The sequence below is a fragment of the Cerasicoccus maritimus genome (assembly GCA_031296935.1).
Lineage (GTDB): Bacteria > Verrucomicrobiota > Verrucomicrobiia > Opitutales > Cerasicoccaceae > Cerasicoccus > Cerasicoccus maritimus.
On record JAVDPD010000036.1, the window covers coordinates 1 to 48,055 of the forward strand.

General features: G+C 54.5%; 40 protein-coding genes. 18 read left to right on the plus strand and 22 right to left on the minus strand.

What is annotated here, in order from left to right:
- Positions 1-337 precede the first annotated feature (337 nt).
- From ruvB to RBB62_RS18250, 4 genes are all read right to left on the minus strand, one after another.
- Complete coding sequence (gene ruvB, locus RBB62_RS18235) at positions 338-1,381, minus strand: Holliday junction branch migration DNA helicase RuvB (protein ID WP_309400674.1); 1,044 nt, start codon at positions 1,379-1,381, stop codon at positions 338-340.
- A gap of 68 nt (positions 1,382-1,449) precedes the next feature.
- On the minus strand, positions 1,450-2,742 hold the full coding sequence (locus tag RBB62_RS18240) for a hypothetical protein (protein ID WP_309400676.1): 1,293 nt from the start codon (positions 2,740-2,742) through the stop codon (positions 1,450-1,452).
- 21 nt (positions 2,743-2,763) lie between these two features.
- Positions 2,764-4,068: a UDP-N-acetylglucosamine 1-carboxyvinyltransferase gene (murA, locus tag RBB62_RS18245; protein ID WP_309400677.1), complete on the minus strand. Its 1,305-nt coding sequence runs from the start codon at positions 4,066-4,068 to the stop codon at positions 2,764-2,766.
- A 154-nt stretch (positions 4,069-4,222) separates the two neighbouring features.
- On the minus strand, positions 4,223-5,530 hold the full coding sequence (locus tag RBB62_RS18250) for a hypothetical protein (RefSeq protein ID WP_309400678.1): 1,308 nt from the start codon (positions 5,528-5,530) through the stop codon (positions 4,223-4,225).
- Between the two features lie 361 nt (positions 5,531-5,891).
- Between RBB62_RS18250 and RBB62_RS18255 the strand changes: the two genes are divergently transcribed.
- The 6 genes from RBB62_RS18255 (at position 5,892) to RBB62_RS18280 (ending at position 12,318) form a co-directional block, all read left to right on the plus strand.
- The gene (locus RBB62_RS18255; RefSeq protein ID WP_309400680.1) at positions 5,892-7,007 is read left to right on the plus strand and encodes an ATP-binding protein; all 1,116 of its coding nucleotides are present in this window, start codon (positions 5,892-5,894) and stop codon (positions 7,005-7,007) included.
- Positions 7,008-7,065: 58 nt separating this feature from the next.
- A complete protein-coding gene (locus RBB62_RS18260; protein ID WP_309400681.1) occupies positions 7,066-8,370 on the plus strand; it encodes an urea ABC transporter substrate-binding protein in 1,305 nt (434 codons plus the stop codon).
- Positions 8,367-10,472 carry a methyl-accepting chemotaxis protein gene (locus RBB62_RS18265; protein WP_309400682.1) on the plus strand — a complete coding sequence of 702 codons (2,106 nt, stop codon included), beginning with the start codon at positions 8,367-8,369 and terminating at the stop codon, positions 10,470-10,472. Before RBB62_RS18260 ends, RBB62_RS18265 begins: the two co-directional genes overlap by 4 nt.
- Before the next feature lie 48 nt (positions 10,473-10,520).
- Entirely contained in the window at positions 10,521-10,895 is a 375-nt protein-coding gene (locus RBB62_RS18270; protein WP_309400683.1) for a four helix bundle protein, read from the plus strand.
- A gap of 30 nt (positions 10,896-10,925) precedes the next feature.
- The gene (locus RBB62_RS18275) at positions 10,926-11,501 is read left to right on the plus strand and encodes a peptide deformylase (RefSeq protein ID WP_309400684.1); all 576 of its coding nucleotides are present in this window, start codon (positions 10,926-10,928) and stop codon (positions 11,499-11,501) included.
- A 76-nt stretch (positions 11,502-11,577) separates the two neighbouring features.
- Positions 11,578-12,318, plus strand: coding sequence for a class I SAM-dependent methyltransferase (locus RBB62_RS18280; RefSeq protein ID WP_309400685.1), 741 nt, complete (start codon positions 11,578-11,580; stop codon positions 12,316-12,318).
- Between the two features lie 6 nt (positions 12,319-12,324).
- Here the strand turns inward: RBB62_RS18280 and RBB62_RS18285 are convergent, their stop codons facing one another.
- The 18 genes from RBB62_RS18285 to RBB62_RS18370 all read right to left on the minus strand — a co-directional run bounded on the left by RBB62_RS18285 (position 12,325) and on the right by RBB62_RS18370 (position 33,539).
- The gene (locus RBB62_RS18285; protein ID WP_309400687.1) at positions 12,325-13,290 is read right to left on the minus strand and encodes an acetylxylan esterase; all 966 of its coding nucleotides are present in this window, start codon (positions 13,288-13,290) and stop codon (positions 12,325-12,327) included.
- A 734-nt stretch (positions 13,291-14,024) separates the two neighbouring features.
- The gene (locus RBB62_RS18290) at positions 14,025-15,116 is read right to left on the minus strand and encodes a polysaccharide biosynthesis/export family protein (protein ID WP_309400689.1); all 1,092 of its coding nucleotides are present in this window, start codon (positions 15,114-15,116) and stop codon (positions 14,025-14,027) included.
- Positions 15,117-15,148: 32 nt separating this feature from the next.
- On the minus strand, positions 15,149-16,123 hold the full coding sequence (locus RBB62_RS18295; protein WP_309400690.1) for a polysaccharide biosynthesis/export family protein: 975 nt from the start codon (positions 16,121-16,123) through the stop codon (positions 15,149-15,151).
- Positions 16,120-18,087, minus strand: a complete 1,968-nt coding sequence (locus RBB62_RS18300) for a GumC domain-containing protein (RefSeq protein ID WP_309400692.1) — start codon at positions 18,085-18,087, stop codon at positions 16,120-16,122. Before RBB62_RS18300 ends, RBB62_RS18295 begins: the two co-directional genes overlap by 4 nt.
- Before the next feature lie 39 nt (positions 18,088-18,126).
- Positions 18,127-19,266, minus strand: a complete 1,140-nt coding sequence (locus RBB62_RS18305; RefSeq protein ID WP_309400693.1) for a glycosyltransferase — start codon at positions 19,264-19,266, stop codon at positions 18,127-18,129.
- Positions 19,263-20,588, minus strand: coding sequence for a glycosyltransferase family 4 protein (locus RBB62_RS18310; protein WP_309400694.1), 1,326 nt, complete (start codon positions 20,586-20,588; stop codon positions 19,263-19,265). Before RBB62_RS18310 ends, RBB62_RS18305 begins: the two co-directional genes overlap by 4 nt.
- Positions 20,589-20,617: 29 nt before the next feature.
- Positions 20,618-22,126 (minus strand): hypothetical protein, encoded by a 1,509-nt coding sequence (locus tag RBB62_RS18315; RefSeq protein ID WP_309400696.1) that lies wholly within the window; start codon positions 22,124-22,126, stop codon positions 20,618-20,620.
- The gene (locus RBB62_RS18320; protein ID WP_309400698.1) at positions 22,117-22,656 is read right to left on the minus strand and encodes an exosortase-associated EpsI family protein; all 540 of its coding nucleotides are present in this window, start codon (positions 22,654-22,656) and stop codon (positions 22,117-22,119) included. The genes RBB62_RS18315 and RBB62_RS18320 overlap by 10 nt, the downstream gene beginning before the upstream one ends.
- 50 nt (positions 22,657-22,706) lie before the next feature.
- Positions 22,707-23,186 carry a hypothetical protein gene (locus tag RBB62_RS18325; RefSeq protein ID WP_309400699.1) on the minus strand — a complete coding sequence of 160 codons (480 nt, stop codon included), beginning with the start codon at positions 23,184-23,186 and terminating at the stop codon, positions 22,707-22,709.
- On the minus strand, positions 23,183-23,986 hold the full coding sequence (locus RBB62_RS18330; RefSeq protein WP_309400700.1) for an archaeosortase/exosortase family protein: 804 nt from the start codon (positions 23,984-23,986) through the stop codon (positions 23,183-23,185). The genes RBB62_RS18325 and RBB62_RS18330 overlap by 4 nt, the downstream gene beginning before the upstream one ends.
- Positions 23,983-25,875: a tetratricopeptide repeat protein gene (locus RBB62_RS18335; RefSeq protein ID WP_309400701.1), complete on the minus strand. Its 1,893-nt coding sequence runs from the start codon at positions 25,873-25,875 to the stop codon at positions 23,983-23,985. The genes RBB62_RS18330 and RBB62_RS18335 overlap by 4 nt, the downstream gene beginning before the upstream one ends.
- A gap of 83 nt (positions 25,876-25,958) precedes the next feature.
- Entirely contained in the window at positions 25,959-26,810 is an 852-nt protein-coding gene (locus RBB62_RS18340) for a DUF4114 domain-containing protein (RefSeq protein WP_309400702.1), read from the minus strand.
- 29 nt (positions 26,811-26,839) lie between these two features.
- Entirely contained in the window at positions 26,840-28,351 is a 1,512-nt protein-coding gene (locus RBB62_RS18345) for an oligosaccharide flippase family protein (protein ID WP_309400703.1), read from the minus strand.
- Positions 28,344-29,561, minus strand: coding sequence for a glycosyltransferase family 4 protein (locus RBB62_RS18350; RefSeq protein WP_309400704.1), 1,218 nt, complete (start codon positions 29,559-29,561; stop codon positions 28,344-28,346). The genes RBB62_RS18345 and RBB62_RS18350 overlap by 8 nt, the downstream gene beginning before the upstream one ends.
- Positions 29,470-30,921 carry a WecB/TagA/CpsF family glycosyltransferase gene (locus tag RBB62_RS18355; RefSeq protein ID WP_309400705.1) on the minus strand — a complete coding sequence of 484 codons (1,452 nt, stop codon included), beginning with the start codon at positions 30,919-30,921 and terminating at the stop codon, positions 29,470-29,472. Before RBB62_RS18355 ends, RBB62_RS18350 begins: the two co-directional genes overlap by 92 nt.
- A complete protein-coding gene (locus RBB62_RS18360) occupies positions 30,918-32,132 on the minus strand; it encodes a glycosyltransferase family 4 protein (RefSeq protein WP_309400707.1) in 1,215 nt (404 codons plus the stop codon). The genes RBB62_RS18355 and RBB62_RS18360 overlap by 4 nt, the downstream gene beginning before the upstream one ends.
- A 4-nt stretch (positions 32,133-32,136) precedes the next feature.
- Positions 32,137-33,228, minus strand: coding sequence for a hypothetical protein (locus tag RBB62_RS18365; RefSeq protein WP_309400708.1), 1,092 nt, complete (start codon positions 33,226-33,228; stop codon positions 32,137-32,139).
- A gap of 5 nt (positions 33,229-33,233) precedes the next feature.
- Positions 33,234-33,539 carry an STAS domain-containing protein gene (locus tag RBB62_RS18370; RefSeq protein WP_309400709.1) on the minus strand — a complete coding sequence of 102 codons (306 nt, stop codon included), beginning with the start codon at positions 33,537-33,539 and terminating at the stop codon, positions 33,234-33,236.
- Between the two features lie 101 nt (positions 33,540-33,640).
- Here RBB62_RS18370 and RBB62_RS18375 point away from each other — a divergent pair, with 101 nt between their 5' ends.
- Genes RBB62_RS18375 through RBB62_RS18430 form a run of 12 tightly spaced genes read left to right on the plus strand, consistent with a single transcriptional unit; the run spans position 33,641 to position 47,794 of the window.
- Positions 33,641-34,369 (plus strand): sugar transferase, encoded by a 729-nt coding sequence (locus RBB62_RS18375; protein WP_309400710.1) that lies wholly within the window; start codon positions 33,641-33,643, stop codon positions 34,367-34,369.
- 3 nt (positions 34,370-34,372) lie between these two features.
- Complete coding sequence (locus RBB62_RS18380) at positions 34,373-35,533, plus strand: nucleotidyltransferase family protein (RefSeq protein ID WP_309400711.1); 1,161 nt, start codon at positions 34,373-34,375, stop codon at positions 35,531-35,533.
- Complete coding sequence (locus RBB62_RS18385) at positions 35,530-36,063, plus strand: heme NO-binding domain-containing protein (RefSeq protein ID WP_309400712.1); 534 nt, start codon at positions 35,530-35,532, stop codon at positions 36,061-36,063. Before RBB62_RS18380 ends, RBB62_RS18385 begins: the two co-directional genes overlap by 4 nt.
- Positions 36,064-36,074: 11 nt before the next feature.
- Entirely contained in the window at positions 36,075-38,483 is a 2,409-nt protein-coding gene (locus RBB62_RS18390; protein ID WP_309400713.1) for an ATP-binding protein, read from the plus strand.
- Between the two features lies 1 nt (position 38,484).
- Entirely contained in the window at positions 38,485-39,585 is a 1,101-nt protein-coding gene (locus RBB62_RS18395; RefSeq protein WP_309400714.1) for a sensor histidine kinase, read from the plus strand.
- Positions 39,575-41,296 carry a SpoIIE family protein phosphatase gene (locus RBB62_RS18400; RefSeq protein WP_309400716.1) on the plus strand — a complete coding sequence of 574 codons (1,722 nt, stop codon included), beginning with the start codon at positions 39,575-39,577 and terminating at the stop codon, positions 41,294-41,296. The genes RBB62_RS18395 and RBB62_RS18400 overlap by 11 nt, the downstream gene beginning before the upstream one ends.
- A gap of 2 nt (positions 41,297-41,298) precedes the next feature.
- The gene (locus RBB62_RS18405) at positions 41,299-41,667 is read left to right on the plus strand and encodes a response regulator (protein WP_309400717.1); all 369 of its coding nucleotides are present in this window, start codon (positions 41,299-41,301) and stop codon (positions 41,665-41,667) included.
- Complete coding sequence (locus RBB62_RS18410; RefSeq protein ID WP_309400719.1) at positions 41,664-42,821, plus strand: alkaline phosphatase family protein; 1,158 nt, start codon at positions 41,664-41,666, stop codon at positions 42,819-42,821. The genes RBB62_RS18405 and RBB62_RS18410 overlap by 4 nt, the downstream gene beginning before the upstream one ends.
- An 8-nt stretch (positions 42,822-42,829) precedes the next feature.
- The gene (locus RBB62_RS18415; RefSeq protein ID WP_309400720.1) at positions 42,830-44,428 is read left to right on the plus strand and encodes a CBS domain-containing protein; all 1,599 of its coding nucleotides are present in this window, start codon (positions 42,830-42,832) and stop codon (positions 44,426-44,428) included.
- Entirely contained in the window at positions 44,425-45,672 is a 1,248-nt protein-coding gene (locus RBB62_RS18420; RefSeq protein WP_309400721.1) for a glycosyltransferase family 4 protein, read from the plus strand. The genes RBB62_RS18415 and RBB62_RS18420 overlap by 4 nt, the downstream gene beginning before the upstream one ends.
- Positions 45,669-46,559, plus strand: a complete 891-nt coding sequence (locus tag RBB62_RS18425; protein WP_309400722.1) for a glycosyltransferase family 2 protein — start codon at positions 45,669-45,671, stop codon at positions 46,557-46,559. The genes RBB62_RS18420 and RBB62_RS18425 overlap by 4 nt, the downstream gene beginning before the upstream one ends.
- On the plus strand, positions 46,556-47,794 hold the full coding sequence (locus RBB62_RS18430) for a glycosyltransferase family 4 protein (RefSeq protein WP_309400723.1): 1,239 nt from the start codon (positions 46,556-46,558) through the stop codon (positions 47,792-47,794). The genes RBB62_RS18425 and RBB62_RS18430 overlap by 4 nt, the downstream gene beginning before the upstream one ends.
- The last annotated feature ends 261 nt before the right edge of the window (positions 47,795-48,055 follow it).

Consider the following 48,055-nt stretch of genomic DNA (forward strand, 5'->3'; position numbering starts at 1 on the left):
ATCGATGCCGAGCTTAACGGCCAGGTATTGTTTTTGATCTATCATCAGTTGCCGGGTTGAGCAAGTGCTGGACCCGGCAACTTCATGTTATCTCTAGAGCCTGCTTTGCCAAATCCACACCTCCAGGTAGCGGCAAGCGCCCCCCTGCACCAACCTACCCATTCAGTCATTCATAACTCATTGACACGTAGCCGAATCACATCGGTGCCCATAAATCGTGTGCCCGTTCAAGAACACAAAATTATAGCATGCCAAATGCAAAATAATTGGGACAAGGCGCGAATGGTCCCCGCTCTGCCCTATGGACGCCTCGCGCCGGCATCCACAACTCGAAGAATCAACCTTCAAACAGAGAACTCTGCCCCCCTGGATTCTCTGGCTTCAGACCAATAGTGCTCCAAGCCTTCGGCGTGAGAACGCGACCTTGCGGAGTCCGCGCAATGTAACCCTCTTGGATCAAATAAGGTTCGTGCACTTCCTCCAGTGTATGCTGCTCTTCGCCAACAGCAACACCCACCGTCCCGAGACCTACCGGGCCACCGCGGTAGTTTTCCGCCATCAGACGTAAGATACGCTTGTCCATTTCGTCGAGGCCGTTGCGATCTATTTCCAGGAGCTCCAGCGCCTTCGAGGCAACGGGGCCCGTGATCTCGCCATCGGCGCGCTGCTGCGCATAGTCGCGGGCGAAGTTGATCAAATTGTTCGCGATGCGCGGGGTGCCGCGGGCGCGTCCGGCGACCTCGGCAGCGCCTTCATTGTTGATTGGCACGCCCAGCAGTTTGCAGCTTCGGCGGACGATTTTTTCGAGCGTATCGCGGTTGTAATAATCGAGGCGGGTTTGCAGCGTGAAGCGGCTGCGCAGCGGCGCGGTCAGCAGACCGGTGCGGGTGGTGGCGCCGACGAGCGTGAAGCGCGGAATCGACAGACGGACGCTGCGCGCGTTGGGCCCCTGATCGATCATGATGTCGATGCGGTAGTCCTCCATCGCCGAGTAAAGATACTCCTCGACGCTCTTGGGGATGCGGTGGATTTCGTCGATGAAGAGAATGTCCCCCTCCTGCAAACTGGTGAGCAAGCCGGCAAGGTCACCCGCCTTATCGATGACTGGGCCACTGGTCAGCTTGATGTCGGCCTCCATCTCGTTGGCGAGGATATGCGCGAGGGTGGTCTTGCCGAGCCCGGGCGGGCCGTGGAGCAAGATGTGGTTGAGCGGTTCGCCGCGTGACTTTGCCGCGCCGACCATCACCTCAAGCCGTTCCTTGGTTTTGCCCTGCCCGCTAAAGTCCGCAAAACTCAGTGGTCGCAGCGCTTTCTCCACGGCGGACTCCGGCGTTTCCAGCACCTGCGAGAGATAATCCGTTCCTTTAGCATCGTCGGGCATGGTGAGCAGTTAAAGACATCGCGGCGGAAACGGAAGTTTTTTCCCAAGCATCTGCGTCCAATGCGTCATTACTCCGGCTGGTACGGCTGCGCGCTGCCCAGAATTTCGCGGGCGGCAGCGGCCATTTCTTTCGGGCCGTTGTATTGGCCCATGTAGATATCCACGCCATCGGTCAGGTAAAAATAACCAACGCAAAACACGCTGCCGTCCTTCTTCGCGCGGATCGTTGCGAGCATCATTCGGCCATGAAAGGCGTCACCCTCGAAGTCGTAAGGCAAGATTTCGAGCACTTCCATTGGCGTATCCAAGTTGCGTTCAATGCCACGGGGAAAAGCTTCCGCAAACATATCTAGCTGCAATTGGGCGCTGCCTTCGCTTTTGGTCAGGCCAGCAATTTGCGGGTGCACCGTCATCGTTGCCTTCGAATCGCTCAAGGTGCCAAAGAGGTAGCGGCCGTCCTCTTCATCCACGTATTCCCATTGCCAGGGCGGCTCGGCCTGAAAAGTCATGGCCTGCGGAGTCGTCTTCTCCTCTGCTTCGAGAACCTTCGTCATCGGCCGGTTCGCAAATTTCACGATGGCGTCGGCTTGCATGGGGAATCCATTCCGATAAAACACTTGCGCACCGTCCGGCGTTTTCACTTGGAGTTGTCGCGCCTTGCCCCATTCGAAATCCATGATGGGCGCATCGAGGATCAACACATTTCCATTCGTCCAGGTTGGGTCGCTGTCTTCTTTAACGACGGACAAGTGATACGTCACGCGGCCATCGTCAGCGATGCGGGAAAACATCACCGCCACACGGCCATCACCGTCGTTCTTCTCGGCCAATACTGTCGCCGGACCCAGTTGATTCCAGGCATTGCGGCGAATGGACAATAGCATCGTTTCGGCCTCGGACCACTCCCCGCCTTTGCCGTGAAAGTTGCAGTCCAGCGATTGGCGGCCATCGGTTAAAATGATCCGTGCAGAATAAAACCCCAGATCAAGGTTCACCGGAACCATCACCGCCTGCCCCTGATAAAACTTGCCAATGATAGGAATAAACTCCGGGTCTCCCGGGGTGGGCGCACCGGAGTCTTTAGCATTCTGCACCGTAAGCCGCACAAATTGATCCAAGGCCAGCGAGATATCTGCTTCCGCCATCGGATGATTTCGCTCCACTTTGATCATCAGCCCCGCCGAGCCGGGATCCTTCCGCAAATCAAAGTAATTCGCCAGCCCGGCAAACGATTCCGCTGACCAGCCTTCTACGAGGTCCATGACCAGCGGCAAATCGAGGGAAGTGGTCTTTGCCACAGACAAACCCGAGGCACCCAGCGTGAACCAGGCAAACAACAGGCATTGCAGGAATCGGGGCATGGCTCAGGCGGCGCGGATGGGTTAACCTTCGCCCGACAAATCCTTCGGCATCACGTCCTGCTTGAGGCGCTCAATGTCCGCGCCCAAGGCCTGGAGCTTCTTCTCAAAGCCGTCGTAGCCGCGGTCGAGGTGGTAAATTCGCTGCACCCAGGTTTCGCCTTCGGCGGCCATCGCGGCCAGGATGAGCGCCGCGCTCGCCCGGAGGTCACTCGCCATAACGGGCGCACCGGAGAGCGGGTTGCGGCGGCCTTTAACGATCGCGCTCGCGCCCTCGATCGCGATGTCTGCGCCCATGCGTTGCAGCTCAGGCACGTGCATGAAGCGGTTCGGGTAAACGCGCTCAGTGATAATCGAGAGTCCGGGTGTAACGCTCATCAGTGTGCACATCTGGGCTTGCAAATCCGTCGGGTATCCGGGGTGCGGCAAGGTTATTACATCGACCGGGGTCAATGTGCCGGGCTTGCCTTGAATGCGAATGCGGCCACCCAGCTCAATGGAAAAGTTGGCCCCAGCTTCTTCGAGCTTGTCGAGCAGAGCAGAGAGGTCTTCGGCATGCGCGCCATTGACCGTAATGTCCGCATCGAGCATGGCACCCGCAATCAGGTAGGTGCCCGCTTCGATACGGTCGTCGATCACGCGGTAAGTCGTGCCCTTGAGGCGGTCCACACCTTCAATGGTGAGGCAATGGCTGCCGACGCCCTGAATATCGGCACCCATAGAAATAAGCATTTTGCAGAGGTCGACGACTTCCGGTTCGCAAGCGGCAGACTCAATGCGCGTCACGCCAGGCGTGAGCACTGCGGCCATCAAAATATTCGCAGTCCCGGTGACTGTGCTCCCATGACGACCACCAAGGAAGACGTGCCCGCCGCGGGCGTTTTTCGCGTCCACGTGGACATAGCCTGAGTTGACGTCGACTTCGCAATTGAGCTTCGATAAGCCCTTGAGGTGCAGGTCGATCGGGCGCGGGCCAATCACACAACCACCGGGCAGCGAGACCTCGGCCTTCTTCAGACGGGCAACGAGCGGACCGAGCAAACAAACGCTGGCGCGCATGCGGCGCACGAGTTCGTAAGGGGCGCGGTGGGTAATATTGGCGGCGGTGATGCGCCAGGTATTTTTGTCGGGGCGCTCCACTTTGGCGCCGAGGTTTTCAATGATTTCCGCCATGAAGCGGAGGTCAGACAAGTCCGGCACGTTCTCGATGACGCAGGTTTCCCCGGTCAGCAGCGTCGCAGCAAAAATTGGTAGGCAGGCATTCTTGGCGCCACTTACGGTCACCTCACCACGCAGGGGGCGGCCCCCGTTAATTCGAAATACATCCATGGGTAATCAACACAGCGACCGACGCGCTCATCGCGGCAGCCACGGCTTAAACCAAAAGTAAAGCGCGCCGTGGGTTCAATGCATTATATGAGTTGGCGCAAAAAAAGCGCCGTCCCCACGAAGGGACGACGCTGATAAATGATTGGCTGGTGCCTTAAGAGTTCTCTTGAGCGGAAGGCTTATTTTCGCGACCTTCGCCCTGGCGATTGCCCTGGCGACGGTTCTTACCGCCGCGCTTGCCGCGACGGCGCTTCGGGCGATCACCATCCTGGCCTTCCGGACGATTGCCGCCCTGGCCACGATTTTGACCCCCTTGGCGATTCTGGCCACCGCGGTTGCCTTGACCGCGCCCCTGGCCGCCCTTGCCACGACCTTGGCCACCCTTGCCGCGCGGACGATCGCCCTTGGGCTTGTCTTCGCGGCTTTGGCTTTCGCGCTTCTTGGGTTGCTCGGTCGGAGTCGGAGCGCCGAAAAGGCTGCCAAAGAACTTTTTCACCTTGTCCATGAAGCCCTTGGGCTCGGGGGCTGGTGCCGGCTTGGCCGCACGCGGTTTTTGCTGGGCCTTGTCCTTACCGCCGGACTGACGCTGCTCACGCGGCTTCCCGCCTTCGGAGCGTGGCTTGTTGCCACCCTGCCCTTGGCGTTGCTCACCGTCTGGCTGACGGCCTTCGCCATCACCAGACTTCTTCTTGCGGCGACGCTTGCGCTTGGGCTTGGTCGGCTCTTCGCCGGTCGCGCCTTCAGCGGCGGGCTTGGCCTTGGCGGCTTCGTCCGTCGCGCCTTCAGCGGCTTCCGTCTTTTCAACCTTGGCAGGCTTTTCCGACCGCTTGCGTGGCTTGCGCTCGGGCTTACCTTCGGCGAAACGACCGCTCAGCTTTTCTTCAAAAGCTTCTGGAGTTTCGACCAAACCGGGGTGACCCGCGGGCAGATTGGACTTGCCTGAACCGGTTTCCGGGCGGTTGCGCTTACGGCCAGCGCCTTGGCTGGCCATGCTCGGGCGATTTTGCAGCAGCGCAGGGCCGGGATTGGGCAGATCGCTGTCGTCGATGCGCTGAGGCTTGGGGGCCTCGGCGGCAGGCGCCTCGCTAACGGGTTCTTCCTTGACGGGTTCTTCGTCGGCAGTCGTGGCCTCGGCATGAGCTTCGGCGACGGTTTCGGTAGCGGCTTCCGCCGCGATGTCAAAGCCAGACATGTCAAAATCGTCCAGGGATTCTTCTCCCAGGTCGGATTCTACGGCTTCGATTGGTTGGCTTTCGGCTGGTTTTTCCTGAACGGGCTCGGGTTCGGGCTCCGGTTCCGGTTCTTTGGCGAGGTCTCCCCATGAGAGGGCTTCCTGCCCTAGACCAGCTTGCTTGGCTTGTTCTTCGGCGGATTCGTCTTGGTTGGACGCCTCTTCGCCAGGACGAAAATGATCGTCCTCTCGCGCCTTAGGCTGCGAATTACTGTGTTCGAATGAAGGCATTACTTCGTTTGGTGGGTGTTCGTTGGCCGGCCGCCGATGAGTGAGTTAGTGGCGCCGCGCCAAATTCGGTGGGAAGGCAAGAGCTCTTTGTCGGCAATGCAAATCCGACTTTCCCAAAAGACTCCTGAGATAGCGTAAACTCGTGATCATTCAAGCAAAAACCGGAGCATAGAGTGCGCCAACGGGCAGCAGTGATCAAGCGTGCGCTATCTGACGCCATTAAGACCCGTTCGAGCAACAGAAGTTCCTCATTATGCGGTAGTAGCGGCTTTTTGGGCTAGACCTGCCATGCGAACGCCCTAGAGTGTGGAATATGAATTTCCGACAAATCCCGTCCGTTACGTCGTAACTTTGCGCCCGCATGCAGCTAAACGATCATCCGTTTTTCAGAAATTCTGACCAAGAGAGCGTCATGCAACTGGTCGACCAGGCAGACGTCGATCATTATCAGGACGGGGACGTGATCTTCCTCGAAGGCAGTCCCTCGGATAGCCTCTGCCTCGTCCTGGACGGCATCGTGGCCTTCGCCGCCGAAACTCCAGACAAACAACGCCGCATTATTTCCACCACCAAACCGGGCAACTTTTTTGGCGAGATCGGCATCTTCACTGGCGCCCCGCGTTCCCTGAGCGCCATTGCCCAGGGCGAAGTCAGCATCGCCAAAGTCTACCGTGAAGACCTGCTGACGTTCATTAAGCGCACCCCCGGCCCGATCGAGCAAATCCTTGGCAGTATCGTCAACCACCTACACCAGACGACGCGTCACTACCTCGACGACATGCTCCAGCAGGAGAAAATGAGCCTCGTCGGCACCATGGTGAACAGTATCATCCACGACTTCAAAAACCCCTTCACGCTAATTGGCCTCGGTGCCCAAATGCTCCAGACCCGCCACAGTGAAGACCCCAAGACCATCAAAATCTGCAACAACATCGCTGCACAGGTCGACCGCATGGTCGAGATGGCCAACGAGCTGTCCGAGTTTTCCCGCGGCGAGCAAAAGCTGATCATTGATCGCGTCAATTTACGCAACTTAATTGATGTATTCAAGGACCTCAACGAACCTTCCTTTGCCAAAGAAAATCTAACGATCGAGCTCGATGTCTCCGATGCAGAATTCGAAGGCGAGAAGAATAAGCTCCTGCGCGTGTTGCAAAACATCGTGGGCAACGCAGTCGATGCCCTGGGCGAAACTCCAGACTCAAACATTACGATCAAGGCCGCCAACGAAGGCGACCACATTCGTATCGTAATTGCGGACAACGGCAACGGCATCCCCGAGCAAATTCGCAACAATTTCTGGACGCCCTTCATCACATACGGCAAAAGTCGCGGCACCGGTCTAGGCTCGGCAATTGCCAAGTCCATAGTGGAGGCACACCACGGTGAGATCGATTTCGTTACCGAAACTGGCGTGGGGACTACTTTCACCATCCGCCTACCGCTCGTCCAACCCCATGCCCAACAACCCAGCTAATCACAGGCTGCGTCTTTTGAGTTGATGGCTAGGCGACGATGCCAAATGATTGCTACCGATGACTCGCTCTACACTGCTTAGTTGGCTGATGCTCGCCCTACTGTTGCTGGTTGGCTGTGGCGAGCAGCGCAAGGAACAGACAGTGAAAGTCGGTATTTTGCATTCGGCAACCGGCACGATGGCCAACTCCGAGCGTCCAGTCATCGACGCCGTCCAACTGGCCATTGACGAGATCAACGCCAACAATTACCTGCCCGGCATCAAGTTGGAGCCCGTCATCCGCGATGGGCAATCCAAGGAACGCGTGTTTGCACAGCACGCCGGCGATCTGCTGGACGAAGAAGACGTAGCCGTAATTTTTGGAGGCTGGACTTCCGCAAGCCGCAAAGCAATGATTCCGGTGCTTCAAGCCGAGGAAGGTCTGCTCTTTTACCCAGTCCAATATGAAGGCGCAGAAAGCTCGCCCAACGTCGTCTATACCGGAGCCGCGCCGAATCAGCAAATCATTCCCGCCGTTTACTGGGCAATGAAAGACAAGGGTGCAAAGAGCTTCTACTTGATCGGCTCAGACTATGTCTTTCCCCGCACGGCAAATGAAGTCATCAAAGACCAGCTTAAGGCTCTCGGCGGTGAAGTAGTAGGCGAGCGCTACCTAATACTCGGAGCCGAAGAAGACGAGGCAGTGTTTGCCGAGCAGCTCAAGGAGATTGCGCAGGAGATTGTCGACACCAAGCCAGACTTTATCCTGAACACCATTAACGGTGACGCCAACGGCCCCTTTTTCCGCGCATTGCGGGAAGCTGGAGTCACGCCGCAAACCACACCTGCCATTTCGTTTAGCATCGACGAAAATCTACTGAAAAGCATGGGCATGGAAAAGCAGTTGCTCGTTGGCGATTACGCAGCGTGGAATTACTTTCAGTCCGTACCGACTCGCGAGAACCGCGAGTTTGTGCGAAAATTTCAGCAAGCCTACGGTAACGACAGTGTCACGTCTGATCCAATTGATGCGGCCTATAGCGGCGTTTACCTGTGGGCAGAGGCCGTTCGAAACGCCAGTGACAACAAAGATTGGATCGACATCGCCGCTACTCGGCCGGAAGTCGTTCGCGAGCACATTGGCAACCGTAGTTTCCATGCGCCCGGCGGCATGGTGTTTATCGATCCACAAAACCAGCACCTCTATAAAACTGCTCGCATCGGCGTAATCCAGAGTGATGGCCAATTCGGTCTCGAATGGGAAAGCGACGCCCCCGTGCGACCGGCCCCCTACCCGATGTTTCGACCAATGGAAGCCTGGGATGAATACCTAGCCATGCTCAAGCAAGGCTGGAATGGCGAGTGGAGCGCCCCCAAGCAATGAGCAGCGACCACCCCAGCCACACGCTGCTGACGCAGCGTCGAAATAAAGGAGTGACCAAGCCCCCGCAAGAGGTGGAGAAGAAGCCACTGACTGGACGCCGTCTCTTCCGGCAAATCATGATCTACTTTTTAACGATTGCCATGGCGCCCCTGGTGATCGTGAGTGTGGTGCAATACTTGGTGGCCCGTGATGCGTTACTCAGCACCGAAGGCTCCTACTTGGCGTCCATCGCCAAGCTGGAGCTAGAGGAAATTCGTGGCTACTTGGAAGAGGTGGAGAACATCGTGGGCCTCGTCGCCGACAGCCCTGCAATCCAATACAGCCTGCTGTATCTGAGCGAAATCACCAAAGACGACTTGCCCGACATCGAGTCCAACACCACCTATCGTGAGGTAGAGGAATTTGCCCGTCCGATCGTCCGTGATTTCCGCAGTAAGCTCGGCTTTGAGCAAATAATTCTGATCAACAATCAGGGAGTCGTTGTCTACAGCGACCCCGCGCTCCCAGCAGAAAGCCGCGACCTCCGAGACGCGAAAAATAGCGGCTATGAGCTGGCACAATCCTTCGAAAGCGCTATCCGACTAATGAGCCCGCAAGCCGGCGACTTCGACATATTTCCTCCCACCGGTAATGCTTCGCTCTTCATCACAACTCCCGTATTAGAAGATGGCATACTCCTGGGCGCCGTAGCCTTAGCCCCACGCAATGACAAGCTATTGTCCGTGATCGATGACACCGCAGGCCTTGGAGAAACCGGCGAAGTCATCTTCCTGGCCAAACGCGGCGAAGATATCGTGGCACTCAACAAATTGCGCAATGAAAATACTGCCGCCTTTAAAAAAATCACAGACTTTGAACCAGCAAAAGGAGAACCGCTCAACCCATCACAACGCGCAGTTCGCGGCATGAGCGGCGGCGCCTTGGATGTGGATTACCGCGGAAAAGAAGTGGTCGCGATCTGGGATTACTTGCCCAACCTCCGCCTTGGCCTCGTGCTCAAAGTAGACCGCGAAGAGGTCTTTGGCCCCGTAACTCAACTGCTACAAGCCTCGGTCTTCGTCGCTGGCTTTACACTGCTCGTTGTGCTGATTGCCTCATTGCTGATGTCGCGTGGGATCACCAATCCCATCGCCAATCTGACTGACGCAGCTCATAGACTCGCCGAGGGGGACTTGACCGCCGAAGTTAAATGCAAGACGAGCAACGAAATCGGCCAGCTCTCCGCCGCTGCGCAGACTATGGCCACGAATTTGAAGTCACTCGTCGGCAAGGTGAAGGTGACGGCGGAAGAGATCAGCAGCGTCTCCACGCACCTGAATTCTTCCGCGCAACAGCAGGTCTCTGCGGCCGAACAGACGGGCACCGCATCGGTCGAAGTCAACGCGACGGCCAAGCAAATTTCCACCACGACACGCGAGTTGGCCGAAACGATGAAGCAGGTCAACGAGGTCACGCAGAGCACCGCGCTCAAGGCAGAGTCCGGACTGGATGTGCTCGTGGCGCTGCAATCCTCGATGAAGGAACTCGGGGCCGCCAACGACGATGTAGCCCAGCAGCTCAACCTCATCAATGAGCGCGCCTACGCGATTACCAGTGTCATTGCCACAATGACCAAGGTAGCCGACCAAACGAATTTGCTCTCGCTCAATGCCGCCATCGAAGCCAAGAAAGCCGGCGTGCATGGCCGCGGTTTTTCTGTCGTCGCAACCGAAATTCGCCGCCTAGCGGATCAGGCAGCCTCGTCCACTTTGGAGATCGAGCAGAGCGTGCAAGACATGCTCGCCGCCGTGCAAACCGGCGTTAAAAACATGGGCGGCTTCGCCCGCAAGGTCGATGGCAGCGTCACCGAAATCATCGACATTAGCGGCCGCCTGACGGACGTCATTCAGCAGGTCCAGGGGCTGCCCCCACGCTTTGACCAGATCCTCGAAGGCATGGAAAGCCAAGCCGAAGGTGCCAGCCAGATCAACGAGGCAATGGGCCAGCTGAGCTCCTCGGCCCAGCAGACCGCCAACGCTGTCCGCGAAACCAACCGTATGATCATGAACCTCAAGCGCAGCGCCGATGTGCTCCGGTCTGAAATCACGAGATTTCAGACTTAGTGTTGAAGTACTGAAGTGGGGAGGTGTTGAAGTTGAGTAACTATGGCTATGATCGACAAGTTTGAGGACATTCAGGCTTGGCAAGCTGCGCGCGAGTTAACGAAGCAGATATATTTGCTTTGCCAAGACGAAGCACTCGCCAGCGACTTTGGACTTCGCGATCAAATTCGGCGCTCCGCAGTTTCAATTGGCTCAAACATCGCAGAGGGATATGGACGCAATAGTCGCGCTGAGTTGATCCGCTTTCTGCGCATATCCCAGGGCTCTGCCTATGAATTTCGCTCGCAGTTATATACTTTACTCGACGCCAACTACATTGATGCTGGAACGTTTCAACGCCTACACGACCTATCGGTAACCAGCGCCAACTTAATCGGCGGATTTCTCCGTTACCTCGAAAAGTCGAAAGCCAACCGTAGCTAAAGCACTTCCCCACCTCAACACTTCAACACTTTGATCTTAAGAGTAACACAGTTTGGCGAACCGATCCTCCGTGAAAAGGGAGCCCCCGTCACCGAGTTTAACGATGAGCTGAAAGAGTTCGCGAGCAACATGCTCGACACCATGTATGACGAGGAAGGCATCGGCCTGGCCGCGCAACAAGTCAACGTGGCCAAGCAAATCTTCGTCATGGATATGCAGCTCGGCGACCGACCAGTGGATTTCTTTTACGAGTTCGATGGCAAGACCCCGCCGCTCGATCTCATCATGCCGCTCGTCGTCGTGAACCCGGAGATCACCACCAAGGAGCCCAAGGCCCCCTACGAAGAAGGCTGCCTCTCCTTCCCCGGCATTCGCGGCGAAGTCGTCCGCGACACCTACGTCGAAATGAAATTCCAGGACGTCGAGGGCAACCCCCACTTCGTCAAGTGTGACGGCCTTTTTGCCCGCGTCATCCTCCACGAAAACGACCACCTGCAAGGCGTGCTTTTCGTCGATCACATGACGCCGCAAACGCTCCGCCCACTGCAAACGCGGATCAAAAAGCTCAAGCGCGCCACCCGCGATTGGCTCAAGAAATACGGCTAAGACGGCGGAGCAGCCTGTCTAATTTCCTCAGTCAGATGGCATTGACGAAACGCTCTTAAGTAGTATCATAATCTGCATGGCCACGCCACTGCATGAGAAGTCCTCACTGGACGATATACGCGCCCGCTTCGATGCGGACGTCGAGCGTTTCTCCAACCTCGAAACCGGGCAAGCGGCGACCATTGACGCGCCTCTGGCGATGGACCTCATCACCCAGGCCGCCATTGCCGCCACGCCCACCATCCGCCGCGTGCTCGATATCGGCTGCGGCGCCGCGAACAACACCATCAAGCTACGCCGAGAATACGGGCAGGATTTTGACTGCGATATTTGCGACCTGAGCCTGCCCATGCTCGAACGCGCAGAAGACCGCATACAGGCGGAAAACTCTGGTGTCGTGACCGCCTACCAAGGCGACTTCCGCGACATCGCGTTCCCCACGAACAGCTTCGATGTGGTTATCGCCGCCGCCGTGCTGCACCACCTGCGCGACGACGCCGATTGGGAAGCGGCCTTCGAGATGATTTTCCACCTACTGCGGCCCGGCGGCTCCTTTTGGATCACCGATCTCGTCGCCCACGAATCCGGCCAGGTGCACGAGCTCATGTGGCGCCGCTATGGCGAGTATTTAACCGGCCTCGGCGGCGCCCACTACGCGGAGCAAGTCTTTGCCTACATCGACAAAGAGGACTCCCCGCGCTCCGTCACCTACCAGATCGAGCTAATGCACCACGTGGGCTTCCGCCCGGTGGACATCCTGCATAAAAACTCCTGCTTCGCGGCCTTTGGCGGCATCAAGCCAATCATCGGCCGCTAGCTGGTCCTACATCCAGTCGCTCAAGAAGCGGTAAACGTGGTCCGTCCAATGCGGCAGACCTTCGTGGCCGTGATCGTGGTAGATCAGGTGCTTCTTGGGCGCATGGATATTGTTATACGCAGCAAACTGCGTGGACGGCGGGCAGATTTTGTCCATCAGCGTGATGGCCATGAGCACGTCGCCCTTGATGCGCGGGGCAAGGTTTTTCACGTCGATGTAGCCCAGCCAGGTGAAGATTTCCTCTTCGCGCTCATGCAGCGGATCGCTCCAGCGGAAGAAATCGCGCAGCTCGGCATAGGCGTTCTCGGCGAGGTCCATCTGCCACACACGGTAGTAGTCGGACAAAAACGGAAACTGCGAAATCACCTTGGCAATGCGCGGCTCGAGCGCGGCGCAAGCCAGCGAAAGCGCCCCACCCTGGCTGCCGCCCTGCGAGGCTACGCGTGTCGCGTCGACTTCCGGCATGTCCATCACGAGGCCCGCCATTTGCGCGGTGTCCAGGAACATCGCGCGGAAGGCTAAGTCCTTCGGGTCATCGCGCAGACCACGGATGATGTGTCCCTTAAAGGTGCTCAAGGTCGCCGAAACCACTTCCTGAGAATCCCCGGCCTGGCCGCGGCAATCCAGCGACGCCACCACGAAACCAGAGGCCGCCATAGTCAGCAAATTTGTCCACTCACCGCACCACGCGCTGTAGCCATGAAACATGCAAACCGCCGGGCAGCAGCCCTCGGGAACCTCCTTCGGGATGACGAGCTTGGCGTGCACACGGGCGCCGCCAACACCGTTCCAAAACAGATCGTAGCAGTCCGCAAAGGGAGTTTTGAAGTCGGCTTTCACGCGCTCGGGTTGGGCGTCGATAGCGTGCATCTCCTCCAGGGCCTCTTCCCAGTAAGCGTCGAAATCCGACGGGCACGGGTTTTGGCCCATGTAAGTTTTCAGTTTATCGAGTGGGTAATCAAATGCTGGCATAAGTCTATAGGTTCGAGAAAATTCAAGACCTAGCCCATCTCACACGTGTCGCAAACCAAAATTGCCCCTACGAAGGTCAATCATAAGAGCATTCTAAAGATAACATGTAGTTACCGGGTCCAGCACTTGCTCAAGCAGGCAACCAATGATATAGCAAAAACAATACCTCTCCGTCAATCCCGGCAACGATGTTCACGCTAATAGCTACGTAGCGCTTCTGCTCGCGGGAGCGTTTCTTCGCTATGTCAGCAAGCAGCAGAGTGAGGCCGAGCAGGTCTATACTTCCTAGAAGGCGGGCCCTTGGGGTTACCGGCTCGACCCGCAACTGGCGTCGAGGGGCGTGACCAATTATATGGTGGCTCTGCAGGACTGGGATGAGCAGACCCATTTGATCAGCGGTGGTCTGTGCGGTAAAGAGCCACCACAGGTCCACAACGCGTCTTCGTGCGACCTACGAAGATAGGTTTTTCCTGGCTGACGCAGATCTAATCCTGGGTGAGGTTCAGCGTTTATGTAATAAACGTTGCTGACACGACTCTGGAAGCCCGTGATTGAAATGCCAACGCCGCGACCTTCCAATCTGGCCCCAAGCCTTTAACCGAGCGCTTTTCCGTGTCAGCTTCGTTGGCTTTTCACTCACGCACTTCCAGTGCGCTACGCTCAAGCCGCCTTGCTGGACACGAAAAATCACTGCGGCCTGATCAGCCAACTTAGATGAAAAGTGCTCTCTAGGCCTACTCAACCCCAGCAGCCGGCTGAGCAACTGGTTGTGGTGCCGCCGTAGCAGAAGCTGCTCCAACTGGCACCGAGACAGATGCACCCGTATCGAGTCCGGCAACCCGTGAACCTTCATTAATCGCAATAGCCTGCGCCGCGCTGCGCACGACTTGCTTCAGGTAATCATAGGCGGTTGCCCACGGGTTTTGCGGAATCCAAACGATATCCGATGGCTCCAACCGAACGTCTGGCGCCTGCCCGGTCATAATTGCATGAAAATCGACCACTGCGACCTGTGGCTCACGCAGGGAGCCTCGTACAATGACCACCTGAGATAAATACGCCTTTTGTGCAGGTCCCAAGCCGTACGCGATGCATTCAGTCAAAGTCAGACCGTCTTTATAGGAAACAGCCTTTGGCTGGTTGACCCGGCCCAGCAGCAACACCGAACTTGCCTGAGCAGAAGGCAGGTATATGTAATCGTTATGCTGTAGGTAAATATTCTGAGTCATATCGCCATCACGGATGAGTTTGGTAAAATCAACCGGCAGCACCTCGCCATCGCGAATCACAATGCTGTGCCCCAAATCAGCCAACTCTTCAGTCGAACCAGAAAAGCGCGCACTGAATAACCCGCCCGCCATCGCAATCGACTCGATCAAGGTAGTTGGCTGGCGCAGCGGGTATAGCCCCGGATTATACACCCGGCCCAGCATCCAGTAGCGACGACTCTTCACTTCCACCAGGGTGATATTGACCACTGGTTCCGCATAATCGCGGGACAACTCTTGCGCCAAAGCATCACTCAACCCCTGCACAGTCAAGCCCTCGGCTTTGACGCCGCCTGCGAGGTTATAGTAAACCATTCCATCGGGCATGATAAATGTCCGCGCCAGCGTCCCGGGAATTTCGGCGACTTCAATTTCAAGTATATCTCCAGGCCCCAGCCGATAAGCCGCCGTTGATGGCTCCAGCATTTCCGGTGTGATCTTCATATCCGGTTCAATCGACTCAAATTCCGTAGTCTCCTCAACCTTCAGCGTTGGGGCATAGGCGTCGAAAGTAGGCTCTGGCGCCTGGAGGCAACCGGCCAAAAAAAGGAGCGCCACGAAGGAAAAAACTGTCAGGCAAAGTCGAAGCATCAGGGATTAATAATGTGCGGCGTATGGGTATTCACCAAGCTCACGGCGGCGCTGGTAATAAAGGCGCGGATCGCTAGATCCGTCAGCTCTTCCAACTCGGCAGTTGGGCGCTCGGCGACGTACACAATGTCCTTGGGCTCCAAGCGAAAATCTTTCGTCTTTCCTTGTAAGATGTCGGCAACATCGACTTCGAACACCTGTGGATCAGTCAAGCTACCGCGCACCACGATTACCCGGCCCATCCAGGCTTTGGGCGCATAGCCCAGTCGGCGCGTCAAGGCAGTGACTACGGTGGCGTTGGGCGTGAAGCTCTGCACGCCGGGCTGCCCTACCGCGCCGAACACATAGTATTCATTGGTCACATTGCTGGCGATGTAGATGTAATCGTTGGGCTCAATGCCGATATTCTGCTGCATATCGCCTTCGAGGAATAGTTTTTGAAAATTCACCTCCAAGCGCTGATTCCCACGAACTACAAACGAACGCTCCATGTCCGCCAGCTCAATGGTGTTATGCTCGAAAAGACCGACCTCAACACCTCCTGCGCGCGCCACTGCTTCCACCAAAGTAAGTGGACGATCAAGCGTGAACACTCCACGCTTCATGACTTTACCCATGATTGAATAGCGTTTGCTACCCACCTCTTCCGGTGTAATGATCACACGCGGATTACGAAAGTTGTTCGCGAGTTTTTTTTCAAATGCCAAACGGGCTTCATCAATCGTCAGGCCATTCACGTCGACATTAGTCGCTTGCAAGTAGCTAACCGTGCCATCCGGCGCAATGCGAATGCCGGGTCGATCCAGCTCAGGACGGCCATAAAAGGCAAAATTAATCACATCGCCTGGCCCCAGCTCATAACGCACGCGCCATGAAGTCTCGTCCACGTCATCACTGGCGCCATTGCCGCTAATTTGCGCCAACGCAAATAGCGGGAAAGCCAGGATGCCGACAATCGAGAGCAAACGCATCATGAGGGATTAGGAGCAGATTTCTTGCGCAAGAGGGAACCAAGCAGCAAGCCTACGGACTCGCATCCAGCTGCAATGGGATTCGGCGCCGGGTCGCGCACCAAAATTAATCCATCAGGCTGCTGAAGCGTATTGGCGTAGAGCTTCAGGCCCTTTTTCAAGCCGCCCAGCGGACAATCTTGATCCACGAGACAAAGCCAATGTCCGACCTGATCCAAGATCGGAAGGATAGCCGGATACGGATCACCGTGAAGTCGAAGCATCACTGGACCATTCATTAAATGCTCCTTCGCCCAGGCGCGCCAATCCTCCAGATTTCGCCAATGCTGTAATTGTCCTGGAGCGGTGCCGAGGTCTCCCTGCTGCTGGCTAAGATCGAGCACTTTTAACGGAGTTTCGTCAGCGTCGGCCATTTCAAACAGCGTTTTCCAAAATGGCAGTTCTGCGTTCGATCCCGCATGCGTGGTCACGATAACCAAGTAGCCATCCCTCTGGAGACGAATTAAATCTGTCAGCCAAAACGCATTGAGGTGTCCGCGCCAAGTATCTGGCTTCGTCGCCGGTAAATCCAGCACCGGCAAAGCCTTGGCGGCAATGGCATAAGCCAATGGAAATTTTGGGCTGGGGCGACGAAGCTCCAGCAACAAACTAAGGAAGACCCCGAGAAAAGCGCCGCCAGCAAAACCAGCGGCACCTAGGAGCATAGCCTTCTGTCGCTTAACCGCCATGTGTACATCACCAAGCGATGGCTTTTGAAAAATCTCCCAATAGCCCGGGGCATTTTCCGCAAAGATCCTTGCCTCCTGCAAACGACTGTTGAGCAGCTCATATGCTTTGCGAAGTTGATCTCGCTGCTGGAGCAGCTCACTGTATCTCAAAATCTGTCGCGGCAAATGCTGTAATTTCGCACGCTGCTCTTCCAGCAGTCGTTTGTATTCCGTAGTACGCTGCTCCAACTGAAGCCGCTGGTTGCGCGCTTGCACGATTTCCAAGTAGAGCTGATTGCCTAGCGGAGTGCCAGTGTAACGACGCAGATCATCTCCTGGCGTTTCCGCTTCTTCCTTCAGCTTCTCCTCCAGGTATTGAATCTCGTAGAGCTTTTCTTTCACCAGCGGATTAGAGTCAGTGTAACGCCCGCGCAACTTGGAAAGCTGCTCCTGTGAGGACTTCAGCTGGTCTGAAATTGGACTCAAGGCCTGCAACTCCTGCGTCAAAGATTTCAGTTGCTCGGTTTTGGCTGAGAGCAAAATTCGCGCGTCTTCCAACGACAGCTCCAGCCCTGCCAGTGCGCGCAAGGACGCCTCCAATTGCTTGTCTCCATCCAGGTAATCATTGTCTGTGGAAAAATTGAGCAGTCGCTGGTTCACGCTTTCGAGATCCTGCGCCAGTTCATTACTCTCCTCCTCCAGTAATTCGCGCATGGCCAAAGATTCTCTGCGCTGTAATCCAATCGTATAATGGAGAATTTCATCCGCCCACAGTTCGACAGTTTCAATTGCGGCTTCTCCACTCTCGGAACTATGCACCGTAATGTAGAAAAAATCCGTTCCTTCGAGCTGCTCAATCTCCACCATTCCCTTGAGTTCGTCTGGGTCGATACCCAGTGAAGTCGCAGTTTTGTAAATGGATTCGTTAGCCAATAAAGTGGAACGTAGGCTGCGGTCGTTCAGCTGGCGCGGGCGAAACGCATCACCCTGCTCTCCCGCTTTGATGACTGATGGCACCGGTTTTTTTATCAATTGGAGTGAAACTGAATATTCCTGCGCGTTCCAAATTGAGCCAATAAAAAAACCACCAACTGCGAGCACCAGCGCCAACCCAATTGGCCAATAGATGCGGGTGATCAGCGCGTAGACCCATCGCAGCGGATCAAAGCCCAGAGGGAACTGGAAACCAGCATCCACCGCGCCGGACTTCTCCGCACTAGGCCCAGCAACTGGCTTCTGATCCCTGGGGATTTCACTCATATCAGATCAATTAAGGTGTATTCCTATCGCTGTATTCGTTCAAGGCAATTCTTGCAGCAAGGCTTCCACAAATCGATCCTCAAATTGTTGAAGTGTATGGTTTTCCAAAACGGTTTGACGCTGTCGGGCCACCTGATCTTCAGGCTGGTTAATGGCCGCCTGCAACGCGCGAACAAGGCCGGATTCATCGCCTTGAGCAAAGCGCCAGGGAGTCGGCAAAAAATCATGCATACCGTCGTTGTCCGATCCCACAATTGGGATGCCACACGCGGCGGCTTCTAACATCACCAACGGGAAACCTTCAAAGCGAGAGGGAATGATCAAGCAATCCAAGGTCGGATACAGCATCTCGGGCCGTTGCTCCCAGGCACGCAAGCTAATGCGATCCCTTAATCCAACTTCTGCAATGATGTCCTTCAGCCGCTCGTAGTCCGGGCCATCACCCACCACCAATAAATGCGCCTGCGCCAACTCCTCTGACCAGCGACTCATGGCGCGAATCAAAAAATCCTGCTGCTTTTGGTTAAACTCCACCCGTCCACATACGCCAAACAGTAGCCCTTCCGGCAAGCCTTGCTCCCTTCTCAACGCGGTGCCATCGCGCGGAACAAAGCGCATGGTGTCGATGCCGTTTTCGACGATGTGAATGGGAGCTGTGGCGCCTCGCATGCGTAGCATATCTGCAATGCATTGGCTAATCGTCATCCAACAATCTGGTGTGCGAAACAAGTATCCGGTGGTCCGGTCGCGTAAGGCTCCCAGCTTCGCGCCCATCTGCTGCATCGTGTGTGCAACCGGTATGTAGCTCATCACGCGGCACCCAGCCTTGCGCGCCGCCAACAAAGCTAATGAGCTATCTTCAATCTCACCTTGAAGGCACACTACTAAGTCGGGCTTCAAGGCGTTGAACAAGCGAACCAAATCATCAAGCGATTTGCCGCTCACATGATTGCGAAGCGCCTGGAATTTCTTTGTGACTGTCGGAGAATGATGCACCGTCAGCTTTCCGCCTTCCTGCTGAATGACATCCGTGTGCGCCAGAAGGCGTTCGTTTTGGGGATTGAGCACAAACGTTGTTCGAAACTTCGAGCAGCGATTAGCCGCAGCGACTCCGCGCATGGCCATAAACTGATGGCCGCCAAAGTCTGGATTGTCGTCGTAAAACAAGACGTGTTTCATGCTTCACCCTCCGGTTTAAACGCGAAATTAAACTCAGGCCGCGGTCCACGCTTGAGCACCCAGTCATACACTTGGCGAATCTGCTGCGCTTTCGCAGGCCAAGTGAAATTCGCACGCGCAAATTTGAATGCGCGTTCGCCGGCCGCTTGGACACTCGCAGGATCATTGGCTAATTTTTCCAACTGCTGCGCGAAGCCCGCGCGTAGAGTATCCATGGAGTCAAAAGGCACACGCCAACCACAATCATCGGGCAGCAGTTCAGTTGGCCCAGCGTAATCTGCAATGACCGGCGCCAGCCCAAGCGCCATCGCTTCAAGCACCACGCCACCGCCAAACTCACGCACACTAGGAAAGGCAAAGACATCGGACTGCCGAAGCCGTGCATGCAATTGCTCATGTGCAATCCATCCAGGCAGTTGGACGACTTCCTCCACATGATGCTCAGCAACCATTGCCCGCAAGCGTCCCATCTCGGCGCCATCTCCGATGATGTCCAACTGCGCGCAGCCAGACTTCAACAACGGCAACGCCGCCTCAAGCAAAGTCACCGCCCCTTTGTAAGGCACCAGACGCCCAACAAATGCGAGCCGCAGTTTCTTGCTCGGATCACGCTGCACAGAGTCCAATGGGAAGCGATCCGGGTCGATCGCATTTTCCGGCAAATAGATTGCTTTTGCGTGTCGCTCGCTGGTGCTTACCACCTCTCGGTAGGTGTGCCCCGAAGCCAGAAGCAAAGCGGATGCTCGATCCCGCGTTCCTTGCAATCCAGGTGTATATTTATAGAGCCCACGCACATAGCTGAGCCATTCTTTTTCCTGCCGACGAATCGCATCAAACCCCGCCGGCCAAGGAACTCCACCATTCATTGGGCCAATCACCAATGGCACGCCGATGGCCTTCAGCCGCTTAGCTATGGGACTCGCAGTTGTCGGGCTCAGCGGAGTCACGCGATGCACAAGATCGAACTCACCGCCCTTGAGCCGAGGCTCTAACTGACGCCACAACTTTCGCTCAAACACCGGATAAGCGACATTATAAAAAGCGGAATAAATGGTCCAACCGAGCGACTCGCCGCCGCGCAGAAACTTTGCGACTTTAAACGCCATGCCCTGCATACGGCGGTTGTCTACCGGTAAGAGTCGCTCGGGTGGAAAACCTGCTTCTAAAATGGAATCCTTGTTGCGCAGCTCAGTCGCCAATTCCAAATCCACCACGTCCAGCAACGCGTGCGTCAGTGAATAGCCGATCAACGCAACACTGGTCAGCCGCGGATTGGCGGCTTCCGCAATGACAAGCACGCGGGGCTGTTTTAATTCAGGCATTCGTTTTTCCTATCCAAACAAAATAATTTTCATGGAGCGTTTTTTCGAGAAAAATCCGCGTCCTCGTGAGGCAAATTCAAGAAGCGCGGACGTCGCCTTTGGGGGGCATGTGGTTGCTGACCGCCGACGGATACACTCGGCTCAGCCCGGCGTTTTCCATCCCAGGTCGCTGGCTGATAGCCCTGTCGACGCCATAGCTCAATGCGCATAAGAATGCCGACCATCAGCATCCAGGTCGTCAGGTTCTTGGTCTGCGTTAGCACGCGTTCGAGATTACTGTGTAAATAGGTAATCGCAAATGCGGCGCCTATTCCCAGACATAGAAAGCCCAACATCGACTTGCGGTAGTGCCACACCCCGCGCACACACCAATAGATCGTCGTCAATTCAAATAATATAAATGCGCCAATAGCCAAGTATCCGGTCTCCGCTAAGATCAGCCAGTAGTGGCTTTCCGTCAATGGATTGGCGTAGTAATGCTCAGCCACAATGGTATGCCCGCGATTGGCGTTCCAAGCTTCCAGGAGTTTGCTGTATTTTTCGCCTTGGGGACGACTGTTGGCCACGCCAAAGCTATTCCAACCAATCCCCACAAACGAATCTTCGAGCATGGCTTTGGACTGTTGATTCAAAATCCAACGCAGGTCATTTTCCGGCCCCGTATCTTCCGACGATTCAAAGCGATTGACCAGGGTATCCATTGCCAGCAACAACACGATCCCCCCTGCCGATCCCATTAGCAAAAGCACGCCCATTCGCTTTGGCGTAATGCCCCGTAAGAAGCTCGCGCCAAGCAAGCAAATGGAGCCCATCCCGATCGCCGCCAAAGACGCACGCGACACTGAAAAAACAATGCTTAACCCAGCCGCGCCAAAGCCAATAAAAAGCCACAACGAACTGCGAAACTTGATATCTTTCGCCAGCGAAACCGCCAGCAACGGCAAGGACACGAAGTAACACCACATCGCCATTGGGTTCTGATGTTCGAACCATGCTGGAATCTGGTAGCGCCCCTCCAAATAGCGCATTTTGATACAAACAAGCACATTAATCACCAAAGCGCCCGCAAAAGCATACAGCATCCATAACACATCTTCCTCATCCTCCAGCGTGAGGCAAACTCCCATCGCAATGAGGATTACCATTGCAAACTTAAAGGCCGCCATCAGTCCGTAAAGCGGCTCGAAGGCCGTCAGTAAAGATAAACAACCCGCTGCAATGTAGAGCAGGTAAACCAATACGCCGGGTAACCGAAAAACCGGTTTTTTCCCTCTGGCAACCGCTGCAATGATCAAGCCCATTCCGACCATCCACAGCATATTAAACTCGAAGCCTTTCGTGTGCCCGCGATACCAGTCAATCGAGTAAAGCATGAGGGTAAAATTGCCCGGTGGGCGCACCATTAACAACGCCATGACCATCAAAATCAGTCGACGCCACCACTTCCCTTGATTCGCCAGATAGGCAACTACAAGTGGAATAAAACTCATCCCAGCGAGGATAACCGCCACTTTAATCAGCAGCTTGACTACCTCCATGGATCCAGCCCCTCGAAAACTTTGCGCGTCCGCTCATCACTAAGCGGTTGGTCAGCTAGTGATTGCACGACAATCAGTATTGGTTCATCTCCTCCCGCACCGAATGACAGACGACGCCAAGTGGCCTTCGTCCAATACTTCATGGGCGATACAAACCAACCATCGGGCGTGCTAAACCAATACAGTGCGTAGCGCTGTTCGCCATCCCGCTCCAAAGTCAGCGCCTGCATGTCGCCGTTTGTGCTGGGCAGGGTCTGCTCACTCACAATACGCCACCCCGCGCCTACGAAGCAGTAGCGAGGATCATGAACTGCATGCCGGTTACGCGTGCCGTCAATTGCTGAAAATAAAAATGGCGCTCCACCTCGGGGCAACACGATCTTTTTAATCGCAGAGGCCTCCCCGAGTAACTCACGTTCCTGGTCCGTCAAGGGCGTTTCCTGTGACTTAAAAAGCGGACCGTTGGAAGGGATACTGAGCAATTGCTGGACAGCATCCCGCTGCGGCGCAAACTCGACAATAAGCGTCATCAAGAGCGTCAGCCCACAGACAGCCCAAAGCAGCCTGGCTTGCCACGGCTTCAAGCGCGAACTCCTTTCCACCACGGCAAAGACAAGCCCATACAGGCAATTAACACGACACAGCGTAGCGGCCAGCCGTTGCCCGGAATATCCTTGGCCAGCCATCCCATGGCGGGCAACCAAGCCAGCATACCCGCAAGCCAAATCCATTTCACAAAATTCGCCGGAGCCTGTCCACCAATCGCCAGCCCCAAGGCAAAGTGCCGCGCGATATTTAACGAGCCAACCACCCCGACTAAACACGCGACTAACGCGAATGCCAGCAATAGAAAATCCGGACGCCACGCCCCCAGTCGCAAAAATTTTACCACTACGTAGAGCAAAGGTAGCAGCCACAACAGAAACAACACCCCTGCCCCGCGCGCATAGACATCGGCCACCCAAATTGCAGGAAGATTAGAAGCCATCCATAAACAAAGCGCCAATACTGCCAGACTCGGCCCCCATTGATTCACCATATTCGCTTCGGGCTTCTTCATGCCAAAGGCCTTTCATTGACCAGTGGCTGAATCAAACGCGCCAAGCCAACACAGGTAGCAAACATAATTCCCAGCACCAGGAGCGCTCCCCACGTGTGGAAAAAACCACTGGCAAACTGGCTGCCCCAAGTTAGTGCGACAGCAGTTATTACACAGATGCGAATCGTATTGGCCAGCCATGCCAGCGGAAATAGTAACACGATAAACAGCCAAAAGCGTACTTGCCCGCCCAGAAAGACCAAGCCAACCGCGGCGCCAGTCAATAAAAGAACCGGCAGTAAATTCATCCCGGCGCAAGCTGGCTCGATTGCCACGGGTAGCCCTTGCACATCCAGTAAGGTGCCTTCTCGCCTAATGGAAAACCCAAGCCCGGTAAAAAGAGACTCCGCAGCCCACGCCCCACTAAGGCGAAAGTGCCACCCCAGCGACGAGAGATCCGTTGCTATCCACGGAAATGAAAAAAAAGAAAGCATCGACCACGCTTTCAAATCCATAGGTCCTTCCCAACTCGTCTGCACCCATAGAAAAAGGAGCAACGTCCAACCAGACGCTGCTAGCAATAGTATCTCACTTAGCAGGCCTAAGGCAAAGAGCAGCACTCCACACACGACCAACACCGATGCAGGAGCTTTAGCATCCAAGCGAAGACGCCAAGGACGGCCCAACCAAAACGCCAGCAGTAGACCAATCAATAACGGCCAGCTGTTATCCACTGCTAAACGCTGCACCATGGGCCGACTCCAGATAACTAGCCAGAGACCAACTAATGCAGCGCCAGTAAAAATAACCTGAGCCTTCATGGCTGCGCCTCCGCCACCGCAATTGCATTGAGGTTTTGATAAAACGCAGGCTCATCTGGGTTTTCCAGAATCAATGCCTCAGTCAATGAGCGCGCACGCTCCCAATCCTGATCCTGATAAGCCAGACGAGACAAAAATAACTTCGCGTCCATCGACTCCGCCACAATTGATTCATAAATTTCGCGCGCACGATCCAGATTCCCCTTCGCTAGCGCAAGTCGCGCATTCATCTCCGCGCCGACAACAGTCTTCGCCCATTCAGGGTTTATCAGGACAATTTCTTGAACCGCAGCCCACTGGCTATCGGTCGCAAAATGCACCGCTAGTAATGTCGCAGCTCGCTGTCCAATTGCATCGGGCTCCTGAACAAGTTCCTCCCAGATTCCTACTGCCTCATCTGGTTTTCCGGACAGCCAAAGCAAATCCGCACGGAGCAGTTCATTGGTCGGCGTCTCGCTTCCCACATTCAATCGTTCCAACGCTGAGTCAACTGACTGGATCTGACGTCGAGCCTGCGCTTGCCCATAAACATACCAGTCGGGTTCCCCTGCCGCAACTCGATCAAAGGCGACTGCTGCCGCCAGCCAACCTTCCGCCAAAAAGCAAGCTGACCACACAGCATTCCCCGTAATGAATTCCATCGTGGGCGACTCTGCGTTACCACCCACCTCGGAAAGCTGCTGATAAAATTGGTGCGTCTCTGCACTACCAAGCATTGGTAAAACAGTAACCGGCTCACCACTACGCATTAAGAGCAGCGCACTCATGGCCTGCTTTAATTTAGGCGCCCACGTGCGCCGGGCAAATGGATCAGTCCGCAATAAAATCAGGGCCTGCGTCTCATTGCCGTCTAGCAAAGTCTGGAGCAAGCGCAGCCAGAATGTTTCTTGGCGCTGCTCAAGTATTCGGCTCGCATAAGGCAGCTCAGCAAAATCTTCTTTGTCCCACCATTGGTCATCTGGCAAGCTCGACAGGTAGTGAGTGTATTCTACGAATGGCCCCTCTAACGGTGGGGGGGGAACCGCCGGGCCAACTCCTGCCAAACGTCGCCAAAACCAAGCCTTGATCCAAAATTCCGGCACCGCTGTCTTGTCATAGCCCTGATTCCAGGTTTCGACTGCCAAGGCATATTGCTCACGCCGACGGTAAAACTCCGCCAGTTGATCCCAAAAGAGCGGAGAGTCTGGCGCCAACAACAATGCACGGGCATAATCCGCACGCGCCGCCTGCCACTGCCCAAGGCTTTCCAGAATCTGCCCCCGAAACGCCAGGGCATCAGGATGGTCAGGAGCGCTTCGTACGGCTGCGTCGACCTGCCTCAACACCTCACGAGGGTTATCTGTTGACAGCATTGACAAGCGCAACAGGCGATTCGATTCATCTTTCCCCCTGAGCTGGCGTTCAGATAATAGATCACGCGCTTCCGCAATTTTACCGGCGACGATCAATGCATCCGCTTCCAAAAACAACCATGCAGCATCCTGGTCGGCCTCCCCCTGCCAACGCTCAAGAATGGAGGCATAGGCTCGATCATCACGTTCATGCATTGCGGCGCGCGCAAGCAGGAGCGCCTCATTTTCCGATTCATTGGCACCTAATTGACCACTGCGCAGTTGACGCACGGTATAGGCATCACTGTTAGCAATCGCGTGCTCCAACTGAGCTGTGTCAATCTTTGCCAGCCAATCATCACGCTGCGCATCATCCGGCAAGTGCTCGGCAAGTAAACGAACTCGGGAGTAATCCTGCGCATTCCATGCTTTTGACAGGTTGGCCTCAGTTTGTTCCTGAAGCTGATTCAGCGTGTGTGAACGCCAAATCCATAAACCAACAATCAGGGCAGCGATGAAAGTAGTTAGCAGAGCAACGCGTATGACCAATTTGGGCATATCGTCACACTAGATAATCTACGACCCGAAATCAACTATGACTTTAATAAATTTAAACAATCAAAAGTCATCAATCCTTGACCCTACATTTTACACCCTACTTCTGCATAAGCCAAATCTGGGTCTCGGCGACGTGCCAGATACAGTACGCCTGCGGTAAATAACCCCATGATCAGCCATGTGGAAGGCTCTGGGTTCGCCAGATAAGCCACATTGGCGGCGCCGATATCCACTGCAAACAGGAGGTCGTTATAATCCTTGTCCCCACCACCATAAAGGTCTTCAAAACCAATCAACAGATAAGGGCTGCCATCCTGCGCCAAGCTGACTGTATGGACCAGCCCGTCGACGTTCACAGAAGTATCAGTAGACCAAACCAGCGAACCGCCATAGGCCCCATTTGCGATGAGGAAGAAATCTAATTGCGTGCCCGCTTCGAGCACACCCAAATCCACGAAGTCACCAGGCATCAACGGAGCCGATTTCGAACGCCAAGTGGTGGTGTCGCCATAAGTGTAATAGCTATTGACGCTGGATGCGTCCGGGAAAATCAGCATGGGTTCGCCGGAATCAACCGAACCACCCTCGGTATTGAAACCAAGCGTATTATGGTAGCCTGCCCCTTCACCCAGAAAATAAATGCGCACCGAAGCATCGTTATGTAAATAGAGCTTCGACGGGTCTAAACTGATCGTAGAAAGATTGGACACCGATTGGGACTCGCTGAGGTTCGCATCGATGAAGCTAAGCATATCGGGTAAGACATCAGCTTGAAACTGAGCGGAGTCTGCATCCGAGCCGGCCTGCATAACTGGCGATACAATATCCAGATTATAGGGGCGCACATTTGACTGCACCGAGAGCTCAGTTTGTGCTGAAAGTTGAGCTGTAATTCCGAAGAAGAGGAGTGAGGATGAGATATGGATAATTTTCATGATAAGAGTTAGTTAATATTACTTAACGACTATAAAGTCATTTCCTTAATTAATTTTCGGGAAAACCAGAGCCAAGGAACTCCTGCAACCGCCCCTCGCCACCCTAAAGACCACAAACTTCCGTCATCAGGAAATGGCGCAAACAGCTGTAGAAAGATCACCACAGCAGCAAAAGCACCTAAAGGCCAAACACTTCCGTTGCCATGAAAAGCCAGAAAATTCCCGAGCCTCAATTCTACGGAACGCAATGCAATCGGCAGGATGAAAAACCAACCAATCAACGCAGTTGGAATGAGCGTTCCCAGCGCAACGCCAAGAATTCCCAACGGAAAAACCAAGGCCAAGCTGACAGTGACATTCAAGACTGCATCAATTATTGATAGACGTAGCAGCGATTTTTCATGTCCACACATCATCAAGATTCGCTTCGTGCAGCTATTGGTTAATTGCGAACTATAGATGGCCAGCAACAATGCCTGCCCCACCCAATATGCCTCCACGGGGACCTTCTCCAAGCCCGTTAACAGGCGTATCAACCCATCTAGGTAAACCGCTGATAGCACATAAGCAGGCGTAACGCAGACAAAGGTTAGCCGCGAGCTCCGCAAGAGCAATTCGCGTAAACCAGCATCATCGCCACTAGCCTTGAGCTGGGCTGCGGCGGGTGACAATGCCGCCTGCAATTGAACGCTGAAAAGGTTAAGCATTTCGCCCATTTTAAAACCAGCCTGGTAGATTGCTACAGATGCTACGCCTACCGTTAAGCTGATCACAAGCTGGTCACTTTTGGCCATGATCAAGTTGCTAAACGTGATCAGGTAAGCGGCAATGGAGAAACTCATTTGCGCCTTCACGGAACGCCACTCAAACAACCGTGGCGCGAGCGAAAGCTTATTGATCAATTTGAAAGCAAAGAACGCCGCGAAGATATTGGGAATCAGGCTAGAAATAACGCTAATCGCCATGAGCGCCGGGAAAGGCCAATTCAGCGCCAATGCCGTGACGATCACCGAAAAGTGGAGAATCGTATTGCCGACGCCTACCCAGTTCGCGAGGTCAATACGCTGCAAGCCGCGCAAGACCTCCGGGAACAAGCCCAGCGGAAAAGTCAGCGCCATGCCAATGAAGAATATAATGTACGCGCGACTGAAGGCGCTCCAGTCATCCGGCGACACAGACACTGCTTCCATGAAGTAAGGCCTGAGAAGCAGAAAGGTCACCACCAGCCCAATGGCAAGCCCCACGAAGGTCCAAAATATTGTCGCAAGTAGACGGTTTAAACCTTCGTAGTCACCCTGCGCCATCTTTTCGGCCACTGCTTTTTGTGCCGTAAATCCAAAACCAAAATCAAGTAAAACACCGTAGCCAAACAGAGACCAAAGCAACGACCAAAAGCCGAATGCTTCTTCGCTTAACCCGCTGAACAATTGGCGAAAGAGGATCAGGCCTAGGATCAACCTCAGGACCACTTGCACATAGCTACTGCCGGTGTTGGCCCAGAAGCGTCGTTTCCACTCAGGCTTACCCTCTCCGTCAGCCATCAGCAACCTCCCGGTAAACCGCTTCACAGCGCTCGGCAACGTTGTCCCAGCGGTATTGCGCAGCCCACTCGATGCCCTGCTTGACACGTAGCGCCCGTTCTTCAGGCGACAAGCCCCCCAGCAGCGTTAGCGCCTCAAAAATCGAATCGACTGACATCGGGTCAAATCGTATTGCGGCCGGCCCGTTGATCTCTCGCAGACTTGTTGCATCTGAAGCAACGACCAGCGTTCCACAAGCCTGCGCCTCGATCACCGGGAAGCCGAACCCCTCCATCAGCGAAGGGAATGCCAGAGCCTCTGCGGCGCTATACCAAAGCGGCAACTCATCATCGTCTACAAAACCAACCATGCGAATTGACTCACGATGTGCGGACCGCTCGCAGGCCTCATCAATTACTTCCTTACCATGCCAAGGCGCCCCGCCCAAGACCAGCTCCCAATCACTGCCGCCCGCTTCAAGAAAACGTCCAAAAGCCTCTATGAGGCGTACATGATTTTTCGCAGGATGCTCAAAGCGCGCAATGTATATGAGGTATGGTTTCGCCAGTTGATGCTTTTTCCGAAACTGCTCCAGCTGCATTGCAGGCGGCGGTTGAAAACAGCTGTGGTCAATGCCGTTCGGAATCACGCGCAAGTTCTCTTCATTCACTCGCAGGTAGCGCTGAATATCCTCGCCCGCAGTGGCGCTAACTGCAATGACTCGGTCCATTCTACGTGCAATCCACGGAACAATTTTGCGCCCAAAGAAACCGCGTAGTGCATCGTATTTGTCCGCGAGAATAAACGGCGCGCAATCATGAATCGTCGCCACTTGCGCAGTTGGGCAGCTCATCATCATCCGGCGATAGCTCGGGATGTGCACTACATCATAGCCCCCCCGCTTCACCAAGCCCGGCAGCATCGCTTGGTGCCACAACAGATTTTTTGCGCCACCTCGCGCGCTTTCCGGAATGCTCACCCATTGCGCCGCAGTGATCTTGGGAAAATGCTCCCGATCGGAATCCAAGCCAGCGATGTGCAGGTCGATGCCCCGATCAAGCAAGGCATCCGCCAATGCGATCACATAGCGCCCCACACCTGAGCGCCCACCTTGAATCATTCCTGCTGAAAGCAATACTTTAATGGCCTGCCTTCCGTTCATGATGCTCCGGCAAAAAAGACTCCATGCAAAGCAGACTGACAACGCGCCGGACCGGCGGTGAGGGATCAACGAGCTCGACTGCGCCACCCCGCTCAAGCAGTTGACGACGCACAACCAGCAACGAAGTGATGCCACTGCTGTCAATAAAGGTAACCTGCGAGCAATCCAGCAACAGTCGTTTTACTTGAGGATTCGCCTTTATCAGCGTTTGCAATTTGCTGGTCAATAGATGCGCGTTGGATTTGTCATACCACTTGTCCAGCTGAAACCGTATCGTGTCCGCCCCAGTCTGAGACATTTCCGACTCGGTCAACCAAGCGCTGAACGCCTGTTCGTCATCCAGAAATTTGAACAAAGAATCGAGCCGTACAGCCTTCAGTGTGCGCATAACCGTATCCGAAGGCTTCAGCAGTCCCAGCGCTTGCTTGGCCTCCCGCGCATTACGCGCCATCCCCGCCAAGGCCCCCATTCCAGCGCTATCCATGAAGTCTATGCCGCTCAAATCCAACAACACAGGCTTCTCCCAATTCTCCGGCATGGCCAAAGTCTCCAGTGTCGCACGCTCCACGCTACCACTCCAAACAAGCTTCAAGAAATTCGCCGGTTCAGACTCGATTGACTGGCCTGTGGACACCTGCTCGACCGTGCGTCGACGTTGTGTTAGCAACTGCTTTAGCGTGACCCAACCAAGAAATAGAAAATCACGAGCGTAGCGCCCCAGCAAACGCTTCGGGTTGGTGCCCATTCGCCAAAGCCACTCCATGCCCGTACGTTGCATCCAGATTGGCGCGCGAACTTGCTTGCCCGATACAAAGTCCAGCGAAGCGCCAATGCCAATGCTTAGCGACGCCCCAGTTCGCTGGTGAAAGAGGTAAATCCAATCTTCCTGCTTGGGACAGCCCAAGGCAACGAGCAGTAAGTCCGTTTTTGCGTCACGAATGCGTTGAATGACGCCATCGTTGTCCCAATCCTGTATTTTGCCCATGGGCGGCGATTCATAGCCGGCAATCGTTAGCTCCGGCATTTTATCGCTAAGAATCTGCACCACTTCGCCCAGTGTCTTTTCATCGCTACCGAAGAAGTAAACACGCTTCTTCTTTTCCGAGCAGATCTGGAGTAATCTCGGCGTCAAGTCCGAGCCTGCTACGCGCTCACGCAGCGGATGCCCCAAGACCTTGGAAATCCAGATCAACGGCATGCCATCACAGACAACGCGTTTCGCGAAAAAAAGTATTTTGCGCAGATTTTCATTTTCATATGCCTGCGCCGCAAAATCCACATTTGCCGTCACGAAATATACCTGCTGCGTAGAATCCAAGGCAAATCGACACTCGTCTAAAGCCTCCTCCATCGTCAGATCATGGAAGGGCAACCCGAGGAGCACAGCAATCGGTGGCTCGGCCGGATCAAGTGATTTTGGGGGACTCATGAGACAGGCATCAATGTGTTGAGTTTCTGCGTTAACCGCTGCCCCAAAGCAGCCCATGTATATTCACTGAGCACCTTAGAGCGACCAGCCTTCGAGAGCGATTCACGCAAATTGAAATCGTTAGCCAAACGCTCGCAGGCCGTAGCAAATGCCTCAGCCGTATCGGCCAGCAATAAGTGTTTTTCGTGCTCCAAGTCCAAGCCCTGAGCACCAAGCGTCGTGGATACCACCGGATTGCGCATGGATAGCCCCTCCACTATTTTTAGCCTTGTACCACCGCCGATTCGCAAAGGCACGATCTGCATCCACGCCTGCTGGTAATAGGGCCGAACATCGGGCACCTCACCGATAAAATTGACCCCAAACCGCTCCGCAAAGCCCTTCACTTCGGGCGTTGGATTTTTACCGACAAGCATCAACTGGTATTCCGGCAGCTTCGCCAAAATCGCATCGTGGATCGCCTCAAAATACCAGCGCATGGCGTCGATATTTGGTGTGTAATCCAGCGCGCCGCAAAACAACGCGCTCGGCTGCTCCGTCGGCTTGGGCAACCAATCATCAGCATTAAAAAAGTCAGTATTCGCCCCGTTCGGTAAAACGAATACTTTGCCTGGTCGCTTCAAGCGCTCATCGAGAAAATCTTTATCCTCCAAACCACACACGACCTCTAACTTCAGTTGCTCAATCACTTGACGCTCAGCACGCGCAATTTTGTACAAATTCTCACGCCGCATAAAGCGCCCCCATGCCGAGTCATTCAATGTCACCAGCTCCTCTTTTTGGAAAAGCCAATCCACCCGGCTTCGATCCATCACGAGACATTCATGGCCAACGAAATGCTTTTCAACGTACGGCCACAAAACGATATCGACCCAGAAAACGCAGTCGTAGGCGCGCCCCAAAATAAACTCCTCCAATTCTTCATCGACCGAGTCAGACCACCAATGCCGAATGGTTGTTGGCGTCTGATTCCAAACTCGGTCCGTCCAAAAAGATGGCCAGGGAGGATGCTTAAATTGACTGAACTTTACTCGATCGCAAAATCCCTCAAAACGACTTTGATGCTGGAAGTCTTCAGCTTCGGACGACAGACAAAACAGATCAACGTCATACGCCCGCGCCAGTTGCTCAGTCAGGTGGTAAACTCGCTGGAAGGTGCCCCGTCGAATAGGAAATGGCACATAAGGCAATATAACCAGCATTCGTTGCATGACACTAACTGTAATAGCTCCACCAAGTTTCGTAAATAGCTGATATCGCTTTTAAATCAGTTTTTTCAATCGGGATAAATTTGCGGACCAATTTCATGTCTGGAGACGACGAATTCAACAGTGTCAACGCGCGCATCAAAGCTCCCCGAGGGTAGTCTGCTACAGGACGCAACGCTGAACCCCGCTTCAAGCGATCACGCAAAGCCAACAGTAAACAGCGCAACCTTCCCTCATGACTAAACAACCTACCACTCCATACGGCGTAAGCTGTAACATCTCGAAATTCACAACCCACACGCTGACTTTCTACACTTAAAAACGCCTTGATCCACAATCGGCGAAGGCGCTCATTTTCCACGTTTAAATCCATATCTTGCGGCGGATTACATGGACGTTGCTTAAACGCCACGCCCGCCGCGTGTAGCTCCCGCATTTCCTCCGATGCCAGAGGGGGATCCAATTGCGCAAAACGCGCTCCACGGACTTCACAGAAGGCGTCATGCTGTCCAGCCATGCAAAGCAATGCGTCACCCAAGGCAAGCGATAGCTTCATGTGTTGCCTGTAAATAAACCCACGCGCATCGACATCATCCAGCTGACACCGCGCAAAAAACAAACCGGAACCGCGATTCCAAAGCAGGCGTGTTGCTTCGATGGGTTCAATTAATTCCGGGGACATCTTCGATGCCCATTCGGCGAGGTAATCCTCAGGCCCCATGACCACAAAATGCCCCATCACCAAATCGAAAAACATCATCGATTGTTCGGCACCTTGTAGCTTCTCTGGCCTCAGGCAAGTCACCTCGACATCGATCCCCAGCGCAAGGCTCTCGACCCGTTCCAATTCTCTCACACTACTGAGCAGCTCGGGATCTTCCGGCTGAGTCGTAAAGAGGAAATAGTCCAAGTCATTATAGAGCGCAGGTTCACTTCCGCCTAAGTAGACACCGCCTTCCCCACGGCCATAGCCACCTCCGAGGATAAGCGATTCGATCTTCCCTTCAGGCAATGCCGCAAAGTGCTCGCGCGTACGCACGAGATGATCGTCCATCCTTTTCAACAGGTCAGGATAGCTCCCGTTGAAGAAACGGTTCATGGAGTTCAAGGTTCGAGGGCGAAAACAGAATTTAAGCGAAGCAGCTCAAGAACACTCAATACTTCTGGCTGAAGATTCCTCAAAGCCAATGGGCGAACCTCCGGCTTCAGCGAGTTATTCAAATGCAACAATGCGCCAAGACCAGAGCTATCAATGAACTCTAGCTTAACACAGTCAACAAGCACTTTTCCAGACTCAGGCAAACGCATTGAGCTCAGTGCTTGCTTAAACTCTGCTGCATTCGCTGCCTCAAGGTGGGTGGACTCGAGAGTGATTACCAGGACCTCATCTTGGTTAGATATTTCGAACATAGACGTAATAATGAGAAAGGGGTGGAATCTATTAATAAATCACCATTCTTTCCTTGGCATTGCAAGTCTAGATATATTAAATACTCTCAGTTATACGCATTATGGCCGACAACGAACTCAACCCCGCATTTAACGACTTCTGGGCTAGTAAAGAAGGCCAACTGGAAATCGTTAAGTGGCGACGTAAAATGCGGCGTAAGATTTTCTTTTGGCGTGCCACCGTTACACTAAGTGAAACAGGTAAACGCGTGTTGGATATCATAGGCTCCAGTGTAGCGCTTATTTGCTTCTCGCCGATCTTTGCCATTACCGCACTACTCATTAAACTAGAAGACCGAGGGCCAATCGTATTTTCTCAAACGCGTGTTGGCGAATCTGGCCGGGCTTTTCAGTGCCTGAAATTTCGCTCAATGGTGGTCAATGCTGACCAGATTAAAGCGGATCTTTCCGAACAAAATCAGCATGAGGCTGGCGTTACCTTTAAAATGAAAGACGACCCGCGCATCACGAAGGTTGGCAAATACATTCGGAAGCTATCCATCGACGAATTTCCTCAGTTCTATAATGTATTGCGCGGCGATATGTCGCTCGTCGGTCCACGTCCACCTGTGCCCAGAGAAGTTGCCGAATACAAGGCCTTTCATCTGCGACGACTCATGGTCAAGCCTGGGATTACCTGCCTTTGGCAAATCGGTGGCCGGGCAGATATCGACTTCGAAGGCCAAGTCCGGCTGGACCTCCAATACATCGCTGCGCAAAGCCTCAGTCAGGACATTCTAATTCTACTCAAAACGGTACCCGCAGTCCTTCTCGGCAAAGGTGCCTATTAACCTATGAACGCTTCCCTACCAGCAACTGAGATACTCACACTTGTGTGCCCAGATTGGCGGCAGCAGGAGTTTCAACTACGGCTTGCAGATCCGTTCGTACTCTGGCCTATCGGAGACCAGCCACTGCTGTACCACTGGTTTGACCACGCCTTGGATCAAGGCTATAAACATGTGCGCATTTTAGCGAGCGACCGAGCCAATCGCGTACGCGAAGCAGTTCAACAAGCAACCTTGTGGCCGATTTCCATCGAAGTCGTCACAACCTCGCAGCCAGACAGCCATGCCGGAGCGTTAATGCATGGCCTCCCCGAACAAAACGCGCTCCTCACGCCCAAAGACGAGTGGGAGCTGCTCGGCTACTGGATACATCTGGACAAGACCTGGCTCGCCGCATCGCAAAGCAAGGCCCTGGACATCAACTTATCAGTCGGCCGACTTTGCCGCATTCATCCCAGTGTCAAACTCATCCCGCCCTATTTAATTGGAGACCATGTTGCAATTGGTCCCGGTGCAACCATCGGGCCCAACGCGGTTCTTGGCAATGGCTCCATGATCGCCGAGAGCACCATTGTGCGCAGTGCCCGAGTCATGCCCCATAGTTTCCTCGGCGCTCACTTAACGCTGGAAAATTCGATACTGCTGGGTGGCGTGTTGTATAATCATAAAAACAAAGCGCGAATCGAACGCATCGACTCATTCATTGCAGACTCGACCCAACACGCCTCCAGCCAGAAGACACCATGCCGGGAAAGAATCAAAGCCTTCGGCTGGTGGCTGCGTTTCCGCACCAAACTTCTGTTTGGACTCCCCAACCATTCCCCACAAATCACTTTAAGTGACCATCGCTACCCCGGTATTTCCGAAACGCCACTGTGGGCAGCCCGCTTGCCTCGCCTCTGGGAAGCAGCCTGCGGGCGCATGCGACTCTTTGGTCCCCTGCCACGTTCCGATGAGCAGCTCGAAGCACTGCCCATCGAATGGCAATCAATCCTCCGTGAGGCCACCCCGGGCGCATTTGCTTACAGCGATTGCCTGGGCTGCCACCACACAGAAGATCCTGCCGAGGCGTTACATGCCGTCTATCAAATTACCCACCCGGAGCAAACGACCTCCCAGTGCGAATACTTTATCCAGCAACTAACCCATCACCAAGGATCCGCATGAAAGGCATGGTATTCACCGAACTACTAGACATGGTCGAAGACAAATTCGGCATTGATATGGTCGACTCTATTTTGGATGAGGCCGATCTACCAGTTTCCCATGGCGCATACACCGCTGTTGGCACTTACCCCCATGAGGAAATTGTCTCCATTGTCATGCAGTTGAGTAAGCAGTCGTCACTACCGCCAGAGGAGTTGCTTAAAATTTTTGGCGAACACCTCTTTACGCGCTTTCATCAACTGTATCCTCAATTTTTCGAAGATTCTAAATGCGCCTTCGATTTCCTCCAAAACATCGATCAGTACATTCACGTGGAAGTGCGCAAACTCTATCCCGACGCCGAACTGCCAGACTTCGATTGCAGGCAAATCGGAAATGAGATGATCATGACCTACACCTCCAGTCGTCACATGGAGCCGTTTGCCGAAGGCCTCATCCGCGGTTGCCTGAAACACTATCAAGAAACGGCCCAAATTTGCTGCGAATCCAACGGAGAAAATTCATCGATCTTCACCATATCGCTCCAATAACCCCTGACTAAATGATCGACGAGATTGACAAGTGGATAAAACGCTATGAGCGGGAACGCGCTGCCCGCAAGGAAGCTGAGCGTTTATTAGAGGGCAAGGCTCTTAGCTTGTTCGAAAAAAACCAACAACTCGAAGAATTAAGCGCCAAACTTGCAAAAACAGTTGAGCGTCGCAACGAGGAACTACGCTACTCCAATTCAAAACTACGTGAAGAAGAGCAACGTCTCGCTTCACTCGCGCAAACATTTCCAGGTGTTATTTTCCAATGGTTTGAGCGTAGCAATGGTGAACGTGGCTTCTATTACTTGAGTCAGCGCTGTGAAGAGATATTTGGATTCACCGCAGAAGCTGCGATTAAAAACTGGAATGCAGTCCAAATCCATCCAGATGATGTTTCCAGCTGGCGAGAATCCATCGAACATTCACTGTCAGACATGAGTGACTGGCGCTTTGTAGGCCGCCTCATCACCCCCTCCGGAAACATCAGGTGGTGGCAAGGTGACAGCAAGCCACAGCGCATTTCTCCCCATGAAGTCGTGTTTAACGGCGTCATGTTGGACATCACTCAACAGAAAAAATCGGAAGCACAAATCCGTCGCCTTTCAATGGTCGCCAGTAAGACAATTAATGGCGTCGTGATCACCGATGAAAGCGGGCGCGTTCTCTGGATCAATGAGGCCTTTGAGCGCATCACCGGCTACAGCCTCAAAGAGATGGTAGGTCGCAAACCCGGAGACTTACTCCAAGGACCACACACCAACGAGAACACCGTAAATAACATTGGCCTGAAACTTAAAAACAAGGAACCGTTAACCGCTGAGCTCCTCAATTATCATAAGGACGGCAGCACCTACTGGCTGCGACTGGATATCAACCCTCTATTCGATGATAAAGGCGAGCTGACGAATTTCATCGGTATCGAAACAGACATCACTGCACAAAAGGAAAACGAAACTGCACTGAAGCTCGCCTCCGAACATGCCCGAGAAGCAGCCGAGGAAGCCAACCGAGCCAACCAGGCAAAAAGTCGTTTTCTGGCAAGCATGAGCCACGAAATTCGCACACCGCTCAACGGGGTGCTAGGCTACACTCAAGTCCTCGGAATGCGTAATGACTTACCCTCAGACGCCGCCGAAATGATCAGCTCAATCGGTCGTAGTGGAGAGCATCTACTGCACTTGATTAATGACATCCTCGATCTATCCAAAATCGAAGCCGGGAAATACAGCGTCCATAACTCCGACTTAATGCTGCAAGAATTGCTTCGAGACCTCGAGGAAATGTTCCGCCCCAACGCATCTCTAAAAGGACTTGAATTCGAAGTCATGACATGGAACTACGATCAAGACTGCCCACTTGCCAATACCTTCTATTTTCACTCCGATGAACGCGCGCTCCGTCAAGTGCTGCTAAACTTAGTGGGCAACGCCGTTAAGTTCACTCGACAAGGCAAAGTTTCACTCAAAGGCGGGCTCGATGGTGGAGCCATACGTTTTTCAGTTGAAGATACAGGAAGCGGGATTCCACCGGAAGATCATGCGCGTATCTTTGAATCCTTTGAACAGTCCTATAGCGGTTCTCAAAAAGTGGAAGGCACTGGGCTGGGTTTGCCCATTTGCCGAAAGTTGGTGGAACTTATGGAAGGTAGTATTTATTTGGATTCCACTCCCGGCCTCGGTTCGTCATTCTGGTTTGAGATCCCCTACATGGTGCCTACTGAAACCCACTCTGAGTATGTTCCGGCACCACAGCACCAACGCTACCAATACAGCGGTGAGCGCATCGATGTGCTCGTGGTCGATGACGATGAAAATAGCCGTCGCGTGACTAAGGAACTCTTACTCGCAGCAGGCTTCCGTGTCACCACCGCTTCCAGCGGAAAAGAGGGCCTGGAAATGCTGGAGCGCAATATTCCAGACCTCATCGCCAGTGATCTACTGATGCCCCACATGGACGGCTTTGAAATGTGCAATCGCATAAAATGCACTCCCGCTCTACAGTCGATTCCTGTCGTCGCAGTTTCCGCCAGTGTCATGCAAAACAAAGAAAATGAAGCGCGCCTTAAACCATTTGCCGCCTTTGTCGCCAAGCCAGTCAAAGCGGAAGACCTCTACCAAAAAGTCGGCGATGTGCTGAAGATTAAATGGGAAACACGCGAGGAAGCAATCAAAGCTTCCACTCCAGAAGCCGCCCTCCCTGACGAAACGCTACTCCCTGAACGCCATGTCCTCGAAAGCCTACTCCTACTCGCCGAAGAAGGAGACATGTTGGAGCTACAAAATCAACTGCAACAGCGACGCGAGGAAGATGAGCAATCAGCAAATTTCTACGCCCGTCTGGAGGATCTCGCAGCAAAATTCCAAAGTCAGGCTTTGGAAGACATCCTCAACGATTCACTCGCCCAATTGCCTCAAAGCTAAGATGGACTCAAACTCACCAGCAACACTCCTTGTCGTGGATGATAACCCGACTAATTTAGCGGTGGTTTGCGCGCACTTAACCAAATGCGGTTACCGCATGCTGACTGCGGAAAACGCCAAGAGCGCCCTTAGGCGCCTAGAAAGAATACAGCCCGACTTAATGCTCCTCGACGTAATGATGCCGGATATGGATGGTTTCCAGCTCGCGGCGCAAATTCGTGAGCGCGAAGACTATCACGGCCAGCCCATGATCTTCATGACGGCATTGGACGACATGGAAAGCAAGCTCAAGGGTTTTGCTGCTGGCGGCGTGGATTACATAACCAAGCCGATTCAACACGAAGAACTTCTCGTCCGCATTAAAACACATTTGGAAGTCCACCAGCTTCGCCAAGAACTGAGCCTGGAAAACCAACGAAAAGACGAGTTGATTCAAGAGCTTGAAGCATACGATATGACCGTGGCTCACGATTTAAAAAACCCTATCGGAGGCATTGCTAGCGCCGCAGAGACTTTTGACCTGATGGATGACCTCACCGACACTGAGGCACGCGAAATCGTCGAAATGATTAAACTCGGGGCGAATCAATGCCAACATATTATCAACGGCCTGCTCTCCTTTGCGCGGCTGCGCAAAGGCCACGCCACACTGCAAGTCGTAGACATGGAAAAGCTCGCCCGACAAAGCATCGATGCCCTCAAAACGATGATCCAGGAAGTCAACGCTTCGATCACAATTGAAGGCGCTTTGCCACTGGCCTACGGCTATGCACCCTGGCTAACCGAAGTCTGGGCAAACTTAATTAGCAATGCCATTAAATACGGTGGCTGCCCACCAAAAATCGTCATCACTGGCTCCATCATGGGACAGAAAGTCTGCTATAAAGTCTGTGACAACGGCACGGGGCTCCCAGCTGACCAGGACTCCATGTTTAAACCCTTTGCCCGCAACGCCAGTGCCTATATCGAAGGCACTGGCCTGGGGCTTTCCATCGTCGAGCGTATCCTTCGCCGCTTGGACGGTGCCATCATCGCAGAGAATAACCCTGAAGGCGGCGCCAACCTAACCTTTTATCTTCCCTCCGCTAATCATGCCCAATAAGGCGACATCAAAGGACGATTCCGTAACGCTACAGCGCACAAGGCTAGCGGCGGTGCTGGAGCATGTTCCCCAAGTGCGCGATGCCTTTACTAATTTCTTGATTGAGCAAGATATTCCTCAAGCTGAAATTAGCGGCTGGAAACTAACCTTCACAGAACTTGCCAACAACGCAATTGTCCACGGCGCTCGATCTAATCCAGAGGCCGAAATCATCATCGATTGGTGGGGGGCGGAAAACTCCGTTCATCTTAGCATACAAGACCCCGGCATCGGCCCGGAGAAACCCGTAAACCTGGAAAACGCTTTGCCTGAGGACCTCATGCAGGAGCACGGGCGCGGACGCTTCCTCGTATTGTCCTTTGTCGATTCTCTACAGGAATGGCAGGGGCGCCACAATGGCTACCGGGTTGAAGTTTCCAAACAATGCCCTGGCAGTGTGTTCCTCGATCCGCCGTCGGAAGAAATGGAATCCATTCTCTCAGAATTATCCGCTAGCTACGAAGGTTTGGCTGCCTTTTACCAGTTAAGCGAATCGCTGGTTAAGTCTAATTCACTAAGTTGCTTTCTATCGCAAAGTTTGCCGAACGTACGTGACAGCATCGACCTCGATTATCTCTGTCTTATTCTCGATTCGAATGTCCCCGAATTTGTGACCAAGGAGCTTGGCGGCATCAAGAATGTCATCCTCGGCAAAGCCGTTACCTCGGAGATGACTGAGCTACTGACCTTAAAGACCGAGCAAATCTGGGAAGACCATGCCCAACGCAGGGTGCTGGAAGTCGATTTCGCCCCGTTCAGTCATTTCAGTTCCGGCTGCCTGCTACCCATCACTGCGGAGTCCAAGTTCCTAGGCATCCTTGCGGCCGGACGCATGAGTGGCGCCAAGCGAATCGCTTCATCACAAGTCAATAATCTCCGCACCTTCGCTGATATTTTTGGCATCTCAATCGCCAATTATATTTCCACCACTATTCGACGTGAAGCCGAGAAAGACCTGCGCGAGTTTGAAATCGCAGCAGAGATTCAGCAGCACCTGTTACCTGTTCGCCAACCGTCGATTCCACTCCAACGTGAAGTCCGCATCTTTCAGCGCGTAGCACAAAACGTTGCTGGCGACTTTGCCGAATACTGCCAGGACCGCTTGGGCAATCACTATGTAACCATCATCGATGTAATGGGCAAGGGAGTCTCTGCGGCGCTCCTCGGCATCATCTACCGTGCAGCGTTCAATCTCCTGTTAGACGATCCCAAACCGCTCCCGGTCATGCTGCAACGCATCGGCCGTATTCTTACGCAAATGCTCGGTGAACTGACCATGTTCATTACCGTAACCATTTTGCGTTGGAACGACGAAACCAATGTCATCGAGCAGGTCAACGCCGGGCACTGCCCAACGATCAAGCTCGCCGCCAGTGGCGAAATTACTGAATATGAGCCCTCGGGCCCTCCCATCGGCTTAATGGAGAGCTTCACCTACCACTGCGACGTCATTGTCATGGAACCGGGTGACCGACTGGCGCTGGTATCCGATGGTTGCTATGAATGGCGTTGCCCCGATGATATGTTTGGCTGGGAAAGGCTCGTAGAAATGATCCGTGATGGCAACTACTCCAACGGCGCGATCATGTGGCACGCGCTGTGTAAATTAATGGACGAAAAGTGCCCTAGCGAAACGCCATCAGACGACATAACCCTGGTATTTATCAAATGAGTATGAGCGAAATAATCGTAGTCGATGATGACATTACCATGATCCGCCTTGTTCAGCTACACCTAAGGCGAACAAAGATCAAAGGCCACTATTTTCAAAACGGTGCCCAATGTCTGCATGCAGCAACATATCTCCGGCCTGACCTCGCGCTACTGGACTATGACCTGCCCGACATGAAAGGCACAGAGATCATGGCTGAGTTGCGTAAATTACCCGGCAATGAAAACTTACCAGTGCTTATTTTCACAGCACGCACCAGCAGTGAGCTTTTGCCAACCATAAAGGGATCCGGTGTTAGCGATGTGCTCACCAAACCGTTCAGCCCAACCAACCTGATTCGTAAAATAGAAAGTCTGCTTCCCAAAGAGTGAAACCACGCATAGACATCTTTATATTTGCCGACGCTCTTGGCTGGAGATTAGCCAACGAACGGGAATTCCTTGTCGACCTATTTCCGATCCGCAATCCATGCCAAACGCTATTTGGCTATTCGTCCACTTGCGATCCAACAATTCTTACCGGCGAACTCCCTTGCAAGCACGGACACTTCTCATTCTTTGTCAAAGCCAATGGCGAGTCGCCGTTCAAGTCACTGGGGACACTTGGCTTTTTGCCACAGAGACTCGCTGGCCATCATCGCATCCGCAACAAGGTCAGCCGTTACGTTGCCAAGCGGATGGGCTATACCGGCTACTTTCAGCTTTACAGCGTGCCATTCAACCGCCTGCCCTACCTCGACTACACTGAGAAGAAAGACATCTATGAACCTGGCGGAATCATTGGCGGACAAACCAACATCTTTCAGCACTGGCAGAACTCTGGCAAGCCGTGGATGCGATCAGACTGGCGTGCTGGCGACGAAGTAAACATCGCCCAGGCCAAGCAAGCCATCGCACAAGGCGATGTCGAACTCGTGTATCTCTTCACCGCTGGACTCGACGCCACGATGCATAAATGCGGTCCCTCCGGCCCGGAAGTCGACGCCGCCTTCGATCAATTTGCCAAGCACCTACGCGAGCTCCACGCAACTGCTACAAAGAGCTACCGCGAAGTGCGTCTGCATTTATTCAGTGACCACGGCATGGCCGAAGTCACTGCAACCAGCGACATGTATAAACGCTGGCGCGAAGTCGACTTACGCTACGGCGAAGACTACATCGCAGTATGGGATTCCACCATGGTGCGTTTCTGGTTCGAGCACGAACGCGCGCGCAAAGTCACTGAAGAATGGCTCAGCCAGCAACCCGAAGGAGATATCGTTACCGACACGCAACTTGCGTTTGGTGGCTGCCTGTTTCCTGACCGGAGGTATGGCGAATTATTCTACCTACTCAATCCTGGCACACTCTTTGTGCCATCGTTCATGAACATGGGATTTGTGAAAGGGATGCATGGTTACGACCCAAGCCACCCCGACAGCACTGCCTGCTGGCTTGCATCTCACAAAACCAAACCAGTGCTGAAGCTTAAGGATATTTTCCCGGTCATGCTTAACGCAGCCAACCCCCAAACGCAAACAGCCTAACCCAAACTGTGGAAAAATTATACGTAACTGGACATCAAAACCCCGATACAGATTCCCTGGTATCGGCGCATGTTTTTGCCTGGATGATCAGTCAACAGTCAGATGCTCCACCCGCTCACGCCCTTCGCCTTGGTGAGCCCAATCCACAAAGTGAATGGCTCTTTGCTGAAGTCGGTGAACCCATACCAGAGCTTCGTGAAGACTGCCGCCCAACGATGTTGGAAGCCTGTGCGCCCGCGCCATGCCTCTCCCCCGAGGCGCCATTGAGCACGGCCCTTCGCCTTTTGCGTGAAAGCCGTTCACCACTAGTCGTAGTCGGTGATGAAAGCGGCATTCATGGCATCATCAGCGAGCGCATGCCGCGCGTCACCTACTTGCTCAGCGCCAATGTCGAGGACATGCTCGGCACACTGCTTCAATGGGAACACCTCGTGCAAAGCCTGCCACTAGAGCCGCTCAATGCGGCTCCTCTGCAAACCACCCCTACCGGCATGCGCTTCGTTAGTGGCGCACCCGCGCAAGCAAACGACATCCTCGTCACTGGTCCGATGCCGGAGAATCCGCAGGCGCTACTCGAACAAAAGCCCGCCGCGATCATCATCGTTGGACCAATGCCGTGCCCAACCCTCACCACACAGCATGAAACACCCGTGTTCGCCTATCAAGGCAGCGCGTTTGCCTTCTGCGCGAGTCTGGGTGGCTGCATACCATGCAGCAACGCGATGGAAACAAACTTCACTACGATAATGGGAGACGAGATTCTCTCCGAGTGCCGCGACACTATCGCTCGCACAGAATACGGACTCCTCGTCACTGACGACTCAGGGCAGCTTCATGGTCTTGTGACTACACAACAGCTCGCCGCCGCGCCTCGCCGCAAGGTAGCGCTCGTCGATCATTTCGAGCGTGCACAGAGCATCAAGGGACTGGAAGAAGCCGAGATCTTCGCCATAGTCGACCATCACCGCATAGGCGACATCGAGACGAGTGAACCGGTTGACATCGACTGTCGCATCTGGGGCTCCACCGCCAGCATTCTCTTTGCCCGCTGCAAGGAAAGCGGCCTCATCGTGCCACCCGCCAAAGCCAAGCTTCTACTCGGCGCGCTGATCTCCGATACGTTGCTTTTGCAGTCGCCCACCACCCGCGAGCAAGACCGCCGCATCGCCAAAGAACTGGCCGACATTGCGGGCGTCGACCTGCAAGCCTTCGGCCTCGATGTGCTGCGCCACAACGACCGTCTCCTTACAGCCAAAGCCAGCTCACTCGTCAAAGCCGACTGCAAAGCCTTCACCCACGGCAAGCATCGCTTCCTAGCTACACAAATCGAAACCGTCGACCTCTCTGCCCTTACCGACGAACGCGCGCTGGAGCTGGAAACTTCCCTTGAGTCGCAGCTATCCTCAGAGGACTTTGCGATGCTGATGATTACCGATGTGCTCAAGCAAGTCAGCCGCATCAGTGTCCTTTCAAGCGAAGCAACCTGGCGCCGCAAACTCATTCCGCTCGACGCAGAAACCATCAACGGCCACGCCTGGCTGGCCGAAGGCTTCGTCTCCCGCAAAAAGCAACTCATCCCCTACGTCCTCGGCCAAATCGATTCATGAAACCGCGCACGATCATCCACGTTCCACGCCGCTTCGCCCTCGATGAATGGGGAGGCACGGAATCGGTGATCTACAACCTCTGCCGCCAACAACGCGCGGCGGGCCTCAACCCGGAAATCCACACTTCACGCGCCCTCGCATCCACACCTGCCGAGACTTGGCGGGACATCCCCATCCGCCGCTACCCCTACGTTTATCCATTCTTCGGACTCAGCGCGGAGGAGAAGCATGCGCTCGATAAAAAAGGCGGTAATCTGCTCTCCCTCCCCCTCCTCAACAACCTCGCGTGGCGCAGTGATGTGCGCATCTACCATGCCCACGTGACCAAGCGCATGGGCGCCACAGTCCGCACTGCCGCGCGCCTGCGCAAGAAGCCGTTTGTCGTCACGCTGCACGGCAATATCTTCGATGTGCCCAAAGACGAGGCACAGTCGCTTGTTGCTGCACAGCAAGGCCACTTCGAATGGGGTCGTCCGTTTGGACTCCTGTTCGGCAGTCGGCATTTGCTTGAGCGCGCCGACGCCGTGATCTGCGTGGGCTACTCAGAATACGAGGCCGCCCGTCAACGCCTGCCGGCGGACCGCGTCTGCCACTTGCCCAATGGTGTCGAGCCCGACAACCTCACCGGCGGCGACGGCCAAGCAGCACGCCAACGCCTTGGCTTCGGCGCGGACGATTTCATCTTTGGCTGCATTAGCCGCCTCGATCCACAGAAAAACCAAAAGCTGCTCATCGATGCGTGGATCCGTGTGCGCCAGCAAACACCCAACGCCCGGCTGCTGCTCTGCGGCCCCGCGACCAATGCCGACTACGCCACCGAACTCCATTCGCTGATCGACGCATCTGGCTTTGCCAACGACGTGCGCCTGCTTCCGCCAGTCGAAGTCGAGAGCGCCGAGCACCGCGACCTGCTCGCTGCACTAGACTGCTTTGTCCTCGCCTCAAGACATGAACCCTTTGGTATCGTGGTGCTCGAAGCCTGGGCCACGCAAACGCCCGTTATCGCTTCGGCAGTCGGCGGATTACAGCGACTCGTTACCCACGAGAAAACCGGTCTGCATTTCCCCAGTGCCGACACTGAGGCGCTGGCCACACAAATGAACCGCCTTCTCACCGAACCCGGACTCGCGCCAGTCCTTGCCGCCGCCGGCAATGCCGAAGTCCACGCCCACTACACTTGGCAAACCATCGCCGCCCAACAGGAAACCATTTACCAACAAGCAGAGGAGCGCCATCGATCATGAACCAACTGCCAGATTCCATCAGCCTCGTCATGCGATCCTACAACGAAGCATGGGCCATCGGCGACACGCTCAAGGCCGTGTTCGATCAGGATTACCCGGGCAAGATCGAGCTCATCGTCATCGACAGCGCGTCGACCGATGGCTCGCATGAGATCATCCGCCAGTTCGATCCCTACGCCTTTGAAATCCTCGAGCCCGGGACTTACGTGCCCGGCGTCGTGCTCAACCGCGGCATGCAGCTGGCCACCAACGAATGGGTCGTCTACCTGAACAGCGACGCCACGCCCGCCAATCGCCAATGGCTCAGCGAACTGCTCAAAGTCGCCCTCGCGACGCCGAATCTCGGCTCGGCATTCAGTCGGCAGATTCCACGCGACGATTGCCAAGCCGTCTTCGCGCACGACTACGACCGCTGCTTCGGCCCCAACCGTGAAAGCGTCAACTGGCCCAACTTCTTCAGCATGGTCAGTTGCATCACGTCAAAGACAATCTGGCAGCAGTTCCCCTTCCGCGAAGATCTCCAATACGCCGAAGACGACGAGTGGTCACGCCGGATGAAAGATGGCGGTCGCGAAATTGTCCTCGCCGAGAAATCCATCGCCATCCACTCGCACAATTACACGCTGGCGCAGTCTTACAAACGCGCCCGAGGCGACGCCGTTGCCGTCTCCAAAGCCGGGCACGCCAACCCAGTTGGCAACAAGCCGAAGTTCCTCATAATGGGCACGGTCAAAGACGCGCTGGCCGACTTTAAATTCTGCCAACGCGAAGGCCGTCTCAGCGAATGGCCACACGCGATCGGAGTCCGCTGGCAGCAACGCCGGGGACGCGCCGATGGCTACGATGCCGGTGCCGCCGAACGAATCGCCAATCAGCAGTCGTCATGAAAATTATGACCATCAGTAACCTCTACCCCCCGCACCACGTGGGCGGCTACGAAGTACGCTGCCAGCAGGTCATGGATCGGCTGCGCGGGCGCGGGCACGAAGTCCATGTCCTCACTTCCAATCACGCTAAACCCGGCGTCACGGAGCCGGACCCGCCCGGCATTGAGCGCGCGCTGCGCATTCACGGGTTCTTCGGTCACCCCTGGCTACCCATGCACCAGTTGCTCGAGCTGGAGCGCGAGAACCACGCCACGCTCATCGCTGCGATTAAGCGCGTGCAGCCCGACGTCATTCACGTGTGGAACATGGGCGGCATTTCCAAGTCGCTCCTCCACCGCCTCGAAGATGGAAACATCCCCGTCGTCTACGACATCTCCGATCACTGGATCGCGCGTAGCCTCAAGGGCGACGTGTGGCTCGACTGGTGGAATCGCCGCGCACGGGGAGGCTCGGGTCTCCTCCGCATGCTCGCCGAACTGCTTGCCCAGCGCCGCAAGTTTGACCGCGACGCGCCCACCTACCCCGTCGAGCGGATCGCCTGGAAGCACATCTATTTTTGCAGCGCCTTCCTGCGCCAGCTCACGCTCGATGCTGGCTATAAAGTTGGCCACGGCAGCGTGATTTACTGCGGCGTGGAGACGGCCAAGTTCGAGCACAAAACAGACTACAGCGAATTCAAGCGCCTGCTCTTCGTCGGCCGCCTCAGCGAAGACAAGGACCCGCTAACTGCGATTCGCGGTGTCGCCAAAGCCCGCGCTCAAGGTCTTGACGTCACGCTCGATCTCTACGGCAAAGGCGACCAGGAATACGTACAGCAGCTTCATGATTCCTGCGCCGACTTAAAGCTCGGCAACGCCGTCCAATTCAAGTCCTGCACACCTGAGGAAATGCGGCGTGTATATTCGCAGTACGACGCGCTGCTCTTCACCAGCAACTGGGGAGAGCCCTTTGCGCTGACGCCACTGGAAGCCATGGCCGCGCGCCTGCCCGTGATCCTCGTCCCCGACGGCGGCGATGTCGAGCTCGGTCGCGACGGCGAGAATTGCGTGCTGGCCGAAGCCGCGAATCCCGAGTCCCTTGCCAGCGGTATAAAACGGCTCCATGAAAATCCAACGCTTAGACAGCAAATTGCCAAGAGTGCTGGTACCGAAGTCGACGATCAATACGACCTAAAGCCTATCAGCGAACAGATCGAATCCTTCCTGGAGAACGTGCTTCGAGAATCGCGCGGATAACAGCGGTCTCTATCCCCCAATTACCACATCCCAATACAGATAGAGATCCGTTCCTGTTTATACACAATTACGGACACGCTTGCTCTCAAAACCATTCAATCCGATAGAGAGATTGGTCGAATCACTACGCAGCCACGGTCAGTCTAGAGATAACATGAAGTTGCCGGGTTGAGCACTTGCTCAACCCGGCAACCGATGATAGATCAAAAACAATACCTGGCCGTTAAGCTCGGCATCGATGTTCACGCTGACAGCTACGTG

What these genes read in the sequence shown, in the direction of transcription:
- RBB62_RS18395 (WP_309400714.1), top strand. Translation starts at nt 38,485, where the DNA reads ATGGACTCAAACTCACCAGCAACACTCCTTGTCGTGGATGATAACCCG.
- RBB62_RS18310 (WP_309400694.1), bottom strand. Translation starts at nt 20,588, where the DNA reads ATGCCTGAATTAAAACAGCCCCGCGTGCTTGTCATTGCGGAAGCCGCC.
- RBB62_RS18300 (WP_309400692.1), bottom strand. Translation starts at nt 18,087, where the DNA reads ATGAGTGAAATCCCCAGGGATCAGAAGCCAGTTGCTGGGCCTAGTGCG.
- RBB62_RS18355 (WP_309400705.1), bottom strand. Translation starts at nt 30,921, where the DNA reads ATGAGTCCCCCAAAATCACTTGATCCGGCCGAGCCACCGATTGCTGTG.
- murA (WP_309400677.1), bottom strand. Translation starts at nt 4,068, where the DNA reads ATGGATGTATTTCGAATTAACGGGGGCCGCCCCCTGCGTGGTGAGGTG.
- RBB62_RS18400 (WP_309400716.1), top strand. Translation starts at nt 39,575, where the DNA reads ATGCCCAATAAGGCGACATCAAAGGACGATTCCGTAACGCTACAGCGC.
- RBB62_RS18405 (WP_309400717.1), top strand. Translation starts at nt 41,299, where the DNA reads ATGAGCGAAATAATCGTAGTCGATGATGACATTACCATGATCCGCCTT.
- RBB62_RS18425 (WP_309400722.1), top strand. Translation starts at nt 45,669, where the DNA reads ATGAACCAACTGCCAGATTCCATCAGCCTCGTCATGCGATCCTACAAC.
- RBB62_RS18255 (WP_309400680.1), top strand. Translation starts at nt 5,892, where the DNA reads ATGCAGCTAAACGATCATCCGTTTTTCAGAAATTCTGACCAAGAGAGC.
- RBB62_RS18270 (WP_309400683.1), top strand. Translation starts at nt 10,521, where the DNA reads ATGATCGACAAGTTTGAGGACATTCAGGCTTGGCAAGCTGCGCGCGAG.
- RBB62_RS18385 (WP_309400712.1), top strand. Translation starts at nt 35,530, where the DNA reads ATGAAAGGCATGGTATTCACCGAACTACTAGACATGGTCGAAGACAAA.
- RBB62_RS18330 (WP_309400700.1), bottom strand. Translation starts at nt 23,986, where the DNA reads ATGAAGGCTCAGGTTATTTTTACTGGCGCTGCATTAGTTGGTCTCTGG.
- RBB62_RS18305 (WP_309400693.1), bottom strand. Translation starts at nt 19,266, where the DNA reads ATGAAACACGTCTTGTTTTACGACGACAATCCAGACTTTGGCGGCCAT.
- RBB62_RS18240 (WP_309400676.1), bottom strand. Translation starts at nt 2,742, where the DNA reads ATGCCCCGATTCCTGCAATGCCTGTTGTTTGCCTGGTTCACGCTGGGT.
- RBB62_RS18325 (WP_309400699.1), bottom strand. Translation starts at nt 23,186, where the DNA reads ATGAAGAAGCCCGAAGCGAATATGGTGAATCAATGGGGGCCGAGTCTG.
- RBB62_RS18260 (WP_309400681.1), top strand. Translation starts at nt 7,066, where the DNA reads ATGACTCGCTCTACACTGCTTAGTTGGCTGATGCTCGCCCTACTGTTG.
- RBB62_RS18360 (WP_309400707.1), bottom strand. Translation starts at nt 32,132, where the DNA reads ATGCAACGAATGCTGGTTATATTGCCTTATGTGCCATTTCCTATTCGA.
- RBB62_RS18335 (WP_309400701.1), bottom strand. Translation starts at nt 25,875, where the DNA reads ATGCCCAAATTGGTCATACGCGTTGCTCTGCTAACTACTTTCATCGCT.
- RBB62_RS18265 (WP_309400682.1), top strand. Translation starts at nt 8,367, where the DNA reads ATGAGCAGCGACCACCCCAGCCACACGCTGCTGACGCAGCGTCGAAAT.
- RBB62_RS18390 (WP_309400713.1), top strand. Translation starts at nt 36,075, where the DNA reads ATGATCGACGAGATTGACAAGTGGATAAAACGCTATGAGCGGGAACGC.
- RBB62_RS18430 (WP_309400723.1), top strand. Translation starts at nt 46,556, where the DNA reads ATGAAAATTATGACCATCAGTAACCTCTACCCCCCGCACCACGTGGGC.
- RBB62_RS18370 (WP_309400709.1), bottom strand. Translation starts at nt 33,539, where the DNA reads ATGTTCGAAATATCTAACCAAGATGAGGTCCTGGTAATCACTCTCGAG.
- RBB62_RS18420 (WP_309400721.1), top strand. Translation starts at nt 44,425, where the DNA reads ATGAAACCGCGCACGATCATCCACGTTCCACGCCGCTTCGCCCTCGAT.
- RBB62_RS18380 (WP_309400711.1), top strand. Translation starts at nt 34,373, where the DNA reads ATGAACGCTTCCCTACCAGCAACTGAGATACTCACACTTGTGTGCCCA.
- RBB62_RS18280 (WP_309400685.1), top strand. Translation starts at nt 11,578, where the DNA reads ATGGCCACGCCACTGCATGAGAAGTCCTCACTGGACGATATACGCGCC.
- RBB62_RS18285 (WP_309400687.1), bottom strand. Translation starts at nt 13,290, where the DNA reads ATGCCAGCATTTGATTACCCACTCGATAAACTGAAAACTTACATGGGC.
- ruvB (WP_309400674.1), bottom strand. Translation starts at nt 1,381, where the DNA reads ATGCCCGACGATGCTAAAGGAACGGATTATCTCTCGCAGGTGCTGGAA.
- RBB62_RS18295 (WP_309400690.1), bottom strand. Translation starts at nt 16,123, where the DNA reads ATGATGCGTTTGCTCTCGATTGTCGGCATCCTGGCTTTCCCGCTATTT.
- RBB62_RS18375 (WP_309400710.1), top strand. Translation starts at nt 33,641, where the DNA reads ATGGCCGACAACGAACTCAACCCCGCATTTAACGACTTCTGGGCTAGT.
- RBB62_RS18320 (WP_309400698.1), bottom strand. Translation starts at nt 22,656, where the DNA reads ATGACGCTTATTGTCGAGTTTGCGCCGCAGCGGGATGCTGTCCAGCAA.
- RBB62_RS18345 (WP_309400703.1), bottom strand. Translation starts at nt 28,351, where the DNA reads ATGGCTGACGGAGAGGGTAAGCCTGAGTGGAAACGACGCTTCTGGGCC.
- RBB62_RS18315 (WP_309400696.1), bottom strand. Translation starts at nt 22,126, where the DNA reads ATGGAGGTAGTCAAGCTGCTGATTAAAGTGGCGGTTATCCTCGCTGGG.
- RBB62_RS18365 (WP_309400708.1), bottom strand. Translation starts at nt 33,228, where the DNA reads ATGAACCGTTTCTTCAACGGGAGCTATCCTGACCTGTTGAAAAGGATG.
- RBB62_RS18250 (WP_309400678.1), bottom strand. Translation starts at nt 5,530, where the DNA reads ATGCCTTCATTCGAACACAGTAATTCGCAGCCTAAGGCGCGAGAGGAC.
- RBB62_RS18340 (WP_309400702.1), bottom strand. Translation starts at nt 26,810, where the DNA reads ATGAAAATTATCCATATCTCATCCTCACTCCTCTTCTTCGGAATTACA.